Origin of the sequence: Pantoea eucrina, from assembly GCF_001691555.1 — a bacterium.
In the GTDB taxonomy this organism is placed as follows: Bacteria; Pseudomonadota; Gammaproteobacteria; order Enterobacterales; family Enterobacteriaceae; genus Pantoea; species Pantoea borealis.
Window position 1 is genome coordinate 2,272,109 of record NZ_MAYN01000008.1, and the last position, 57,671, is coordinate 2,329,779.

45 protein-coding genes and 1 riboswitch (2 of these 46 running past the window's edge) are annotated in these 57,671 nt (G+C 57.0%); of the genes, 20 read left to right on the forward strand and 25 right to left on the reverse strand.

From position 1 onward, the window contains the following. The 3 genes from cra to ilvI form a co-directional block, all read right to left on the reverse strand. Positions 1-524 carry the 5' portion of a catabolite repressor/activator gene (cra, locus tag BBA90_RS16860; RefSeq protein WP_065650144.1) on the reverse strand. The gene continues 487 nt to the left of window position 1, outside the view, so 524 of the gene's 1,011 nt are visible here — the first part of the coding sequence; its start codon is at positions 522-524; its stop codon lies beyond the left edge, outside the window. A gap of 197 nt (positions 525-721) precedes the next feature. Beyond that, complete coding sequence (gene ilvN / locus BBA90_RS16865) at positions 722-1,213, reverse strand: acetolactate synthase small subunit (protein ID WP_065650145.1); 492 nt, start codon at positions 1,211-1,213, stop codon at positions 722-724. 2 nt (positions 1,214-1,215) lie between these two features. Next, positions 1,216-2,940 carry an acetolactate synthase 3 large subunit gene (gene ilvI / locus BBA90_RS16870; RefSeq protein WP_065650146.1) on the reverse strand — a complete coding sequence of 575 codons (1,725 nt, stop codon included), beginning with the start codon at positions 2,938-2,940 and terminating at the stop codon, positions 1,216-1,218. Between the two features lie 732 nt (positions 2,941-3,672). Here ilvI and leuL point away from each other — a divergent pair. The 5 genes from leuL to leuD all read left to right on the forward strand — a co-directional run bounded on the left by leuL (position 3,673) and on the right by leuD (position 8,523). Next, positions 3,673-3,756, forward strand: coding sequence for a leu operon leader peptide (leuL, locus tag BBA90_RS19690; RefSeq protein WP_108569992.1), 84 nt, complete (start codon positions 3,673-3,675; stop codon positions 3,754-3,756). Between the two features lie 92 nt (positions 3,757-3,848). Further along, positions 3,849-5,411 (forward strand): 2-isopropylmalate synthase, encoded by a 1,563-nt coding sequence (gene leuA / locus BBA90_RS16875; RefSeq protein ID WP_065650147.1) that lies wholly within the window; start codon positions 3,849-3,851, stop codon positions 5,409-5,411. A 2-nt stretch (positions 5,412-5,413) separates the two neighbouring features. Beyond that, the gene (gene leuB / locus BBA90_RS16880; protein WP_065650148.1) at positions 5,414-6,505 is read left to right on the forward strand and encodes a 3-isopropylmalate dehydrogenase; all 1,092 of its coding nucleotides are present in this window, start codon (positions 5,414-5,416) and stop codon (positions 6,503-6,505) included. 2 nt (positions 6,506-6,507) lie between these two features. Next, positions 6,508-7,914 (forward strand): 3-isopropylmalate dehydratase large subunit, encoded by a 1,407-nt coding sequence (gene leuC, locus BBA90_RS16885; RefSeq protein WP_065650149.1) that lies wholly within the window; start codon positions 6,508-6,510, stop codon positions 7,912-7,914. 3 nt (positions 7,915-7,917) lie between these two features. Beyond that, positions 7,918-8,523 (forward strand): 3-isopropylmalate dehydratase small subunit, encoded by a 606-nt coding sequence (gene leuD, locus BBA90_RS16890; protein ID WP_065650150.1) that lies wholly within the window; start codon positions 7,918-7,920, stop codon positions 8,521-8,523. A 39-nt stretch (positions 8,524-8,562) separates the two neighbouring features. On the opposite strand, the gene BBA90_RS16895 is transcribed toward leuD, so the two are convergent. Continuing rightward, entirely contained in the window at positions 8,563-9,765 is a 1,203-nt protein-coding gene (locus BBA90_RS16895) for an MFS transporter (RefSeq protein WP_065650151.1), read from the reverse strand. Between the two features lie 254 nt (positions 9,766-10,019). Here BBA90_RS16895 and sgrR point away from each other — a divergent pair, with 254 nt between their 5' ends. The 4 genes from sgrR to thiQ all read left to right on the forward strand — a co-directional run bounded on the left by sgrR (position 10,020) and on the right by thiQ (position 15,116). Continuing rightward, positions 10,020-11,681, forward strand: coding sequence for an HTH-type transcriptional regulator SgrR (gene sgrR, locus BBA90_RS16900; RefSeq protein WP_065650152.1), 1,662 nt, complete (start codon positions 10,020-10,022; stop codon positions 11,679-11,681). A gap of 35 nt (positions 11,682-11,716) precedes the next feature. Continuing rightward, positions 11,717-11,812, forward strand: a riboswitch (TPP riboswitch). A gap of 46 nt (positions 11,813-11,858) precedes the next feature. Next, positions 11,859-12,845 carry a thiamine ABC transporter substrate binding subunit gene (thiB, locus tag BBA90_RS16905; protein ID WP_065650153.1) on the forward strand — a complete coding sequence of 329 codons (987 nt, stop codon included), beginning with the start codon at positions 11,859-11,861 and terminating at the stop codon, positions 12,843-12,845. Then, on the forward strand, positions 12,821-14,431 hold the full coding sequence (thiP, locus tag BBA90_RS16910) for a thiamine/thiamine pyrophosphate ABC transporter permease ThiP (protein ID WP_075050764.1): 1,611 nt from the start codon (positions 12,821-12,823) through the stop codon (positions 14,429-14,431). Before thiB ends, thiP begins: the two co-directional genes overlap by 25 nt. Next, positions 14,415-15,116: a thiamine ABC transporter ATP-binding protein ThiQ gene (gene thiQ / locus BBA90_RS16915; RefSeq protein WP_065650154.1), complete on the forward strand. Its 702-nt coding sequence runs from the start codon at positions 14,415-14,417 to the stop codon at positions 15,114-15,116. Before thiP ends, thiQ begins: the two co-directional genes overlap by 17 nt. Here thiQ and BBA90_RS16920 read toward each other — a convergent pair. After that, positions 15,113-15,874 carry a DedA family protein gene (locus BBA90_RS16920; RefSeq protein ID WP_065650155.1) on the reverse strand — a complete coding sequence of 254 codons (762 nt, stop codon included), beginning with the start codon at positions 15,872-15,874 and terminating at the stop codon, positions 15,113-15,115. The two genes, thiQ and BBA90_RS16920, sit on opposite strands and share 4 nt — an antisense overlap. 143 nt (positions 15,875-16,017) lie before the next feature. On the opposite strand from BBA90_RS16920, the gene polB reads away from it, so the two are divergent. The 3 genes from polB (at position 16,018) to rluA (ending at position 22,109) form a co-directional block, all read left to right on the forward strand. Continuing rightward, positions 16,018-18,378, forward strand: a complete 2,361-nt coding sequence (gene polB / locus BBA90_RS16925) for a DNA polymerase II (protein WP_065650156.1) — start codon at positions 16,018-16,020, stop codon at positions 18,376-18,378. Positions 18,379-18,527: 149 nt separating this feature from the next. After that, positions 18,528-21,434, forward strand: a complete 2,907-nt coding sequence (gene rapA / locus BBA90_RS16930; protein ID WP_065650157.1) for an RNA polymerase-associated protein RapA — start codon at positions 18,528-18,530, stop codon at positions 21,432-21,434. 15 nt (positions 21,435-21,449) lie between these two features. Then, on the forward strand, positions 21,450-22,109 hold the full coding sequence (gene rluA, locus BBA90_RS16935; RefSeq protein WP_065650158.1) for a bifunctional tRNA pseudouridine(32) synthase/23S rRNA pseudouridine(746) synthase RluA: 660 nt from the start codon (positions 21,450-21,452) through the stop codon (positions 22,107-22,109). 49 nt (positions 22,110-22,158) lie between these two features. Here rluA and djlA read toward each other — a convergent pair whose 3' ends face one another. Beyond that, positions 22,159-22,968: a co-chaperone DjlA gene (djlA, locus tag BBA90_RS16940; protein ID WP_065650159.1), complete on the reverse strand. Its 810-nt coding sequence runs from the start codon at positions 22,966-22,968 to the stop codon at positions 22,159-22,161. Between the two features lie 182 nt (positions 22,969-23,150). Between djlA and lptD the strand changes: the two genes are divergently transcribed. Genes lptD through apaH form a run of 6 tightly spaced genes read left to right on the forward strand, consistent with a single transcriptional unit; the run spans position 23,151 to position 29,981 of the window. Beyond that, positions 23,151-25,535 (forward strand): LPS assembly protein LptD, encoded by a 2,385-nt coding sequence (lptD, locus tag BBA90_RS16945; protein WP_065650511.1) that lies wholly within the window; start codon positions 23,151-23,153, stop codon positions 25,533-25,535. Positions 25,536-25,589: 54 nt separating this feature from the next. Next, positions 25,590-26,879, forward strand: a complete 1,290-nt coding sequence (surA, locus tag BBA90_RS16950) for a peptidylprolyl isomerase SurA (protein WP_065650160.1) — start codon at positions 25,590-25,592, stop codon at positions 26,877-26,879. Continuing rightward, the gene (gene pdxA, locus BBA90_RS16955) at positions 26,869-27,864 is read left to right on the forward strand and encodes a 4-hydroxythreonine-4-phosphate dehydrogenase PdxA (RefSeq protein WP_065650161.1); all 996 of its coding nucleotides are present in this window, start codon (positions 26,869-26,871) and stop codon (positions 27,862-27,864) included. Before surA ends, pdxA begins: the two co-directional genes overlap by 11 nt. Beyond that, a complete protein-coding gene (gene rsmA / locus BBA90_RS16960) occupies positions 27,857-28,681 on the forward strand; it encodes a 16S rRNA (adenine(1518)-N(6)/adenine(1519)-N(6))-dimethyltransferase RsmA (RefSeq protein ID WP_039382519.1) in 825 nt (274 codons plus the stop codon). The genes pdxA and rsmA overlap by 8 nt, the downstream gene beginning before the upstream one ends. A gap of 4 nt (positions 28,682-28,685) precedes the next feature. Next, on the forward strand, positions 28,686-29,063 hold the full coding sequence (apaG, locus tag BBA90_RS16965; protein WP_065650162.1) for a Co2+/Mg2+ efflux protein ApaG: 378 nt from the start codon (positions 28,686-28,688) through the stop codon (positions 29,061-29,063). Positions 29,064-29,111: 48 nt separating this feature from the next. After that, positions 29,112-29,981: a bis(5'-nucleosyl)-tetraphosphatase (symmetrical) ApaH gene (gene apaH / locus BBA90_RS16970; RefSeq protein WP_065650163.1), complete on the forward strand. Its 870-nt coding sequence runs from the start codon at positions 29,112-29,114 to the stop codon at positions 29,979-29,981. Between the two features lie 88 nt (positions 29,982-30,069). On the opposite strand, the gene folA is transcribed toward apaH, so the two are convergent. The 10 genes from folA to ribF form a co-directional block, all read right to left on the reverse strand. After that, positions 30,070-30,552: a type 3 dihydrofolate reductase gene (gene folA, locus BBA90_RS16975; protein WP_065650164.1), complete on the reverse strand. Its 483-nt coding sequence runs from the start codon at positions 30,550-30,552 to the stop codon at positions 30,070-30,072. 269 nt (positions 30,553-30,821) lie between these two features. After that, positions 30,822-31,964, reverse strand: a complete 1,143-nt coding sequence (locus BBA90_RS16980) for a porin (RefSeq protein ID WP_065650165.1) — start codon at positions 31,962-31,964, stop codon at positions 30,822-30,824. Between the two features lie 226 nt (positions 31,965-32,190). Then, the gene (gene carB, locus BBA90_RS16985) at positions 32,191-35,418 is read right to left on the reverse strand and encodes a carbamoyl-phosphate synthase large subunit (RefSeq protein ID WP_065650166.1); all 3,228 of its coding nucleotides are present in this window, start codon (positions 35,416-35,418) and stop codon (positions 32,191-32,193) included. A 13-nt stretch (positions 35,419-35,431) separates the two neighbouring features. Further along, entirely contained in the window at positions 35,432-36,580 is a 1,149-nt protein-coding gene (carA, locus tag BBA90_RS16990) for a glutamine-hydrolyzing carbamoyl-phosphate synthase small subunit (RefSeq protein WP_065650167.1), read from the reverse strand. Positions 36,581-37,054: 474 nt separating this feature from the next. Next, positions 37,055-37,864, reverse strand: a complete 810-nt coding sequence (dapB, locus tag BBA90_RS16995) for a 4-hydroxy-tetrahydrodipicolinate reductase (protein ID WP_065650168.1) — start codon at positions 37,862-37,864, stop codon at positions 37,055-37,057. A gap of 222 nt (positions 37,865-38,086) precedes the next feature. Further along, entirely contained in the window at positions 38,087-39,040 is a 954-nt protein-coding gene (ispH, locus tag BBA90_RS17000; RefSeq protein WP_065650169.1) for a 4-hydroxy-3-methylbut-2-enyl diphosphate reductase, read from the reverse strand. Continuing rightward, entirely contained in the window at positions 39,021-39,491 is a 471-nt protein-coding gene (gene fkpB / locus BBA90_RS17005) for an FKBP-type peptidyl-prolyl cis-trans isomerase (protein ID WP_065650170.1), read from the reverse strand. The genes ispH and fkpB overlap by 20 nt, the downstream gene beginning before the upstream one ends. A 69-nt stretch (positions 39,492-39,560) precedes the next feature. After that, positions 39,561-40,058 carry a signal peptidase II gene (lspA, locus tag BBA90_RS17010; RefSeq protein ID WP_065650171.1) on the reverse strand — a complete coding sequence of 166 codons (498 nt, stop codon included), beginning with the start codon at positions 40,056-40,058 and terminating at the stop codon, positions 39,561-39,563. Next, entirely contained in the window at positions 40,058-42,877 is a 2,820-nt protein-coding gene (ileS, locus tag BBA90_RS17015) for an isoleucine--tRNA ligase (protein WP_065650172.1), read from the reverse strand. The genes lspA and ileS overlap by 1 nt, the downstream gene beginning before the upstream one ends. A 27-nt stretch (positions 42,878-42,904) precedes the next feature. Next, positions 42,905-43,843 carry a bifunctional riboflavin kinase/FAD synthetase gene (ribF, locus tag BBA90_RS17020; protein ID WP_065650173.1) on the reverse strand — a complete coding sequence of 313 codons (939 nt, stop codon included), beginning with the start codon at positions 43,841-43,843 and terminating at the stop codon, positions 42,905-42,907. Positions 43,844-44,163: 320 nt separating this feature from the next. Here ribF and rpsT point away from each other — a divergent pair, with 320 nt between their 5' ends. Next, on the forward strand, positions 44,164-44,427 hold the full coding sequence (rpsT, locus tag BBA90_RS17025; protein ID WP_039382484.1) for a 30S ribosomal protein S20: 264 nt from the start codon (positions 44,164-44,166) through the stop codon (positions 44,425-44,427). A 106-nt stretch (positions 44,428-44,533) separates the two neighbouring features. On the opposite strand, the gene nhaA is transcribed toward rpsT, so the two are convergent. The 6 genes from nhaA to tal all read right to left on the reverse strand — a co-directional run bounded on the left by nhaA (position 44,534) and on the right by tal (position 52,342). Further along, a complete protein-coding gene (gene nhaA / locus BBA90_RS17030) occupies positions 44,534-45,712 on the reverse strand; it encodes a Na+/H+ antiporter NhaA (protein WP_065650174.1) in 1,179 nt (392 codons plus the stop codon). Between the two features lie 150 nt (positions 45,713-45,862). After that, on the reverse strand, positions 45,863-47,005 hold the full coding sequence (dnaJ, locus tag BBA90_RS17035; RefSeq protein ID WP_065650175.1) for a molecular chaperone DnaJ: 1,143 nt from the start codon (positions 47,003-47,005) through the stop codon (positions 45,863-45,865). A 102-nt stretch (positions 47,006-47,107) separates the two neighbouring features. Next, positions 47,108-49,018, reverse strand: coding sequence for a molecular chaperone DnaK (dnaK, locus tag BBA90_RS17040; protein ID WP_065650176.1), 1,911 nt, complete (start codon positions 49,016-49,018; stop codon positions 47,108-47,110). Positions 49,019-49,270: 252 nt separating this feature from the next. Further along, a complete protein-coding gene (locus tag BBA90_RS17045; RefSeq protein ID WP_065650177.1) occupies positions 49,271-50,572 on the reverse strand; it encodes an MFS transporter in 1,302 nt (433 codons plus the stop codon). A 105-nt stretch (positions 50,573-50,677) separates the two neighbouring features. Next, entirely contained in the window at positions 50,678-51,265 is a 588-nt protein-coding gene (mog, locus tag BBA90_RS17050; RefSeq protein ID WP_065650178.1) for a molybdopterin adenylyltransferase, read from the reverse strand. A gap of 123 nt (positions 51,266-51,388) precedes the next feature. After that, positions 51,389-52,342, reverse strand: a complete 954-nt coding sequence (tal, locus tag BBA90_RS17055) for a transaldolase (RefSeq protein ID WP_065650179.1) — start codon at positions 52,340-52,342, stop codon at positions 51,389-51,391. Between the two features lie 214 nt (positions 52,343-52,556). Here tal and yaaA point away from each other — a divergent pair, with 214 nt between their 5' ends. Beyond that, positions 52,557-53,333 carry a peroxide stress protein YaaA gene (gene yaaA / locus BBA90_RS17060; RefSeq protein ID WP_065650180.1) on the forward strand — a complete coding sequence of 259 codons (777 nt, stop codon included), beginning with the start codon at positions 52,557-52,559 and terminating at the stop codon, positions 53,331-53,333. Between the two features lie 338 nt (positions 53,334-53,671). Here the strand turns inward: yaaA and thrC are convergent, their stop codons facing one another. The 3 genes in view from thrC to thrA are tightly spaced (at most 3 nt apart) and all read right to left on the reverse strand, a layout consistent with a single transcriptional unit that may run on beyond the window. Then, positions 53,672-54,955, reverse strand: coding sequence for a threonine synthase (thrC, locus tag BBA90_RS17070; RefSeq protein ID WP_065650182.1), 1,284 nt, complete (start codon positions 54,953-54,955; stop codon positions 53,672-53,674). Between the two features lie 3 nt (positions 54,956-54,958). After that, a complete protein-coding gene (thrB, locus tag BBA90_RS17075) occupies positions 54,959-55,888 on the reverse strand; it encodes a homoserine kinase (RefSeq protein WP_065650183.1) in 930 nt (309 codons plus the stop codon). Positions 55,889-55,890: 2 nt separating this feature from the next. Further along, positions 55,891-57,671, reverse strand: partial view of a bifunctional aspartate kinase/homoserine dehydrogenase I gene (gene thrA / locus BBA90_RS17080; protein WP_065650184.1) — the 3' portion only. It continues 682 nt past the right edge of the window; the window shows 1,781 of its 2,463 coding nt (coding positions 683-2,463); its start codon lies beyond the right edge, outside the window; its stop codon occupies positions 55,891-55,893.

Sequence of the window (57,671 nt, forward strand, 5' to 3'; positions counted from 1 at the left end):
CGCAATTCAGCAGCCAGCGCACGTGCATCATCCTGATCGGCCCCCACAACGCTGGTAAAGTGTTCACGATCCAGCGCCCGGTCCAGCGCCACAATGGGCAGCGGGTCGTTTATCCAGCGCTGGTAAAACGGATGCTCCGGCGGCAGCGAGGTAGAAACGATGATTGCATCGACCTGACGCTGCAGCAGATGCTCGATACAGCGCATTTCGTTATCAGGCTGATCTTCTGAACAGGCGATAAGCAGCTGATAGCCGCGCTGGCGTGCCTGACGCTCCAGATAGTTGGCAATACGCGTGTAGCTGGTATTTTCGAGATCGGGGATCACCAGTCCGATAGAGCGCGTGCGCCCTGCGCGCAGGCCTGCGGCGACCGCATTGGGGTGATAGTTATACTCACGCACCACCGCCATTACTTTCTCAACCGTTTTGTCGCTGACACGATACTGCCGCGCTTTGCCATTGATCACATAGCTGGCAGTAGTACGCGAGACGCCGGCCAGACGCGCAATTTCATCCAGTTTCACGATAACACCTTCATGTCGATAAGCCAGAGCTGGCGGAGATATCCGCAACGTAGCTGTGGATAAAATCTTTGTTACATCTAACCGCAGAAAACCGGCCTGAGCAACCGCTTTTCATCAGCAAACGAAGCCGGCGCATAAAATAAAAAAACCCGGCATTACGCCGGGTTAGAGTAAACTACGGTGATAACGGAGCGGGATTAACGCATGATGCGCTCGCCGCGTGACACGCCAACGATCCCTGAACGCGCCACCTCAACAATCTCTGCCACTTCCCGCACGCTGCTGAGAAACGCATCGAGCTTATCGCTGGTGCCTGCCAGCTGAACCGTGTAAAGCGTTGGTGTGACATCAACAATTTGTCCGCGAAAAATCTCTGCGCTGCGCTTCACTTCTTCACGGCCATATCCGCTGGCCTGAATTTTTACCAGCATGATCTCACGCTCAACGTAAGCGCCCTGCCCCAGTTCAGTGACGCGCAGCACATCCACCAGCTTATGCAGCTGCTTCTCAATCTGCTCAATCACTTTTTCATCGCCTACGGTCTGAATAGTCATGCGCGACAGAGTCGGATCGTCGGTAGGCGCAACGGTCAGGCTCTCAATGTTATAACCGCGCTGGGAGAAGAGTCCGACCACGCGGGATAAGGCGCCCGATTCATTCTCCAGCAGCACCGATAGAATACGACGCATAATTAAGTCCTCTCCGTCTTGCTCAACCACATTTCATCCATTGAGCCGCCCCGAATCTGCATCGGATAGACATGCTCGCTGCCATCAACCGTGACATCCACAAATACCAGCCGCCCTTTTGCCAGCGTATCCAGCGCCAGCTGCAGCTTCTCTTCCAGCTCGGCAGGATGCTGAATGGCAATACCGACGTGACCATACGCCTCAGCCAGACGGACAAAATCAGGCAGCGACTCCATATAGGATTGAGAATGGCGGCCGGAATAGATCATATCCTGCCACTGTTTCACCATACCGAGGACACGGTTATTCAGGTTAAGTACCAGCACGGGCAGATCGTATTGCAGCGCGGTCGACAGCTCCTGGATGTTCATCTGAATACTGCCATCCCCGGTAACACAAATCACCGTCTCTTCCGGCAGTGCCATCTTCACGCCCAGCGCAGCCGGCAGTCCAAAGCCCATGGTGCCAAGGCCACCGGAGTTGATCCAGCGACGCGGTTTGTCAAACGGGTAATAGAGGGCAGCAAACATCTGATGCTGTCCGACATCAGAAGTCACATAAGCCTCGCCGCCTGTCAGGCGGGCAACCGTCTCTATTACCGCCTGCGGTTTGATCTTATCGCTGCTGCGATCGAATTCCAGACACTTGCGGCTGCGCCAGGTTTCAATGTTCTGCCACCAGTCGCGCAGACTGTCGTGCTGCTGCTGTGTTTCACTCTGCGCCAGCAGCTCCAGCATCTGTACCAGCGTCTGTTTCGCATCGCCAACGATCGGGATATCTGCGCTGACCGTTTTGGAGATCGACGTCGGATCCACATCAATGTGCATGATGGTCGCATTCGGGCAATATTTTGCCAGATTGTTGGTGGTGCGATCGTCAAAGCGGACGCCGATGCCAAAGATCAAATCGGCGTTGTGCATGGTCATGTTGGCTTCATACGTGCCGTGCATGCCAAGCATGCCGACACACTGACGGTGCGTGCCGGGAAACGCGCCCAGTCCCATCAGTGAAGTGGTTACCGGAATATTAAGCTGCTCAGCCAGCTGGCGCAGTTCCGCTTCGCATCCCGACGTAATAGCACCGCCGCCGGCATAAATGACCGGCTTATGCGCACCCAGCAGCGTCTGCAGTGCGCGCTTGATCTGACCTTTATGGCCCTGCAGCGTCGGATTATACGAGCGCATGCTGACGCTTTCCGGCCAGGCATACGGCAGTTTATTCGCCGGATTCAGGATATCTTTAGGCAGATCGATGACTACCGGGCCGGGACGCCCGCTGGCCGCCAGCCAGAAGGCCTTCTTAAGCACCGTAGGGATCTCTTCTGTGCTTTTTACCAGGAAGCTGTGTTTGACCACCGGCCGGGAGATACCGACCATATCGCACTCCTGAAACGCATCATAGCCAATCAGCGATGAGGGCACCTGACCTGACAGGATCACCAATGGAATCGAATCCATATAGGCGGTCGCGATACCGGTGATGGCGTTCGTCGCCCCCGGGCCAGACGTGACCAGCACGACGCCAACTTCGCCGGTTGCCCGTGCCAGACCATCTGCCATGTGCACTGCGCCCTGTTCGTGACGCACCAGTACATGGTCAATTCCACCGACCGTCTGCAGCGCATCATAGATATCAAGCACTGCTCCGCCCGGATAACCGAATACCTGCTTTACGCCCTGATCGATCAACGAACGGACGACCATTTCGGCTCCTGACAACATCTCCATTTTCTGCCTCCAGGCGTCAGAAACAGCCGCGACGGGCAGCGCTGTCCAGCGCACGGTGTCGCATCTGTTCCCTTATCGCCAATTAAGATCAAAATCTTATGTTTATGCTCAGAAGAAGGAATTCATTTCCGCCTTCCAGATATCGGGAATCTACCTGAATGAATTCTTTTAAGAGTAGGACGATTACCATAACCGCAGAGCCTGCGGGCTGCAAACCGCCAGGCCCTGCGACGCGCGTTCCCGGACAAGTAAGCCTCTGATGTGCCGGGTCAGGGTACGATGAATAAACTGATCGGCAGGCATAAATTCAGAGGAATATGCTGGTCTGAAGATTATTTTCAGCGAGTTGTAAGAAATATATTTTTGTTATCGTCCGCTGCGTCAGCCCACAATGTTTTTAACACGGATCTTTCCCGCGTGATTAACGTTAAAAATCACTGCCAGCATTATATTATTCTGCCTTGCAGGCTAAGGCTTATATTTTTAACTATAGATAAAATTAAAATAAAATATCAAAATCAGGTAGTTAATCGAGATAATCGCTTTATGATAGCGCGCATTATGTAGCGCTATAAGATGCAAGACGATATTTCTTCGCGATCCTCCATCCATGCCAATATTTACAGCAGATCGCGCTTTTAGCGTAAGTAAAATAGCCCCTGATGCAGGGTTGACATCACATCGCTAATCCAGTACCAATATGTACAGCACACATTTTATGGGGTCTGATTCATGTTTCGTTCTTTCCGCCTACTCGGTCTACTACTAAACGCATCCAGTTTGCGCGGTAGACTCGTGGGCGAAATCAACAACTGATTCCAACCCGCTGAAAGTTAAAAACCCGCGCCACTGCGCGGGTTTTTTTATGCTCGTTGCTCCGGCGAAGTTAATGCAAAAGGAAGATAACCATGAGCCAGCAAGTTATTATTTTCGATACCACTCTGCGCGACGGTGAGCAGGCATTACAGGCCAGCCTGAGTGTTAAAGAAAAATTGCAGATCGCCCTGGCGCTGGAAAGAATGGGCGTGGACGTAATGGAAGTGGGTTTCCCGGTCTCTTCTCCCGGTGATTTTGAATCGGTACAGACTATTGCGCGTACGATCAAAAACAGCCGCGTCTGCGGGCTGGCGCGCTGTGTCGAAAAAGATATCGATGCCGCTTACGAATCACTGCGCGTTGCCGACGCGTTCCGTATTCATACTTTTATTGCCACCTCACCGATGCATATCGCGACCAAGCTGCGCAGTACTCTGCCGGAAGTGATTGAGCGTGCGGTGCACATGGTAAAACGCGCACGCAATTATACCGATGACGTGGAGTTCTCCTGTGAAGATGGCGGGCGCACGCCGATTGACGATCTCTGCCGCATGGTTGAAGCCGCCATCAGCGCCGGTGCTACCACCATCAATATTCCCGATACCGTTGGCTATACCCTGCCCGGTGAGTACGCCAATATTATCGGACAGCTGGTTAACCGCGTGCCTAACATCGACAAAGCGATTCTGTCGGTGCACACCCATGATGATTTAGGCATGGCCACCGGCAACGCTATTGCTGCGGTACTGGCGGGCGCGCGTCAGGTTGAGGGTACGCTGAATGGTCTGGGCGAGCGCGCCGGTAACTGCGCGCTGGAAGAGGTGATCATGGCGATCAAAACCCGCCAGCAGATCATGAATGTTCACACCGCTATCAACCATCAGGAAATTTACCGCACCAGCCAGATTGTCAGCCAGATCTGCAACATGCCGATTCCGGCGAATAAAGCGGTGGTCGGCTCAAATGCGTTCGCGCACTCTTCCGGCATTCATCAGGATGGCGTGCTGAAAAACCGTGAAAACTACGAGATTCTGACGCCTGAATCGATCGGTCTGCACAAAATTCAGCTGAACCTTACCTCCCGTTCCGGACGCGCGGCGGTAAAACATCGTATGGAAGAGATGGGTTACAAAGAAGCGGACTACAACCTCGACGCGCTGTATGACGCATTCCTGAAGCTGGCCGACAAGAAAGGTCAGGTATTTGATTACGATCTGGAAGCGCTGGCCTTTATCAATAAACAGCATGAAGAACCGGAGTTTTTCCAGCTCAACGAATTCAACGTCCAGACCGGCTCCAGTGTCACGGCCACCGCTTCAGTCCAGCTCGGCTGCGGTGAGGAGACCAAAGCGGATGCGGCCACCGGTAACGGCCCGGTTGACGCAGTCTATCAGGCAATCAACCGCATTACCGGCTTTGACGCTGAGCTGGTCAACTACAAGCTGACGGCGAAAGGTCACGGTGAAAATGCCCTGGGCCAGGTGGATATCGTGGTGAATTACAACGGACGCAAGTTCCACGGCGTAGGCCTGGCAACCGATATTGTTGAATCCTCTGCCAAAGCGATGATTAACGCACTCAACAATATCTGGCGGGCAAAACAGGTCGAAAAAGAACTGCAGCGTAAATTTAAAGAACAGAAGGAAACGGTGTAACTATGACTCATTCATATCATATTGCGGTCATGCCAGGCGACGGAATCGGCCCGGAAGTGATGGCGCAGGCGATGAAAGTGCTCGACGCGGTGCGTACCCGCTTCGGCATGCGTATCACCACCAGCGAATATGATGTTGGCGGTATCGCCATCGATCGTCACGGTGAACCTCTGCCGCCCGCGACCGTAGCCGGAGCTGAGCAGGCAGACGCCATTCTGTTTGGCTCTGTTGGCGGCCCGAAGTGGGAGCATCTGCCGCCGGCTGGCCAGCCTGAACGTGGCGCGCTGTTGCCGCTGCGCAAGCATTTCAGACTGTTCAGCAACCTGCGCCCGGCCGCGCTCTACAAAGGTCTTGAAGCATTCTGCCCGCTGCGCAGTGATATCGCGGCGCGCGGGTTTGATATTCTCTGCGTACGTGAGCTCACCGGCGGCATCTATTTTGGCCAGCCAAAAGGACGCGAAGGCAGTGGCGCGCACGAGCGGGCGTTTGATACCGAGGTTTACCATCGCTTTGAGATTGAGCGCATTGCACGTAATGCGTTTGAAGCCGCGCGTAAGCGTCGTTGTCATGTCACCTCAATCGACAAAGCTAACGTGCTGCAAAGTTCAGTGATGTGGCGTGAGATCGTGAATGAAGTGGCAAAAGCGTACCCTGACGTACAGCTGGCGCATATGTATATCGATAACGCCACCATGCAGCTGATCAAAGATCCGTCGCAGTTTGATGTCCTGCTCTGCTCAAACCTGTTTGGCGACATTCTTTCTGATGAGTGCGCCATGATTACCGGATCAATGGGCATGCTGCCGTCAGCCAGCCTGAACGAAGAAGGTTTTGGTCTGTTTGAACCTGCTGGCGGCTCTGCGCCGGATATCGCCGGACAAAATATCGCTAACCCGATTGCCCAAATCCTGTCGCTGTCGATGCTGCTGCGCTTTAGCCTGAACGCCGCCGACGCCGCTGATGCTGTTGAACAGGCGGTAAGCCAGGCGCTGGAGGCGGGCCACCGCACCCGCGATCTGGCGGGCGACGGTCCTGCAGTCAGTACGGATGAAATGGGTAGCCTCATCGCGGGCTTTATTGCCGGAGAAAAATAAAAATGAAAAGCTTATACCAGAAGTTATTTGACGCACATGTCGTTCACGAAGCACCCGATGAAACGCCGCTGCTCTATATCGACCGTCACCTGATCCACGAAGTGACTTCACCGCAGGCGTTCGATGGCCTGCGCGCGCACGGACGTAAAGTGCGTCAGCCGGAAAAAACGTTTGCCACGATGGATCACAACGTTTCAACCCAGACCAAAGATATCAACGCATCGGGTGAAATGGCGCGTATTCAGATGCAGGAGCTGATGAAGAACTGCGACGAGTTCGGCATCCAGCTCTACGATCTGAACCATCCCTTCCAGGGCATTGTGCACGTCATCGGGCCGGAACAGGGCATGACCCTGCCGGGCATGACCATTGTCTGCGGTGATTCACATACTGCCACGCATGGCGCCTTTGGTTCACTGGCGTTTGGTATCGGCACCTCTGAAGTCGAGCATGTGTTTGCCACCCAGACGCTGAAGCAGGGTCGTGCCAAAACCATGAAAATCAATGTGTCGGGCGCCGCTGCGCCGGGCATTACCGCGAAAGATATCGTGCTGGCGATCATCGGTAAAACCGGCAGCGCCGGCGGCACCGGCTACGTGGTGGAGTTCTGCGGCCCGGCGATTGAAGCGCTGAGCATGGAAGGCCGCATGACACTGTGCAACATGGCGATTGAGATGGGCGCAAAAGCGGGTCTGGTGGCACCGGATGACACCACGTTTGCCTACCTGAAAGATAAGCAGTTTGCGCCAAAAGGCAACGACTGGGAGCAGGCGGTAGCCTACTGGCGCACGCTGAAGTCCGATCCGGACGCCGTATTCGACAGCGTGGTGACGCTGAACGCTGCCGACATTGCTCCGCAGGTGACCTGGGGCACCAACCCGGGTCAGGTGATGGCGGTGGATCAGGCGATACCCGATCCGGCCTCGTTTGCCGATCCGGTTGAGCGCGCCTCTGCTGAAAAAGCGCTGGCTTACATGAATCTGCAGCCGGGCGTGAAGCTGACCGATGTGGCTATCGATAAAGTCTTTATCGGCTCCTGCACTAACTCACGCATTGAAGATCTGCGCGCCGCCGCGGCGATTGCTAAAGGGCGCAAAGTGGCACCCGGCGTGGTCGCGATGGTGGTGCCAGGTTCCGGCCCGGTTAAAGCGCAGGCGGAAGCGGAAGGTCTGGATAAAATCTTTCTTGAGGCGGGTTTTGAGTGGCGTCTGCCGGGCTGCTCTATGTGTCTCGCCATGAACAACGATCGCCTGAATCCGGGTGAGCGTTGCGCCTCGACCAGCAACCGCAACTTTGAAGGGCGTCAGGGGCGCGGCGGTCGTACGCACCTGGTCAGCCCGGCGATGGCTGCCGCCGCGGCGGTCTCCGGCCGTTTTGCCGATATTCGTGAACTGACTCAGGGAGCTTAAGCGATGGCGACTAAATTTACGCAGCACACCGGTATTGTCGCACCACTGGATGCGGCCAACGTGGATACCGATGCCATTATCCCGAAGCAGTTTCTGCAGAAGGTCACCCGCACCGGTTTTGGTGCCCACCTGTTTCACGACTGGCGTTTTGACGATGACGCCGGCACGCAGCCTACCGCCAGCTTTGTGCTTAACAAGCCTGAGTTTGCCGGTGCCAGCATTCTGCTGGCGCGCGAGAACTTTGGCTGCGGCTCCTCCCGTGAGCACGCCCCCTGGGCGCTGACCGACTTCGGTTTCCATGTCGTGATTGCGCCGAGCTTTGCCGATATCTTTTATGGCAACAGCTTTAACAATCAGCTGCTGCCGGTACGGCTGAGCGAAGAGGAAGTGGAGGCGCTGTTCCAGCTGGTTAACGCCAGTCCGGGCATGCGCTTCACGGTGGATCTGGAAGCGCAGACGGTCACCGCGGGCGACAAAGTCTATACGTTTGAGATCGACAGCTTCCGCCGCCACTGCATGATTAACGGCCTGGACAGCATCGGCCTGACGCTGCAGCATGAAGAATCGATAGCGCGCTACGAGCAGCAGCAGCCCGCCTTCCTGCGCTAGTTATTCAACGCCGCAACCAACGTCAGGTTGCGGCACGCTTTACGCGCCGGCCTCCGTCGCCGGCTTCACATCGCGCACCCGCGCAACCAGCAGCAGCGCCAGCACGGACATACCCAGCGCCACCTGATAAACCGATTCATGCCCGAAACGCTCGCTCAGGATCCCCTGCAGCAGCCCGGCCACGATCAGTCCGGTGGAGATGGAGGTGGTGAACAGCGTCGTTGCCGCGCCCGCCCGCCCGGGCATCAGATCCTGAAACCAGAGCATGCCAATGCCGGCGATAATACCGATAAACGCGGCATTGAAGAGCTGCAGCAGCATCAGCGCGGCTTTTGACGTAAACAGCACCAGCCCAAGATAAAAGAGAACCGCTGCCACACCCGCCAGCAGCATCAGCGCGCGCTTGCCGACGCGCTTCGCGTAAAAGCCTGCCAGCAGCATAATCGGGATCTCCAGCCCGGCGGCCGTTCCCATCAGCAGGCCCGCCAGCTTTTCCGGCAGCCCCAGCGTGTTGCTCATATAGAGCGGCATATCAATAAAGTACATGGTGTTGCACGCCCACATGATTACTGAGGCGATAAACAGCAGCATCACCTGCGTATCTTTCCACGGGCTGACCTGCAGCAGCAGCTGCTCCGGCGTCGCCACCACGCGCGGCACCGACGGCAGGCCGCGCCAGATCAGCAGCATACTCAATAAAAACATCCCTGCCACCACGGCGAACAGCGTCACAAAGCCGAAATTAAGCGCCAGCGCAAAAGAGAGCGGCGGACCAATGACCCACGCCAGCGACAGCTGTGCCCGCATCACCGAACTGAACATCACCACTTCGCGCGCGGATGCGTCCGCGTACTCCCGCGCCAGTGCAAATATCTGCGGCATCGCGACGCTGGCCAGCGCAGAGAGCAGCACGCCAAGGCTTATCAGCGTGGCGTAGTGGCGGTTAAACGCAAACAGCAGCGCGTTCAGAATGGCCATCAGGCAGCAAAAGAGGATCAGATGCCGCCGGTCGCCGCGCGTGTCAGAGCGCTTTGCTACCAGCATACTGATCACAATGCCGCCCAGGGCATTGATGGTGAAAAAGAGCCCGACCCAGAAGGGCCGCACCTGCACCTCGCGGGTCAGAAACAGGCTGAGGGTTGGTGCCTGCAGCGCACCCGCTACGCCTGCCATAAAGGTGACAGCCATAAAAGCGAGATAGACCGGATCGGGGCGGCGCTGCCGCGTTAACAGCGACTTCATGCAGTAATCCCTTTGAAAAAACAGAAAAGAGTAGCGAAAGAGCGTAGACGATTTCACACCGCCATGAAAAAAGCCAGCAGAGAAAATCTGCTGGCGGTGTAATTGCACCCTACTCAGAAAAATGTGCCGCACAGGCGACACCGCTGGTTGAGCGCCACCCGGACCGGGCGCCTCCCGCTCTTCCATTGGCTGTCAGTATGCCCCTATTATAGAGAAACAAACACTGAGCGAAATCGCCATGGAGTTCCCCTTTTATGTCCTCAGCTCGTCTGCAGCAGCACTTTATTCGGCTCTGGCAGCAGTGTGAAGGTCAGGATCAGGCGACGACGCTTGACGCCCTGGCCAGCAGCCTGCACTGCTCACGGCGCCATATGCGCAATTTGCTTCAGGCGATGCAGCATGAGGGCTGGCTGACCTGGCAGGCTGAGGCGGGACGCGGAAAGCGCTCGCAGCTGCGCTTCTGCTGTACCGGGCTGGCGCTGCAGCAGCAGCGGGCTGAGGCGCTGCTGGATCAGGACAGTATTGACCAGCTGGTTCAGCTGGTGGGTGACAAAGCGCAGGTGCGGCAGATGATTGCTGCCCACCTTGGGCGCAGCGTGCGTCAGGGCAAACATATCCTGCGCGTGCTCTACTACCGTCCGCTGCAAAACCTGCTGCCCGCCTCACCGCTGCGCCGCTCGGAAACGCACCTGGCCCGGCAGATCTTCAGCGGCCTGACGCGCATAAATGAGGAAAACGGGGAAATTGAACCGGATATTGCTCACCACTGGCAGCAGCTTTCCGCACGGCAGTGGCGCTTTTATCTGCGCCCGGCCATCCGCTTTCATCACGGGCGCGAGCTGGAGATGGCGGATATCCTTGATTCGCTGCAGCGCAGCGCTGCCCTGCCGCTGTTTGCACATATTGCGCAGCTGCACTCCCCGGCACCCTGGACGCTGGATATCTCTCTGACCCAGCCTGACAGCTGGCTGCCATGGCTGCTGGGCAGCGTCAGCGCCATGATCCTGCCGCGCGAATGGCCGGCAATGCCCGACTTTGCCCGTCAGCCTGCCGGCTGCGGCCCTTACAGCGTGCTGCGCAATCAGCAGACGCAGCTAAAAATTGCCGCATTTGATGACTACTTTGGTTACCGGGCGCTGATTGATGAGGTCTCAATCTGGGTACTGCCGGAAGTCAGTGACGAGCTGGTCTACGCTGGCGTAAAGCTGCAGGGCAGCGAGGCGGATGAGATCGCGGAAGAGAGCCGTCTGGAGGAAGGCTGTTACTTTCTGCTGTTTGACCAGCGATCCGCCTGGGGACGCCATGCGCCGTTCCGCCGCTGGGTCAGCGATCTGCTTAATCCCGTTACCCTGCTGCATCATGCCGATCCCGGCTATCAGCGCTACTGGTTTCCCGCCTGGGGTCTGCTGCCGCGCTGGCACCATCGCCGCGATCGGCGGGCAGCGGATAAACCGGACGGTCTGACCCGGCTGACGTTAAGCTGGTACAGCGACCACGTTGAGCATGAAGGCATCGCCAGCGCGTTGCGTCCTCTGCTCGCGCAGCAGGGGGTGGAGCTGGTCACCCGGGTGGTGAGCTATGAAGCGTGGTTTGCCGGCGCCGGTGAAAGCGATATCTGGCTCGGCAGCGTTAACTTTACTCTGCCGCTGGAGTATGCGCTGTTTGCGCAGCTCTATGAGCTGCCGCTGATGCAGCACTGTATTCCGCTGGCGTGGCATGAGGATGCAGCGCGCTGGCGTGAGAAACGTCTGCCGCTGGCTGAATGGGCGCGCCAGCTGGTGGATCAGGACTGGCTGCATCCGCTGTTTCACCACTGGCTGCTGCTGGAAGGTCAGCGCAGCATGCGCGGCGTACGGCTGAACACGCTGGGCTGGTTCGATTTCAAATCTGCCTGGTTTGCGCCGCCGGCATTATGACGCTTTCACGCCGCCGCGGAAATGTCTACACTAAGCCGTTCTCAACGGGGTGCCTGCGTCGTCAGGCTGAGAGAAACCCGTCGAACCTGATCCGGTTAATACCGGCGTAGGGATTTGAGATGTGCCAGCCTCAGATCCTTTGCGACTCACCCCTATCCTCTCCTCAAGGAGCGCAAAGTGTTAAAGAACGTTCTGCCTGTCCTGCTACTGCTGTCTGCGCCGGTATTTGCTGCCAGACCCCTGCTCACTGTCTATACCTATGATTCATTCGCTGCTGAATGGGGGCCAGGCCCGGCGGTAAAGAAAGCGTTTGAAGCGGAGTGCGGCTGCGAGCTGCGCTACGTGGCGCTGGAGGATGGCGTCTCGCTGCTCAACCGTCTGCGCATGGAAGGAAAAAACAGCAAAGCCGACGTTGTGCTGGGACTCGATAACAATCTGCTGCAGGCGGCGGAAAAAACCGGCCTGTTTGCCAAAAGCCAGGTCGATACCGCGGCGCTGCAGCTGCCTGAGCGCTGGCAGAACGACACCTTTATCCCCTTCGATTACGGCTACTTCGCCTTCGTGTATGACAAAAACCGCCTGAAGAATCCGCCCGCGAGTCTGCAGGAGCTGGTTGAAAGCCCGCAGAAGTGGCGGGTTATTTATGAGGATCCCCGCACCAGCACGCCGGGCCTGGGCCTGCTGCTCTGGATGCAAAAAGTGTTTGGCGATCGCAGCGACGCGGCGTGGCAGAAACTGGCGGCCAAAACCGTTACCGTCACCAAAGGATGGAGCGAAGCGTACGGCCTGTTTCTCAAGGGCGAAGGCGATCTGGTACTGAGCTATACCACTTCACCCGCCTACCACATTATTGAAGAGAAGAAAGAGAATTACGCCGCTGCCACCTTCAGCGAGGGGCATTATCTGCAGGTGGAAGTCGCTGCGCAGCTGGCGGGCAGCAAACAGCCGGCGCTGGCGCAGCGTTTTATGCAGTTTATCGTCAGCCCCGCGTTCCAGCAGACGATCCCCACCGGCAACTGGATGTACCCGGTGATCAAAAGTGATTTACCGGCGGGCTATCAGGCGCTGAAGGTGCCACAAAAAGCGCTGCAGTTTTCACCGGCAGAAGTGGCTGACCAGCGCGCCGCGTGGATCAGCGCCTGGCAGCGGGCTGTCAGCCGCTAATGCCAGGCTGGCTGATCCCCGGCGCGCTGAGCGCGCTGCTGCTGTGTGCCGTGGCGCTGCTTGCCCTGGGGGCGCTGCTGACGGCGGCCCCGCTGCCGGACATGCGCGCCCTGCTCAGCGACAGCTATCTGCACCACGTGCTGGCGTTCTCTTTTGAGCAGGCGCTGCTCTCGGCACTCTGCTCGGTGCTGCCGGCTGTGCTGCTGGCGCGCGCGCTCTATCGCCGCCGCTTCCCGGGTCGTACGCTGCTGCTGCGGTTATGCGCGATGACGCTGGTGCTGCCGGTGCTGGTGGCGGTATTTGGCCTGCTGAGCGTCTACGGCCGTACCGGCTGGCTGGCGCAGCTCTGCATGCTGCTGGGCGTACCCTATCACTTCTCTCCCTATGGCCTGCAGGGCATCCTGCTGGCGCACGTCTTTTTTAACCTGCCGCTGGCGACGCGCATGCTGCTGCAGGCGCTGGAGAGCATTCCGGCGGAACAGCGTCAGCTGGCGGCGCAGCTTGGGCTGCGCGGCTGGAACCTGTTCCGGCTGCTGGAGTGGCCCTGGCTGCGCCGGCAGATCCTGCCGACGGCGGCGCTGATCTTTATGCTCTGCTTTGCCAGCTTCGCCACGGTGCTGGCGCTGGGTGGCGGGCCGCAGGCGACCACGCTGGAGCTGGCGATCTACCAGGCGCTGAGTTTTGATTACGATCCCGGCCGTGCCGCGCTGCTGGCGCTGCTGCAGCTTAACTGCTGTCTGCTGCTGGTGCTGCTCAGTCAGCGCTTCAGTAAAGCGATCCCGGCCGGCAGCCAGAAGCTGCAGGGCTGGCGCGATCCGCAGGATAGCTGGCGCGCGCGTATCAGCGACACGCTGCTGATTACGCTTGCGCTGCTGCTGCTGCTGCCCCCGCTGGCGGCGGTGGTCGCTGATGGCGTGCGCGGCGGTGTAGCCGGTGCGCTGCAGCAGCCGGCGCTCTGGCAGGCCACCCTGACCTCGCTGCGTATCGCGCTGGGCGCGGGCGCACTCTGTGTGATCATGACGATGATGCTGCTGTGGAGCAGCCGCGAGCTGCGCCAGCGCCAGCATCGGGTGAGCGCACAGGCGCTGGAGCTGAGCGGCATGCTGATCCTGGCGATGCCGGGCATCGTGCTGGCCAGCGGCTTCTTCCTGCTGTTTACCGCCACCTCCGGGCTGCCGGCGCGGGCCGACGGGCTGGTGATCTTTACCAATGCGCTGATCGCCATTCCCTACGCCATGAAAGTGCTGGAAAACCCGATGCGCGATATCGCCGCACGCTACGCGCCGCTCTGCGCCTCGCTCGGTCTCTCCGGCCTCAATCGCCTGAAGCTGATTGAGCTGCGGCTGCTGAAGCGCCCGCTGGCGCAGGCGCTCGCCTTTGCCTGCGTGCTCTCGATTGGCGACTTTGGCGTAGTGGCGCTGTTTGGCAACGCCGATTTCCGCACCCTGCCCTGGTATCTTTATCAGCAGATCGGCGCCTATCGCGGTGCCGACGGTGCAACGACCGCCCTGCTGCTGCTGCTGCTCTGCCTGTTACTTTTTACTCTGATGGAAAAACTGCCGGGACGCCATGCTGACACTCACTGATCTTACTTACCTTTATCAGCATCTGCCGATGCGTTTCAGCTTCAGCGCCCGGGCGGGTGAACGGCTGGCGATACTTGGCCCGAGCGGCGCCGGTAAAAGCACGCTGCTGAGCCTGATCGGCGGCTTTCTGCCGGTCAGCCACGGCACGCTGCTGATCAACGGCTGCGATCACACCCGCAGCGTACCGGCGTCGCGTCCGGTATCGATGCTGTTTCAGGAGAACAACCTGTTTCCGCACCTGTCGGTGCAGCAGAATATGGCCCTGGGGCTGCATCCGGGCCTGAAGCTGACGCGTGACCAGCAGCAGCAGTTACAGGAGATTGCCCATCAGACCGGACTGCACGATTTGCTGTCGCGTCTGCCGGGCGAGCTTTCCGGCGGCCAGCGGCAGCGGGTAGCGCTGGCTCGCTGCCTGCTGCGCAACCAGCCGGTACTGCTGCTGGATGAGCCTTTTTCCGCGCTCGACCCGGCGCTGCGCCGCGAAATGCTGCAGCTGGTGCGCACGGTGTGTGACGCACGCAATATCACGCTGCTGATGGTGTCGCACAGTCTGGAGGATGCGCAGCAGATTGCCGCACGCAGTCTGGTGATTGTGGATGGCCGGATCGAGTGGGATGGTGAGACGGCAGCGCTGCTTCGGGGTGAGAGCAGCGCCGCCGCGCGCCTGGGCATTACGCCAGCTTAAGCGAAGAAGACTTTCCAGAGCAGCTGCAGGAAAACAGGCATCATGGGATGAAACAGCAGCGCGATAAACGCGGCGCTGCCCGCTACGGCCATCAGCGGCGCCAGCCAGCGCAGGCGCGCTTTCGGCAGGTAACGTGTGGCCCAGTCGCGCGTTTTATCGCTGCGCCACCAGCGCCAGAGCAGCCAGCCGCCCAGCCAGAGCAGAATGGTGACCAGCAGCAGCAGCCATTTAAAGCTGTCACCCTGCGCCTGCGGCACATCAATCGCCACACCGGCCAGGATCCCCGGCAGCAGATAGGCGGGCGGCCATAAAATACAGCCAATGATATTGGGCGGCAGAAACTTCCGCACCGGCAGCTCAAGCATCCCTGCCGCCAGCGGGATCAGCGGGCGTGTCGGACCGACAAAACGGCCCACCAGCACGGTAAACATGCTGTGCTGATGCAGCGCATGCTCGGTCTTATCCAGCAGGTTTTGATACTTTTTCAGATACTTCCAGCGGTGCAGCGGCCCCTGAAACTTCCAGCCAATGCCGTAGGAGATCCAGTCGCCCAGCAGGCAGCCAACCAGCCCCGCTGCCCACGCCGGATAGAGGCCAATCTGACCGCTGCCCACCAGCGCCCCCAGGCTGGCCATCAGCACTGTACCTGGCAGCAGCAGACCTACAAACGCCAGTGATTCAAGGAAGGTCACCAGAGCGACGGCGAACAGCGCGTACTCCAGCGATTGCGTAAACAGATGTTGAATCCAGGCTTCCATAGCTATCCTCTGCGGAATATGAAGGCTGGATTGTCCTGAGCCCGGGTCAGGGCGTCAAGCTTTTCCCGCTGCGCTGCAGAGAGTTGCCGACACTGTATAAACATCCATGATATACTGCACATAATTTCTTCTCCGGAGTCACCGTGACAGAACCGCGCGCAGGCTATCTGCTGACCCGCCACTGGCGGGATACCCCTTCAGGCAGCGAGATCACGCTGTGGCTGGCAACCGATGCCGGGCCGCAGCGGCTGGTGCTGCCCGCGCAGGAGTCAGTGGCGTTTATTCCCGAAGCGTTTCGTCGTCAGACCGAAGCGCTGATCCGCGATGAAACTCATGCCCGTCTGCAGTCGCTGACGCTGAAAGATTTTCAGCGCCGTCCGGTGTTTGGCCTCTATTGCCGCAGCCATCGTCAGCTGCAGCAGCTGGAGAAACGCCTGCGGGAAAACGGCATCAGCGTTTATGAAGCCGATATCCGGCCGCCCGAGCGCTATCTGATGGAGCGCTTTATTACCGCTCCGGTCTGGTTCAGCGGCGAGCCGCGCGGTGATACCCTGATCAACGCCCGCCTGAAGCCGCATCCTGACTACCGTCCGCCCCTTCGCTGGGTGTCGCTGGATATTGAAACCACCGAACGTGGCGAGCTTTACTGTATCGGGCTGGAGGGATGCGGTCAGCGTCAGGTGTATATGCTGGGTCCGCCCAACGGCGACGCCAGCGCGCTCAGCTTTGAACTGATCTACGTTGAGAGCCGCCAGCAGCTGCTGGAGCAGCTTAACGCCTGGTTCGTGCGGCACGACCCCGATGTGGTTATTGGCTGGAACGTGGTGCAGTTCGACCTGCGCGTACTGCAAAAGCATGCCGATCGCTACGGCATTCCGCTGCGTCTCGGCCGTCAGCAGCAGCCGCTGGAGTGGCGTGAGCACGGCTTTAAACCTGGCATATTTACCGCCCAGCTCGCCGGTCGCGTCGTGATCGACGGCATTGAAGCGCTGAAATCTGCCTACTGGGATTTTCCCTCTTTCAGCCTGGAATCTGTTGCGCGTGAACTGCTGGGGGAAGGTAAAGCGATCAATAATCCCTGGCAGCGCATGGAGGAGATCAACTGGCGCTTTGCTCATGATAAACCCGCGCTCGCCACCTATAACCTGAAAGATTGCGAGCTGGTTACGCGTATTTTTCACCATACCGCCATCATGCCCTTTTTACTGGAGCGTGCCAGCGTTAACGGTCTGGCACTGGATCGCCACGGCGGTTCGGTTGCGGCGTTCAGTCATCTCTATATTCCGCGCATGCATCGCGCGGGATACGTGGCGCCCAACCAGGGCGATGTAGCACCAGAAGCGAGTCCGGGCGGCTACGTAATGGACTCCCGCCCCGGCCTCTACGACTCGGTGCTGGTACTGGATTACAAGAGTCTCTATCCGTCGATCATCCGGACTTTCCTGATCGACCCCGTCGGGCTGGTTGAGGGCCTGGCGCACCCGTCTGACGCTGATTCTGTTCCCGGCTTTCGCGAAGCACGTTTCTCGCGTCATATTCACTGTCTGCCTGAGATTGTGGCGCAGATCTGGCAGGGGCGTGAAGCTGCAAAGCGAGACGGCAATGCGCCGCTCTCACAGGCGCTGAAAATCATCATGAACGCCTTTTATGGCGTACTGGGCACCAGCGCCTGTCGCTTTTTTGATTCACGCCTCGCCTCCTCAATCACGCTGCGCGGTCACGCCATCATGCAGCAGACGCGGGCGCTGATTGAGGCCGAAGGGTTTACGGTGATCTACGGTGACACCGACTCCACGTTTGTCTGGCTGCAGGGCAAATATAGCGAGGAGCAGGCGGCGGCCACCGGCGAGCGGCTGGTCACGCTGATCAACCGCTGGTGGCAGCAGCATCTGCAGCAGACGCTCGGCCTGAAGAGCGCGCTGGAACTGGAGTATGAGACGCACTTCAGCCGTTTTCTGATGCCCACCATTCGCAACGCCGAACAGGGCAGCAAAAAGCGCTATGCCGGGCTGACCGGCAGCGGCGCGCAGCAGCGTCTGGTGTTTAAAGGGCTGGAGTCCGTGCGTACTGACTGGACGCCGCTGGCGCAGCAGTTTCAGCAGCAGCTCTATGGCCGCATTTTTCGCGGAGAGCCCTGGCAGGCCTATATCCGTGAAACGGTCGCGCAGCTGATGGCCGGCCAGCTTGACGATCAGCTGGTGTATAAAAAACGCCTGCGGCGGCCGCTGCATGAGTATGAGCGCAATGTGCCGCCGCACGTGCGCGCGGCGCGTCTCGCAGATGAATATAACCGCAGGCTGCAGCGTCCGCTGCAGTACCAGAAAGGCGGTTCCATTCGCTATGTGATGGCGACCGCCGGGCCGGAGCCGCTGGAGGTGCGTACCACGCCACTCGACTACGATCACTACGTCAGCAAACAGCTGCAGCCGATAGCGGATGGCATTCTGCCCTTCGTCGGCGACGACTTTGCTACACTGATCACCGGGCAGCTGGGGCTTTTTTGACAGGTGACGAATGCCCTGCCATCCAGTACCATAGCGCCCTTCCTGTATTTCAGTATGAACAATCTGACCAGACATCTGTCTGGCGCTTTGTTATTGCCTGAGAGCGGGCGAACGTCTTCAAGTCATTCAGAGAATCGAGCAAAAAATATATGGTATTTACACTGGGTCAACGCTGGATAAGTGATACGGAAAGTGAACTGGGACTGGGCACGGTCGTGGCGCTGGATACGCGCATGGTCACGCTGATGTTTCCCGCAACCGGCGAAAACCGCCTCTATGCCCGTCATGATTCTCCGGTCACCCGCGTGATTTTCAATCCGGGTGATACCGTCACCAGCCATGAAGGCTGGCAGATGCTGGTTGATGAAGTGCGGCACGAAAATGAGCTGGTGACGTATATCGGTACGCGCTCTGACACCGAAGAGAGCAATGTGGTGCTGCGTGAAGTGATGCTGGACAGCAAGCTGGTCTTCAGCAAGCCGCAGGATCGCCTGTTTGCCGGTCAGCTCGATCGCATGGATCGCTTTGCCCTGCGCTTCCGCGCGCGCAAATATCAGAGCGAGCAGTATCGTCTTGCCGTCAGTGGCCTGCGCGGCATGCGCACCAACCTTATTCCGCACCAGCTGCATATCGCGCACGACGTGGGTCGCCGTCACGCGCCGCGCGTGCTGCTGGCAGACGAAGTCGGCCTGGGTAAAACCATTGAAGCGGGCATGATCATCCAGCAGCAGCTGCTGGCAGGGCGCGCCGATCGCGTGCTGATCGTGGTGCCGGAAACGCTGCAGCATCAGTGGCTGGTGGAGATGCTGCGTCGCTTTAACCTGCGCTTTGCGCTGTTTGATGACGATCGTTATACCGAAGCGCAGCACGACAGCGACAATCCGTTTGAAACGGAACAGCTGATTATCTGCTCGCTCGACTTTGTGCGCCGCAATAAACAGCGTCTGGAACTGCTGGCAGAGGCGGAGTGGGATCTGCTGGTCGTGGATGAAGCGCACCACCTGGCGTGGAGTGAAGCGGCCCCGAGCCGCGAGTATCAGGTGATTGAACAGCTGGCGGAAAACACGCCGGGCGTACTGCTGCTTACCGCCACGCCGGAACAGCTGGGGCTGGAGAGTCACTTTGCCCGTCTGCGCCTGCTCGATCCTGACCGCTTTCATGATTTCAGCCAGTTTGTCGCCGAGCAGCAGCACTATCGCCCGGTGGCCGACGCCGTCAGCTCCCTGCTGGCCGATCAGCCGATCAGCAAAGAAGAGATGAACCTGATCAATGAGCTGATTGGCGAACAGGATATTGAACCGCTGCTGCAGGTTGCTAACAGCGATCGCGATGGCAAAGAGGATGCGCGTAAAGAGCTGGTGTCGATGCTGATGGATCGCCACGGTACCAGCCGCGTCCTGTTCCGTAACACCCGTAACGGCGTGAAGGGCTTTCCCAAGCGCGAGCTGCAGCAGATCCGGCTGCCGCTGCCGGCACAGTATCAGACAGCAATCAAAGTCTCCGGCATTATGGCGGCCCGCAAGTCGCCGGAAGAGCGCGCCCGGGACATGCTGTACCCGGAGCAGATCTATCAGGAATTTGAAGGCGACAGCGGCACGTGGTGGAACTTTGATCCACGCGTTGAGTGGCTGATGGGCTATCTCACCAGCAACCGCAAAGAGAAAGTGCTGGTGATTTGTGCCAAAGCGGCCACTGCGCTGCAGCTGGAACAGGTGCTGCGCGAGCGTGAAGGTATTCGCGCGGCGGTATTCCATGAAGGGCTCTCGATTATCGAACGCGATCGCGCGGCCGCGTTCTTCGCCTCACAGGAAGAGGGAGCGCAGGTCCTGATCTGTTCGGAAATCGGCTCTGAAGGCCGTAACTTCCAGTTTGCCAGCCGGCTGGTGATGTTCGATCTGCCGTTTAACCCCGATCTGCTGGAGCAGCGTATCGGGCGTCTCGATCGAATTGGTCAGCTGCACGATATCCAGATCATGGTGCCGTGGCTGGAGAAAACTGCACAGGCGGTCCTGCTGCGCTGGTATCACGAAGGACTGGATGCCTTTGAGCACACCTGCCCTACCGGACGCGCTATTTATGACGCTGAATATAACCCGCTGATTGAGTTTCTGGCGGCACCGGAAAACCCGCAGGGTCTGGATGAGTTCATCCTGAAAAGCCGTAAGCAGCACGACACCCTGAAAGCGCAGCTGGAGCAGGGCCGCGACCGTCTGCTGGAGCTGAACTCCAACGGCGGCGAAGCGGCGCTGGCGCTGGCGGATACCATTGCCGCTCAGGATAATGATACTGAGCTGGTAAACTTTGCGCTCAACCTGTTTGATATCGTCGGTATCAACCAGGAAGATCGCAGCGACAACCTGATCGTTCTGACCCCTTCCGATCACATGCTGGTACCTGATTTTCCTGGCCTGCCGGAAGATGGCTGTACGATTACGTTTAACCGTAATCAGGCCCTGTCACGCGAAGATACGCAGTTCATTACCTGGGAACATCCGCTGATCCGCAACGGACTGGATCTGATCCTCTTCGGCGATACCGGCAGCTGCGCCCTGTCGCTGCTGAAAAACAAGGCGCTTCCGGTCGGAACGCTGCTGGTTGAGATGATCTATGTGGTCGAGGCGCAGGCACCAAAACAGCTGCAGCTTACCCGCTTCCTGCCGCCGACGCCGGTGCGCATGCTGATGGACCGCGCGGGTAATAATCTGGCAGGTAAAGTGGAGTTTGAAAGCTTCAACCGCCAGCTTAACGCCGTTAATCGCCACACCGGCAGTAAACTGGTCAACGCCGTCCAGCAGGATGTGCACGCCATTCTGACGCAGGCGGAGCAGGCTGTGGTGCCGGAAGCGCAGGCGCTGATTGCCGCGGCGAAAGCGGAAGCGGATGAAAAGCTGAGCGCTGAGCTGTCGCGTCTTGAAGCACTGCGCGCCGTCAATCCTAACATCCGTGACGATGAGGTTGAGGCGCTGGAGAACAATCGTGCGCAGGTGCTGGCAAGCCTGAGCGATGCGGGCTGGCGACTGGATGCGCTGCGTCTGATCGTCGTAACGCACCAGTAAGCGGGCGAGGCTGACATGCTGATGGAACCCTACAATCCGCCGCTCGAACCCTGGCTGCATATTCTGTATCAGGACGCGCACATTATGGTGGTCAACAAACCGAGCGGATTGCTGTCGGTGCCGGGCCGGCTGGAGGAGCACAAGGATAGCGTGATGACGCGCATCCAGCGTGATTATCCTGCCGCGGAGTCAGTCCATCGTCTTGATATGGCGACCAGCGGCGTGATTGTGGTGGCGCTGAACAAGGCGGCTGAGCGCGAGCTGAAACGCCAGTTTCGCGAGCGCGAGCCGTCAAAGCACTATGTGGCACGCGTCTGGGGACATCCGGCAGCGGAAAAGGGCCTGATCGATCTGCCGCTGATTTGCGACTGGCCCAACCGGCCAAAGCAGATGGTGAGTCATGAGCTGGGGAAACCAGCCCAGACGGAGTATGAGGTGCTGGAATATGCAGCCGATAACAGTGCTCGCGTGCTGCTGAGGCCCATTACCGGACGCTCACACCAGCTGCGCGTGCATCTGCTGGCACTGGGACATCCAATTCTTGGCGATCGTTTCTATGCGCATGAAGCGGCGCTGGCGATGGCTGCCCGTCTGCAGCTGCATGCGGAGTCGCTGACCATTACCCATCCGGCATTTGGCAACAGCATGACATTTCGTCAGCCAGCGGAGTTCTGACTCGCGTCACCCCCGCCCTCTTTCAGGTAAAAAGGGCGGGATGGCCGGGCTATTTAAATCCTTTCTCTTTGCGGATCAGGTCATATGCGGCCTGAATCTCCTGCGCTTTCTGTTTCGCCATCTCCATCATTTCCGGCGGCAGGCCTTTTGCCACCAGCTTATCGGGATGATGTTCACTCATCAGCTTGCGATAGGCGCGTTTAATCGTGGCGTTATCATCACTGCTTTTCACGCCCAGTACGCTGCAGGCGTCTTCCAGCGTGGGTCCCCGCTGCGCCTGCTGCCAGCCGCCGCCTGAGGTGCCCGCGCCGCCAAACTGCTGCCCGCCTTCCATCATGCGCAGGAACTGATCGAACTGCTGGCGTGAGATCCCCAGCTCTTCGGCGATCACATACAGAACCTGCCGCTCGTTCGGGTGCAGCGAACCATCCGCAAACGCCGCCTGAATCTGAATTTCCAGAAACATCCGAATCAGATCAAAGCGGCCAAAACAGGCGCTGCGCAGTTCACGCAGCTTGTTGCGCAGCGGATAGTCGCTCTGCTTGCCTTCGCGAAACGCGCGCTGAGCGGCGGTGCGGGCATCTCCGTGCAGCTGCATGCGATCCATAAACAGTGACGCAATCTGAATATCCGCTTCTGTGACGCGCCCTTTTGATTTGGTCAGATGACCCATGACCTGAAACGTCGTGCTGAAAAACAGCGTCTGCCGCGACTGATTATTGGCAAAGTATCCCTGCCCTCTTACGCTGCGCACTTTATCAATCAGATGACCAATGATCAGACCCAGGACAATGCCCCAGAACCCCGCGCCCGACATCACGCCAAGCGCAAGACCAATAACTTTTCCCCAGTAGCGCATAAACTCCTCAATTCGCCATGCTTGCGGCTGAAAATTGCATTATCATACCTGTCATTTATCTCCGCGCCTAACGGCAACGCAGACAGAAAAGGATTAACGCTGGCACTACGCCGGGCGGTAAGTTAGTCTCTGTCCGGATTGTCGGCATGATGCCAGTGTCCATGGAATTATCGAAACCGCGTATGAAAAAACGTATACCTACCCTGCTGGCGACCATGATTGGTGCCGCACTTTATAGTCAGCACGCGCTGGCCGACGATTTGATGTCGCAGTGTATGCTGGGCGTGCCAAGCTACAACCGCCCGGTTATCAATGGTGACGCTAACTCCCTGCCGGTAACCATTAATTCCGACTCGGCAAAAGGCAATTATCCGGACGATGCGGTGTTTACCGGCAATGTCGATGTGCAGCAGGGTAACAGCCGTCTGCGCGCTGACGAAATGCAGCTGCATCAGCGTCAGCAGGAAGGCCAGACCGCGCCGGTACGTACCGTGGATGCGCTGGGTAATGTGCACTATGACGATAACCAGGTCATCCTGAAAGGTCCGAAAGCCTGGTCCAATCTGAATACCAAAGACACCAATGTCTGGAACGGTAACTATCAGATGGTGGGTCGCCAGGGACGCGGCGATGCCGATCAGATGAAGCTGCGTGGCAATAACCGGTATACCATTCTCGAAAATGGCACCTTCACTTCCTGTCTGCCAGGCTCTAACAGCTGGAGCGTGGCGGGTTCAGAAGTGATTCAGGATCGTCAGGAAGAAGTGGCAGAGATCTGGAATGCGCGCTTTAAACTCGGCAATGTGCCGGTGTTTTACAGCCCTTATCTGCAGCTGCCGATTGGCGATCGTCGTCGCTCCGGTTTCCTGATCCCCAATGCGAAATATGGCAGTAATAACGGCTTCGAGTTTATGCTGCCGTACTACTGGAATATTGCACCGCAGGCGGATGCCACACTGACGCCGCACTATATGAGCAAGCGCGGTACGCAGCTGCAAACGGAATTCCGCTACCTCACGGTGTTCGGTGCCGGTCTGATGGAGCTGGATTACCTGCCGTCCGATAAGCAGTATGAGAAAGATCGCGCGGCGCGCTCTTCTATTGAAGACGATCAGGACTCTAAGCGCTGGCTCTTCTTCTGGCGCCACTCAGGCGTTTACGATCAGCACTGGCGCTTTGCGGCGGACTATACCAAGGTCAGCGATCCCTACTATTTCAACGATATCGACTCGAAATATTACAGCTCGACCAATAACTATGCGACGCAGAAATTCAGCATCGGCTACGCGGATACCAACTGGGATGCGACGCTGTCGACCAAAGATTTCCAGGTGTTCGGCAACACCAGTTCTGCCAACGTCTACCGGGCGGCACCGCAGCTTGACGTTAACGCTTACCAGAATGATATCGGTCCATTCGATGGCCGCGTCTATGCACAGGCGGTGAAGTTCACCAACGTCAGCAACCGGATGCCGGAAGCGACGCGTCTGCATATTGAGCCTACGCTGAATCTGCCGCTTTCCAACGGCTGGGCCAGCCTTGATACCGAAACAAAACTGCTGGCAACGCACTATCAGCAGGACAATATCGAAAGCTATAACACGCGCTTCAATCCCGATGCCACCAACAATAACAGTGGCCGGCTGAAAGATTCCGTTAACCGCACGCTGCCGCAGTTTAAAGTGGATGGCCGTCTGGTATTTGACCGGGATATGGACTGGTCGCAGGGCTATACCCAGACGCTGGAGCCGCGCGTTCAATATCTCTATATTCCGTATCGCGATCAGAGCAACATTTATCCTTACGACTCTACGCTGCTGCAGACCGACTATACCGGCCTGTTCCGCGATCGCACCTATAGCGGTCTCGATCGCATCGCCTCCTCGAATGAAGTGGCAAGCGGCGTAACAACACGCATTTATGACAACGATCTGGTTGAACGTTTTAACGTTTCTGTAGGTCAAATCTACTCGTTTACTCCGTCGCGTACCGGCGTAAACCAGACGAGTAAAGAAGATGATACCGGCAGCCTGGTATGGGCTGGCGACACATACTGGAAAATCAGCGATCGCTGGAACGTGCGTGGCGGACTGCAGTATGACACCCGTCTCGATAACGTTTCGCAGGGTAACACGGTACTGGAGTATCGCCGTGACGCCGACCGCATGCTGCAGCTGAGCTACCGTTACAGCAGCCCGGAATATGTCGCGCAGGCGCGTAACAACGCCAGCCTGATTAACAATCCGATTTATAAAAATGGCATTTCGCAGGTCGGTGCAACCGGCAGCGTACCGATTGCCGATGCCTGGTCGCTGGTAGGGGGATACTACTATGATACCCGCAACAGTCGTCCGGCAGAGCAGCTGGTAGGCGTGCAGTACAGCTCCTGCTGCTACGCTATTCGTCTGGGTTACGAGCGCAAGATTAACGGCTGGGAAAACAACGACAGTAAATATGACAACCAAATCTCATTCAACATTGAGCTGCGTGGCCTGAGTTCCAACTACGGCTTAGGCACTAATGAAATGCTGCGTCAGGGTATTATTCCCTATCAGCGCGCATTCTGATGTTGTGATGTTTGACAGGCGATCCCGCAGTGCGGAAACAATAATGGATAAAGTATGAAGAACTGGAGAATGCTGATTCTGGGTGCGGCGATGTCGGCCGGCACCGCTTTCGCAGCCCCACAGGTAGTCGATAAAGTCGCCGCCGTCGTGAACAACGGCGTGGTGCTGGAAAGTGACGTCGATAATATGATGCGCACGGTAAAATCCCAGGCGCAGCAGGCGGGTCAGCAGTTGCCTGAGGACCGTACGTTGCGTCATCAGATCCTTGAGCGTCAGGTCATGGATAACATTATCCTGCAGATGGGTGAAAAAGCGGGCCTGCAGATCAGCGATCAGCAGCTGGATCAGGCGATCCAGAACATCGCTGCGCAGAACCGTATGAGCGTTGATCAGCTGCGCAGTCGCCTCGCCTACGATGGCATGAACTACAGCGACTACCGTGCGCAGATCCGTAAAGAGATGCTGATCTCTGAAGTGCGCAACAATGAAGTGCGCCGTCGCGTCACCATTCTGCCGCAGGAAGTCGATACGCTGGCAACGCAGATGGGTTCACAGAACTCACAGGGCACCGAGCTGAACATCAGTCAGATCCTGCTGCCGCTGCCGGAAAACCCTACGCAGCAGCAGGTTGACGATCAGGAAGCGCTGGCACGCCAGCTGGTGGGAGAAATCAAAGGCGGTACCGATTTCGGTAAGCTGGCGGTGACCTACTCAGCCGATCCGCAGGCGCTGAAAGGCGGCAACATGGGCTGGGGCAAAATCGAAGAGCTGCCTACGCTGTTCTCGCAGGCGCTGAGCAGCGCGAAAAAAGGCGATGTGGTCGGTCCGATTCGTTCAGGTGTGGGTTTCCATATCCTTAAAGTTAACGATCTGCGCGGCGAGAGCAAGAATATCTCGGTCACTGAGGTACATGCCCGTCATATTCTGCTGAAGCCTTCGCCCATCCTGAGCGACGATCAGGCGCGTGAAAAAATTATGCAGCTTGCCGCTGACATTAAAAGCGGAAAAACCACCTTTGCCGCTGCCGCTAAACAGTTCTCTGACGATCCGGGCTCGGCTAACCAGGGCGGCGATCTTGGCTGGGCTTCCCCCGACATTTACGATCCCGCTTTCCGCGACGCACTGCTGAAGCTGCAGAAAGGTCAGGTCAGCGCGCCGGTTCACTCTTCATTCGGCTGGCATCTGATCCAGCTGCTGGATACACGCCAGGTGGATAAAACCGATGCGGCGCAGAAAGAGCGCGCCTATCGTCTGCTGTTCAACCGCAAATTTGCGGAAGAAGCGCAGACCTGGATGCAGGAGCAGCGCGCCAGCGCCTACGTGAAGATCCTTGATGGCAACTGATAGCTATCGCGTTGCGATCACGCCCGGCGAACCCGCCGGGATTGGTCCCGATCTCACGGTGCTGCTGGCGCAGCGTAACTGGCCGGTCGAACTGGTCGTCTGTGCTGACGGCGAGGTGCTGCGGCAGCGCGCTGCGCAGCTCGGTCTGCCGCTTACCCTGCTGCCGTGGCACCCTGACCGCGCACCGCAGCCGCAGCAGGCAGGAACCCTGACGCTGCTGCAGATCGACACCGCACAGCCTGTGGTGCCGGGCCAGCTCTGCGTGGCTAATGGTGCCTACGTCCTTGAGACGCTGGCACGCGCCTGTGACGGTGCGCTGCAGGGCGAGTTTGCAGCGCTGATCACCGGCCCCGTACATAAGGGCGTGATCAACGATGCCGGCATTCCGTTTACCGGCCATACCGAATTTTTTGCCGATCGTGCCGGTGGCGACCGCGTGGTTATGATGCTGGCAACCGAGTCGCTGCGGGTGGCGCTGGCAACCACCCACCTGCCGCTGAAAGATGTCTCTGCCGCCATCACGCGTGAGAGCCTGCATGAAGTCATCACCATTCTGCATCAGGATTTACAGCAGAAATTTGGCCTGCAGCAGCCTCATATATTTGTCTGCGGACTCAATCCGCACGCTGGCGAAAGCGGACATATGGGGCGTGAAGAGATTGATACTATTACGCCAGCGCTGGACTCGCTGCGCCAGCAGGGCATCCGTCTGACGGGGCCCCTGCCGGCCGATACGCTGTTTCAGCCTAAATATCTGCAACATGCCGATGCGGTACTGGCGATGTATCATGACCAGGGACTGCCGGTCCTCAAATATCAGGGCTTTGGCCGCGCGGTGAATATCACCCTGGGCCTGCCTTTTATCCGAACCTCTGTCGATCACGGCACCGCGCTGGAACTGGCCGGGCTTGGGCAGGCAGAGCCGGGCAGCTTTATCACGGCGCTTAATCTCGCCATCACTATGATCAAGAGCAGTAATGAATAATCGCGTCCATCAGGGGCATTACGCCCGTAAACGTTTCGGGCAGAACTTCCTGAACGATCAGTACATTATCGATAGCATCGTCTCTGCTATTCATCCGCAAAAGCAGGAGGCGCTGGTCGAGATCGGTCCCGGTCTCGGTGCCCTGACCGAGCCGGTAGGCGAACGCCTGGACGCGCTGACCGTGGTTGAGCTGGATCGCGATCTGGCGGCACGGCTGCAGACCCATCCGTTCCTCGGTCCCAAGCTGACCATTTATCAGCAGGATGCGATGACCTTTGATTTTGCTGCGCTGGCGCAGGAAAAGGGGCAGCCGCTGCGCGTGTTTGGCAACCTGCCCTACAACATCTCCACGCCGCTGATGTTTCATCTTTTCAGCTATACTGGTTCGATCAAAGATATGCACTTCATGCTGCAGAAAGAGGTGGTTAACCGTCTGGTTGCCGGCCCGGGCAGTAAAGCATATGGTCGTCTCAGCGTGATGGCGCAGTACTACTGTCAGGTGATCCCGGTTCTTGAAGTGCCGCCGCAGTCGTTTACGCCGCCACCTAAAGTAGACTCTGCCGTGGTACGGCTGGTGCCTTATGCACAGCCGCCTTACCCGGTCAGCGATGTAAAGATCCTGAGCCGCATTACCACTGAGGCTTTTGGTCAGCGTCGCAAAACGTTGCGTAACAGTCTGGGTCATCTGGTTGCTGCAGGTGCGCTGGAAGAGTTAAATATTGATACCTCGCTGCGTGCAGAAAACGTCAGCGTTGCGCAGTATTGTCAGCTGGCAAACTGGCTGGGCAACCATCAGGCAAAAACAGCGGAGAACTAAGTGCATGAGTGATATGGCGCGCGTCTGTGTTCAGGTACTGAGTCAGTATGTGGAATCGCAATCCTCACCGGAAGAGGATCGCTACGTGTTTGCCTATACCATCACTATTCGCAATCCCGGGCGCACGCGCGTTCAGCTGCGCAGCCGCTACTGGCTGATCACCAACGGCAACGGCCGTGAAACGGAAGTTCAGGGCGACGGTGTGGTAGGTGAGCAGCCTTTTATCGAGCCGGGTGGCGAATACCAGTATACCAGCGGCGCGATTCTGGAAACGCCGATGGGCACCATGCAGGGTCACTATGTCATGATCGATGAAGAGGGCACCGCCTTTAATGTCGATATTCCGGTGTTTCGCCTCGCCGTACAAACCCACATTCACTGATCCCCCCGCCCGGCTCGTCCGGGCGGCGTGTTTTACCGGACTGATATCATGAGTACATATCTGATTGGCGATATCCACGGCTGTTATGATGAGCTGCGCGCGCTGCTGACGCAGGTAAACTTTGATCCACAGCAGGATGAACTCTGGCTGACCGGCGATCTCGTGGCGCGCGGCCCCGGTTCACTGGAGGTGCTGCGCTACGTAAAATCACTGGGTGACAGCGTACGCATAGTGCTGGGCAATCATGACCTGCACCTGCTGGCGGTTTTTGCCGGCATCAGCCGTAATAAACCGAAAGACCGCCTGACGCCGCTGCTGGAGGCGGACGATGCTGATGCGCTGATCAACTGGCTGCGGCGCCAGCCGCTGCTCCAGGTTGATGAAGAGAAAAAGCTCGTCATGGCGCATGCCGGCATCACCCCGCAGTGGGATCTTGAGACGGCAAAAGCGTGTGCGCGCGAAGTAGAAGCGGTGCTCTCCAGCGACAGCTATCCGCTGTTTCTGGATGCGATGTATGGCGATATGCCCAACAACTGGACACCGGAACTGAGCGGCCTGGCGCGTCTGCGATTCAGTACGAATGCACTGACGCGCATGCGTTTCTGCTTTCCTAATGGCCAGCTGGATATGATCTGCAAAGAGGCCCCCGACTCTGCTCCACCGCCGCTGCGGCCCTGGTTCAACGTGGCGGGTAAAATGGGCAGCGACTACACGCAGATTTTCGGCCACTGGGCCTCGCTTGAGGGCAAAGGCACACCTGAACACGTTATTGGGCTGGATACCGGCTGCTGCTGGGGAGGCACGCTGACGCTGCTGCACTGGGAAACACAGCAATACTATGTGCAGCGCTCCCGGCGTGAAGCCGCACTGGCCGCTGAAGGCGCCGCCGCGACTCCTCCGCTGAGCAACACGCCATAAAAAAGCCCCGCGATGTCAGCGGGGCTTTTTCTGATCTTCATAAAGGATAAATCAGGGCGGGTGCACATTGATGCGCACCTGGCAACGATCAGCGGCGGCGGTCCAGAATCTCAAAGCAGTAACTGTGCGAATTCTGCGCATCTGCATCATGAAACTCGCTGAAAGCCGACTGCCACTCATCCGGCTCATAATCAGGGAACTGTGTATCCCCTTCCACTTCGGCATCAATATGCGTCAGATAAAGACGATCGGCGCGGGGCAGCATCTGCTCATAAATACGGCCGCCGCCAATTACCATGATCTCTTCTGCGTCACCGGCTGCCTGAATCGCCGCTTCCGGTGAAGTCACCCAGGTCACGCCTTCGTGGGTACCGGGCTTGCTGCTGACCACAATATTGAGCCGGCCCGGCAGCGGACGGCCAATCGACTCAAAGGTCAGACGTCCCATAATCACGGGTTTGTTCAGCGTGTTGCGTTTGAACCAGGCGAGATCGGCGGGTAAATGCCACGGCATGGCGTTTTCCATACCAATAATGCGATCCGCAGCCAGTGCTGCGATCAGACTAATCATGATTAAAAACCTGCTGGAAAAAATTGGCGCAATGATACGTAAAGGCGAAAGTTTCGTCGATAGGCCAGCCGTGCTATTTGCGTAAAGCTCTTTTGCCGCCAGATTCAGGCTGTCAGGCAGAGCTTTACACCGACTTTACTGCGATTAACGGAGAGAGCCGCCACGATCGCCTGCGCCACTGGCACAACTCAGGGGTGTTACCGGCAGGTTTTCAGAGAGAGTGTAAAGAAAAAAGCACTGAGCGGCTCCGCAGGGAGCCGCTGCAGTCATCAGAAGTCGTAACGCAGACGTACCAGGTTCACATTGCCCAGCGACTTGCTGGTATCGGAGGTAATGACATACTCATAGTCAACGCGGAAGCCGTAGTCGAGCTGCGCACTGACGCCCACGCCATTATCGATACGCTTATAGTGGCGTCCGTTGACGAACTCCAGACGATCGCCCATCACATAAGGCTGAAGGGTTTTCACCGCATACTCGCCTACAGCAAATTTATAACCGGCAAAATACTCGATGCCCCAGGCGTCATCCGCAAAGTAGCGTGTTGCGCTTTTCAGGCGGGTTGGTGCAAAGTTCTGATACCAGCCGGCGCCTGCCGCCAGCGTCCAGCTGTCTGGCGTCCAGCTGACCGAGGTGCCCCAGATATGCTGATCGTAGCGCTCGCTGTCGCCGGTGCCCGGATTACGCACGGTGGCACGGGTATAATTCCACGCGGTGCCCCACGCCAGCTCATCGCTGATGTGATAGTTCACGCCCAGCGACCCACCGCCGTTGCGCTTGTAGCGCAGGCCGTTGCCCGGCAGATATTCGGTATCCTCAAACAGATAAGAGGCGTACAGATCGGCGGCGCCGGCACGGGTTTTGTACTTCAGCATTTTGCGTGAGCGATAGCTGCCGTCGTAATCGCCGTTGATACCGACGCCGGAGCCCTGGGCCAGCATATCGTAATCCCAGATATCGGTTTTTGCGCCAACCACATCGTAATAGACGCTGTTCTGCTGACCAAAATAGAGTTCGCCGAGGCTGGCACTTTTAAAACCGGTATAGAGCTGACGGCGTGAGGTATCTCGTGCGCCGCTGGCATAGTGGTGATCCCAGCCCCACCAGGCCGGGAAATTAACGCCCAGCTCATAGTAGCCTACCCAGCTCAGATCCTCTGCGATCGCGTAGTCTGCGCCAAAGCGGAAACGCGAGCCGCCGTCGTAACCGTTACGCTTGTAGGATGTGTCATTTACGCCATTCTGATGCATAAACTGCGGGCGAATGCTGCCGCCCACTTTAAAGCCAAGGCGTCCGAGTGCGCTGTCTGCCTGAGGATCCTGCTTCAGCAGAGTAATTTCTGCCTGGCTGGCGAGAGGCGCAGCCATCAGCAACGCAGCCACTGCGCTAAGAGTTAAAGCACGCATGTTCATTTTATATTTTCCGGTGAAGGTAAAGGCTCTATGGTTGAGCGCGCCAGATAGTACGGTGCCCTTACCGGATGGCGGGTTATAAATTTGTGCGAAAAATCTTAAAAAGGCAGTCAGCAGCACCAATAGCTAAAAGTTAAGCCAAATCAGCAGGTTTGCTACGACCGCTCTGTTTCAGGCAAAAAAAAACGGCCCCGTCCGGGGCCGCTGTTTCTTACGGATGCTGCGCTTATTTGCCCTTCAGTTGCGCATGCATCTCCTGCACTGAAATGACTTTCTCTGTGGGATCGGCATTCAGAGCCATCGCGGTCGCAAAGCCACCGTTCAGCGTGGTGTCATAGTGCACTTTATACTGCAGCGCGCTGCGGCGAATCAGCTTGGAGTCCTCAATCGCCTGACGTCCCGCCGTGGTGTTAACAATGTAGGTGTATTCGCCGTTCTTCAGGCGATCCTGAATGTGCGGGCGTCCCTCATGCACTTTGTTGACCAGGCGCGGATTAATACCCGCCTCGCCCAGCACCACTGCCGTACCGTGGGTTGCGTCCAGCTCAAAGCCAAACTTCTGCAGCTTAGCCGCCAGATCGACGATGCGCTTTTTATCACCTTCACGTACCGAGAGCAGCGCGCGGCCGCTTTTCTTCATGTTGCTCTGCGCGCCCAGCATCGCTTTACCGAAGGCCTCAGCAAAGGTGCGGCCGACGCCCATCACCTCACCGGTAGAGCGCATTTCCGGCCCCAGAATCGGATCGACGCCCGGAAACTTGTTGAACGGCAGCACCACTTCTTTCACCGAGTAGTAAGGCGGAATGACCTCTTCCGTCACGCCCTGCTCCAGCAGCGTTTTGCCCGCCATGACGCGTGCAGCCACTTTGGCCAGCGGTACGCCGGTAGCCTTGGAGACAAAAGGAACGGTACGTGCCGCGCGCGGGTTAACCTCAATCAGGTAAACCTCATTATCTTTGACCGCAAACTGCACGTTCATCAGGCCGCGTACGTTGAGCTCAAACGCCAGCTTCTCAACCTGCTGACGCATCACGTTCTGGATTTCACTGCTCAGCGTATAGGCGGGCAGAGAACAGGCAGAGTCACCGGAGTGCACGCCCGCCTGCTCAATATGTTCCATGATGCCGCCAATCAGCACCCGCTCGCCGTCGCAGATAGCATCCACATCCACTTCCACCGCATCATCCAGGAAGCGATCCAGCAGCACCGGCGCATCGTTAGAGACGGAGACTGCAGTCTGGAAATAGCGCTTAAGATCCACTTCGTCATAGACAATTTCCATTGCGCGGCCGCCCAGTACATAGGAAGGACGCACCACCAGCGGATAACCGATACCGGCGGCTTTCTCTACCGCCTGCTCCAGCGTGGCAACCGTGGCGTTAGCCGGCTGTTTCAGTTTCAGACGATCGACCGCCTGCTGGAAACGTTCACGGTCTTCAGCACGGTCAATAGCGTCCGGGCTGGTACCAATAACCGGTACTCCCGCCGCTTCCAGCGCACGAGCCAGTTTCAGTGGCGTCTGGCCACCGTACTGCACGATAACGCCTTTTGGCTGCTCGATACGTACAATTTCCAGCACATCTTCCAGCGTGACCGGCTCAAAGTAGAGTCGGTCGGAAGTGTCATAATCGGTTGAGACCGTTTCCGGGTTGCAGTTAACCATGATGGTTTCATAACCATCTTCACGCAGCGCCAGCGACGCATGGACGCAGCAGTAGTCAAACTCAATACCCTGACCAATACGGTTTGGCCCGCCGCCCAGCACCATGATTTTGTCACGATCCTGATTCGGGTTCGCTTCACACTCCTCCTCATAGGTGGAGTACATGTAGGCGGTATCGGTCGAGAACTCAGCGGCACAGGTATCTACGCGCTTATAAACCGGGTGCAGATTGTACTGCTGACGCAGCTTGCGGATTTCGCTTTCCGCCACGCCTGCCAGCGCTGCCAGGCGCGCATCGGCAAAGCCTTTACGCTTCAGAGCACGCAGGAAACCGGCATCGAGTGCGTTAACCCCTTCACGTGCAACCTGCTCTTCCAGCCGCACCAGCTCTTCAATCTGCACCAGGAACCAGCGATCGATATTGGTAAGATTAAAGACGCCATCCACCGACATACCGGCACGAAACGCGTCAGCGACATACCAGATGCGATCTGAGCCGGCATCTTTCAGCTCGCGGCGGATCCGGGTCAGCGCGTCGGCGTCATCCAGATCCACTTTCGGATCGAAGCCGTTAGCGCCAACTTCAAGGCCGCGCAGCGCTTTCTGCATCGACTCCTGGAAAGTGCGGCCAATCGCCATCACTTCACCCACTGATTTCATCTGCGTGGTAAGGCGATCGTTAGCGCCGGCAAACTTCTCAAAGTTAAAGCGCGGGATCTTGGTCACGACATAGTCGATAGAGGGTTCAAACGACGCCGGCGTGCGACCGCCGGTGATGTCGTTCATCAGCTCATCAAGCGTAAAGCCAACCGCCAGCTTAGCCGCGACTTTAGCAATCGGGAAGCCGGTGGCTTTGGAGGCCAGCGCGGAGGAGCGCGATACGCGCGGGTTCATTTCGATAACGATCAGGCGGCCATCTTTCGGGTTCACCGAGAACTGTACGTTAGACCCCCCGGTTTCAACGCCAATCTCACGCAGTACCGCCAGCGAGGCGTTACGCATGATTTGATACTCTTTGTCCGTCAGCGTCTGCGCCGGCGCCACGGTGATAGAGTCGCCGGTGTGAATGCCCATGGCATCGAAGTTTTCAATTGAGCAGACGATGATGCAGTTATCGTTTTTATCGCGCACCACCTCCATTTCATACTCTTTCCAGCCAATCAGCGATTCATCAATCAGCAGCTCGTTGGTCGGAGAGAGGTCGAGGCCGCGCTCACAGATCTCTTCAAACTCTTCGCGATTGTAAGCAATACCGCCGCCGGTGCCGCCCATGGTAAAGGAGGGACGAATAATGCACGGAAAGCCAACCTCTTCCGCAACCTTCAGCGCCTCTTCCATGGTGTGAGCAATACCCGAACGGGCGGTATCAAGACCGATGCTTTTCATTGCCACATCAAAGCGACGGCGATCTTCTGCTTTATCGATAGCGTCAGCCGTGGCACCGATCATGGTCACGCCAAACTCTTCCAGCACGCCCTGGCGCTCCAGCTCCAGCGCACAGTTCAGTGCGGTCTGCCCGCCCATGGTTGGCAGTACTGCATCCGGACGCTCTTTTTCAATGATTTTGCGCACCACTTCCCAGTGGATTGGCTCAATATAGGTCGCGTCGGCCATTTCCGGATCGGTCATGATGGTCGCCGGATTGGAGTTAACCAGAATGACGCGATAACCCTCTTCACGCAGTGCTTTACACGCCTGCGCGCCCGAGTAGTCAAATTCACACGCCTGACCGATAACGATCGGGCCAGCGCCAAGGATCAGGATAGATTTTATGTCAGTACGTTTTGGCATCGGAGGCTCCTGATTACTTCGCGTTTGAACGGTAGGCTTCAATCAGTTCGATAAAGTGATCGAACAGCGGCGCCGCATCGTGCGGGCCAGGACTCGCTTCCGGATGTCCCTGGAAGCTGAAAGCGGGTTTATCGGTACGATGGATCCCCTGCACGGTCCGGTCAAACAGCGACACATGCGTCACGCGCAGATTCGCCGGTATCTGGCTCTCATCGACGGCAAAGCCGTGGTTCTGCGCGGTAATCATCACGGTATTGTTATCGAGATCTTTCACCGGATGGTTGCCGCCGTGATGGCCCAGCTTCATTTTGACGGTTTTTGCGCCGCTGGCCAGCGCCAGCAGCTGGTGACCCAGGCAGATACCAAATACCGGGATCTCTGTCTCCAGAAATGCCTGAATCGCGCGGATAGCGTAGTCACACGGCTCCGGATCGCCCGGGCCATTGGAGAGGAAGATGCCGTCCGGATTGAGTGCCAGCACCTCTTCTGCTGGCGTCTGCGCCGGTACCACCGTCAGGCGGCAGCCGCGATCTACCAGCATGCGCAGGATATTGCGCTTGGCGCCGTAGTCATAGGCGACCACGTGATATGGCAGTGCGTCAGCGGACTGCTGCTCAGGCAGGCCGTCCTTCAGCGTCCAGCTCCCCTGCTGCCAGGTGTATGTTTCAGTGGTGGCCACTTCTTTCGCCAGATCCATGCCCTTCAGCCCCGGGAACGCCTGCGCTTTTTGCAGCGCCAGCGCTGCATCCGGCGCGTCACCCGCAATGATGCAGCCGTTCAGCGCACCTTTTTCACGCAGCAGACGCGTCAGCTTGCGCGTATCGATATCGGCAATGCCGACAATGTTATTGCGCTGCAGCCAGGCAGAGAGGCTCTCTTCACTGCGGAAGTTGCTGGTAATCAGTGGCAGGTCGCGAATGACCAGGCCCTGAGCATGGATCTGATTCGATTCATCATCTGCGATATTGACGCCAACGTTGCCGATATGGGGATAAGTAAGAGTAACAATCTGGCGGGAATAGGAGGGATCAGTAAGGATTTCTTGATAACCGGTCATTGACGTGTTGAAAACGACCTCACCCACTGCCGAACCCGTAGCCCCGATGGCCCGACCGTGGAATTGGGTTCCGTCTTCCAGAACCAAGAGCGCTGACTTAATCAAAACATCCTCCAGGGAATAAACAGTCACAATATATGCATATTAATTCATAATACTGGCCTGAATCAATGTAAAAACCGCCTGACTGCTCGATTTTTGGCAAATTGCGCGCATTCTAATGATCCCCCCTGCTGATGTCTAGCCGGAAAGGCGGTTTTTTTATGTTTTTCGGAGGCTATAACAGAAACAAAGCGTAAAGATGGTAAAAACAGCACCTTAACAGGCTGATTAATCGGTTGCCTGACATAAATAAAAGCCAACCGGCCTGATGCACATAATATTTTTGACCAAATGGTCAAATTTAACTTTAGCAGCGCAGAAAAACCCCGGATAACATCTAAAAAAATAAGCATTGCACAAAAAAACCAATGAAGACCTGTTTTTTTTACATAAAATAAAGGGCAATAATTATATTGCCCTGTCAATCAATGCACTAGCGACTGAAAAACCACATCACGATGGCTCACAACACTTAATTCACACTAAATTCAGCACATCACGCATGTCATAAAGCCCATTTTTACCGCTTCTGACCCATAAAGCAGCTTTTATCGCGCCTTTTGCAAAGGTCATCCGGCTGGATGCTTTATGGCTAATCTCTATGCGTTCGCCAGCATCAGCAAACAGAGCAGTATGCTCACCTATGATGTCGCCGGCGCGCACCGTGGCAAAGCCAATAGTCTGCGCTTTACGTTCGCCGGTGTGACCCTCACGCGCGTAGACCGCATGCTCCGCCAGCGTCCAGTCCATCGCGTCCGCAATGGCTTCTCCCATTGCCAGTGCCGTTCCTGAAGGCGCATCAACCTTGTGGCGGTGATGGGCTTCAACAATTTCAATATCCGCATATTCCCCCATCACTCTGGCCGCCTGCTGCAGCAGATTGAGCATCAGGTTGACGCCAACGCTGAAGTTTGCAGCGAACACAATACCGATCTCCTCTGCCGCTGCACGGATTGCGGCTTTTCCGGCATCGTCGAAACCGGTTGTGCCAATCACCATCGCTTTATGATGCTCGCGGCAAAAGGCCAGATACTCCAGCGTGCCTTCCGGACGGGTAAAGTCGATCAGCACATCGAACTCGTTTACCACGCTCAGTAAATCATCGGTAATGATGACGCCGGTTTTACCTATGCCCGCCAGTTCACCCGCATCTGTCCCCAGTAGTGAAGAGCCGCTACGCGCCAGCGCGGCCCCCACTGCCACACCCTCCGCCTGGTGTGCAGCCTGAATCAGATTACGTCCCATGCGGCCCGGCGCACCAACAATAGCTAAGCGGATATCACTCATATTTATTCATTCCTGATACAAAACTATGCATGCAAAGCGTAAACAGGTTAACCATCAGCTAACCGTCACGCCACAATAAAAAAGGGATATAAGAATTTCAGGACAGCGATAAAACATTATCAGTAAAAGCAATCCTGGCGGCTGGTTGTGGCGAGGCACGCAGCCGTACATAAAGAAAAGGCCGAACAATGTCGGCCTGATACGGTATAAAATGCGAAGCGCTTACGGTACGTTGCGCACGTCAACGCGCAGCTCTTTCGGCACTTCGAATACGATATTTTCTTCGCGGCCGATCAGCTCAATGGCTGCTTCACCACCGAGTTCGCGCAGGCGCTGGATCACCTGCTGTACCAGAATATCGGGCGCAGAAGCACCTGCCGTGACGCCAATACACTCTACGCCGGTTACCCACTCCTCCTGAATATCGTCCGCTGAGTCGATAAGCTTTGCCAGCTTACCCGCACGCTGTGCCAGTTCAGCCAGCCGGTTAGAGTTAGAGGAGTTTTTTGAACCGACCACCAGCACCACTTCAGCGTCCTGTGCCAGCACGCGTACCGCTTCCTGCCGGTTGGTGGTGGCATAGCAGATGTCATCTTTACGCGGTCCGATAATGGCCGGGAAGCGCTGACGTAAGGCGTCAATGACATCTGACGTGTCATCAACTGACAGCGTCGTCTGCGTCATGAAGCAGAGGTTGCTCTCATCTTTGACGGTCAGCTTAAACACATCTTCCGGAGACTCCACCAGATACATGCCGCCATTGGGATTGCTGTATTGCCCCATGGTGCCTTCGACTTCCGGATGACCGGCGTGACCGATCAGGATCGCTTCAACCCCTTTGCGGCTGGCACGCGCCACTTCCATATGGACTTTCGTCACCAGCGGACAGGTGGCATCAAACAGCATCGTCAGATCGCGCGCTTTTGCTTCGGCGCGCACCGCCTGCGAAACCCCGTGTGCTGAGAAGATCAGAATGGCACCATCCGGCACTTCACCAATCTCTTCGATAAAGATCGCGCCACGCTCGCGCAGGCTGCTCACCACATACCGGTTATGCACAACTTCATGACGCACATAGATTGGCGCGCCATACATCTCCAGCGCCCGCTCAACGATGCTGATAGCGCGATCCACACCGGCGCAGAAGCCGCGCGGGTTAGCTAACAGGATTTGCATTGTTATCCTCCAGCGCCGGGTCGATCTCAAGGACTTCAATATCAAACCGGACAGGCTGCCCCGCCAGCGGATGATTGAAATCTACGGTAATTGAGTCACCGGAAATTTCGCGGATCACGCCAGGCATCTCGCTGCCGCCCATGCCGCTGAACAGCATGATTGCGCCGATTTCCGGCTCGCCCGCGTCGATAAAATCGCGGCGCGAAAAATACTGGATCAGATCCGGGCTGCTGGCGCCAAACGCATCTTCCGGTGCCAGCGTGAAGGCGAGCTGATCGCCCGCTTTGCACCCCAGCAGCTCGCGCTCCAGCGCCGCCGACAGGCTGCCGTCACCCAGACGGAACAGCGCAGGCTTGCCGTTAGCACGGGTGGATTCGGCGGTGGAGCCATCCTCCAGCTTTAGCGTGAAATGCACCAGCAGCGCGCTATCGGGCTGAACTGTCTCTGTCATCGGTTACCCTTACTCTCTCTTTCATCATGCCCGCGCCTGCACCCGTTACCGGCGTGCAGGCAGCAGACGTCAGGATGTTGCTTTTTTGCCATTGGGGCTGAAAAACCCTTCCAGCACGACCAGCGCCGCGCCGATGCAGATGCCGCAGTCAGCGATATTGAAGGTGGCGAAGTGCCAGTTACCGACATAAAAGTCGATAAAGTCGACGACAAAACCGTGCCAGGCGCGATCGAACAGATTACCGAGCGCACCGCCAACAATCAGCGCATACGCGATATTGCTGAGCCTGTTGCTGGCGCGGTTGCGGTACATCATCACCAGCAGCGCCACAACAATCGCCACGGCAATGCCGGCAAAGAACCAGCGCTGCCAGCCACCTTTATCCGCCAGGAAGCTGAACGCGGCGCCATAGTTATGCGCGTAGAACAGATTCAGAAACGGCATCAGCGGCTGCGTTTCATGCAGCATCATGTTGTTCATGACCCACAGCTTGCTGGCCATATCGATGCCGATCACCACCAGCACCAGCCAGATCCAGCGCAGTCCGGTTGAACTGAGTTTAGTCATCAGGCAAATTTCCGTACTTCACCGTCGCCGGCTACGTTGGAATAACAGCGGCCGCACACGTCGGCGTGCTCCGGATTCTGGCCTATGTCGGTAGTATAGTGCCAGCAGCGCGGGCACTTCTCGCCTGCTGCTTTATGCAGGGCAATTTTCAGCCCTTTCAGCAGATCGCTCTGCTGCGCGTCGTCACTCGCCGCTGCATAGCCAGCTACCGTGGCACCCGACGTCAGCAGCACAAAACGCAGCTCGTCGCCCAGAGCCTGCAGCTTCGCACCCAGCTCAGGTTCCGCATAGAGCGTGACCGTCGCCTCCAGCGCACCACCGATGCGCTTGTCGCTGCGCGCCTGCTCAATCGCTTTATTGACTTCACCACGTACTTTCAGCAGATCGGCCCAGAATGCATCGTTCATCGGCTCATCTGCCGCAAGGCCGAACAGATTGTCATACCACTCTTCGGTGAAGACATACTGCGCGCGTTCGCCCGGCAGGTGACCCCAGATCTCATCGGCGGTGAAGGACATGACAGGCGCCATCCAGCGCACCAGCGCTTCCACGATGTGCCACAGCGCGGTCTGACAGCTGCGACGCGCCAGACTGTCGCCTTTCGCCGTATACTGACGATCTTTAATCACATCAAGATAGAACGAGCCCATCTCAATAGAGCAGAAGTGCATCAGGCGCTGCACCACTTCATGAAAATCGTAGTTCTCATAGGAAGCAACGATATCCTGCTGCGCCGCCAGCGCGCGTCCTACCGCCCAGCGATCGACCACGACCATCTCTTCCGGCGTGACGCAATCAGTGGCCGGATTGAAGCCTGCCAGATTGGCCAGCAGGAAGCGTGCGGTGTTGCGGATACGGCGATAGCTGTCGGCCGCACGTTTCAGAATCTCATCCGATACCGCCATTTCGCCGGAGTAGTCGGTAGAGGCGACCCACAGACGCAGAATGTCTGCGCCGAGCTTATCCATTACGTCCTGCGGCGCCACGGTGTTGCCGATCGATTTTGACATCTTGCGGCCCTGACCATCCACGGTAAACCCGTGAGTCAGCACCTGGCGATAAGGCGCTTTGCCTTTCATCGCTGTGGAGATCATCAGGGAGGACATAAACCAGCCGCGATGCTGATCGGAGCCTTCCAGATACATATCCGGCGCGTGTCCCTCAAACTCCGGGCGTGCATCGACCACCGAGAAGCTGGTTGATCCGGAGTCAAACCACACATCCAGCGTATCCGGCACTTTCACGTAAAGATCGGCATCATCGCCCATCAGCTCGCGCGGATCGAGATCCCACCACGCCTGAATGCCATCCTGCTCCACGCGCTGTGCCACTTTTTCCATCAGCTCCAGCGTGTCCGGGTGCAGCTGCTCGCTCTCTTTGTGCACGAACAGCGCCATAGGAACGCCCCAGGTGCGCTGGCGCGAGATGCACCAGTCAGGACGGTTAGCGACCATGGCTTCGATACGCGCCTGGCCCCAGTCCGGGATCCACTGCACGCCTTTGATCTCTTTCAGCGACTGCGCGCGCAGCCCCTGCTGATCCATGCTGATAAACCACTGCGGTGTTGCCCGGAAGATAATCGGCGTTTTGTGGCGCCAGCAGTGCGGATAGCTGTGCAGCAGTTTCTCCACGTGCAGCAGCGCACCCTTCTCTTTCAGCAGTTCAACGATCATGTCGTTAGCTTTAAAGACATTGACGCCATCCAGCGACGGGTATGTGCCCGGCAGATAGGTGCCATCGGGTGCTACCGGGTTAGCGGTCTCAATACCATATTTCTGACCAATGACGTAGTCGTCCGGACCGTGCCCTGGCGCGGTATGCACCGCACCGGTACCCGCTTCCAGCGTAACGTGCTCGCCCAGCACCACTTTTGACTGAACCTGGGTCAGGAACGGATGCTGAAACAGCTGCAGCTCCAGCGCTGCGCCCTGGCATTCGCCCAGCACCTGCCACTCGCTGATGCCGGCGCGCTTCATCACGCTCTCCACCAGGTCTTTAGCGAGGATCAGGCTGCGACCGTCAATCTGCACCAGCTGGTATTCAAATTCCGGGTGCAGTGAAATTGCGCGGTTAGCAGGCATGGTCCACGGCGTGGTGGTCCAGATCACCAGTGAAACTGGCCCCTCAGAGGTGCTGACGCCAAAGGCGGATCGTACCGCATCGGCATCCAGCGCGTTAAACATCACGTCGATAGAGGGAGAGGTTTTGTCGTAATACTCAACTTCCGCCTCCGCCAGCGCTGAACGGCAATCCATGCACCAGTGCACCGGCTTCGCGCCTTTATGCAGATGGCCGTTACCGATGATTTTACCCAGCGCACGGATGATATTGGCTTCGGTCTGGAAGTTCATGGTCAGATAGGGACGATCCCAGTCACCCAGCACGCCAAGGCGAATAAAATCTTTTTTCTGCCCTTCTACCTGCTCGGCAGCATAGCTGCGGCAGGCGGCCCGAAACTCTGCCGCGCTGACTTTCTCGCCCGGCTTGCCAATCATCTGCTCAACTTTATGCTCAATGGGTAAGCCGTGGCAGTCCCAGCCCGGGACATAGGGCGAATCGTATCCCGCCATGCCTTTCGACTTAACAATAATGTCTTTCAGAATCTTGTTAACAGAGTGACCAATATGAATATTGCCGTTTGCATACGGAGGGCCATCATGCAGGATAAAGGTTTTTTTCCCTTTTTTGGCGGCGCGGATGATGCCGTAGAGATTGTCATCATACCAGCGCTGCAGCATGCCCGGTTCGCGTTTGGCCAGATCGCCACGCATCGGGAACCCCGTTTCCGGCAAATTCAGGGTAGATTTATAGTCACTCATCAGATTCTCGATTCCGTCTGTCGGTCATTAAACCGGTGTTTGTAGCCCAAAGAATTGGCGGGCTGTCACCACATCTTTTGCAATTTGTTCTTTCAGCGCATCCAGCGAGGCAAAGCGCTGTTCGTCGCGGATCTTCTGTTTCAGCACCACCTCAATATGGCGGCCATAGAGATCCATATGTGTGTCAAGCAGATGAACTTCAAGCTGCTGACGTAAACCTTTTACCGTCGGGCGGGTACCGATGTTGGCGACGCCCGGCACCGGCTGTGCGCCCAGCCCCAGCACTTCCACGGCAAACACGCCTTTAACCGGCGTCACCGCGCGGCGCAACGGCAAATTAGCGGTCGGGAAACCTATGGTACGGCCCAGTGCATCACCGTGCACCACGCGACCAGAAATGCTGAAGGGATGGCCAAGCAGCTGCTTCGCCTGCGCAAAGTCATCCTGCGCCAGCGCCTGACGGACAGCGGTACTGCTGATGCGCTTGCCGCTGTCGCAGAAGGTCTGAGTGCTGATGACCTCAAAGCCATACTCCGCACCCGCTTTCTGTAATAACAGGAAATCCCCTTCGCGACCAGCGCCGAAGCGGAAATCATCGCCCACCGCCAGAAAACGCACGTCGAGTTTTTCCACCAGCAGCTCGCTGATAAAGCGCTGGGCCGGATAGGCTGCAAACTGACGATCAAACCGGATACAGAGCACGGCATCAACGCCGGCCTGCTGCAGCCAGCTCAGTTTTTCACGCAGCCGCGTCAGACGAGCAGGGGCTTTTTTGCCGGCAAACAGCTCCAGCGGCTGCGGTTCAAACAGCATCACCACCACCGGCAGATTGCGCTTACGTCCTTCGGCAATCAGCTGCGCCATCAGTGCCTGATGACCGCGATGCACGCCATCGAAATTACCAATGGTCAGAACGCAGCCGCGATGCTGCTGTTTCAGATTATAAATACCGCGGATTAACTTCATGGCTGACTCAAACCGGTGGAAATCGGCGGATTATACCCTTGAATAGCGCTAAGGTTAACCCGTATACACGCCTTTCCTGCGCTGAAGCGCCCTCTGGCCCGCTGTTTAGCGACAAATCACCGCACGTACTGAAGAAATTTGTTGCGAAATACTGTATTCAGCGCGGGGTTGCTGGTAGAATCTTGCGCCATCAATTACGTAAGCGGGTGTCGTGGTTAAAACGACGCTTATTTGCACAAATCCATTGACAAAAGAAGGCGCAAAAGGCATAGTCCTCGGCCTTTGATTTGTCCATATAGAACACATTTGGGAGTTGGACCTTGGCTAATATCAAATCAGCTAAGAAACGCGCCGTAACATCTGAGAAACGTCGCAAGCATAACGCGAGCAACCGTTCTATGATGCGTACTTTCATCAAGAAAGTATACGCGGCTATCGCAACCGGCGACAAAGCTGCTGCGCAGAACGCATTCAACGAAATGCAACCAATCGTGGACCGTCAGGCTGCTAAAGGTCTGATCCACAAAAACAAAGCTGCACGCCATAAAGCAAACCTGGTGGCTCAGATCAACAAACTGGCTTAATCGCCTGTCTGTTTATCGCTTTGTAGAAAGAACCGGCTTATAGCCGGTTTTTTTATGCCTGTCGTTTGCCGGCAGCGTAAAAAGGAGGCTGACGCCTCCTCTCCGGTTAACGCAGCTTAACGCGCAATAGCGTATAGCCAATCACCGCTGACAGCAGCGAGCCGCTAAGAATACCCAGTTTCGAGAAGGTCACCAGCTCTTCATGCGCGGCGTCAAAGGCCAGCGAACTGATAAAGATAGACATGGTAAAGCCGATACCGCACAGCACGCCTATGGCCATGATATCGCGTATCGTTGTCCCGCCCGGCAGCGCCGCCAGACGCAGTTTTACGGCCAGCCAGCAGAACAGCGTAATACCCAGCGGTTTACCAATCAGTAACCCGAGGATAATCCCCAGCGGCTCTGGTGAGAACACATCACCAAAGGTGATACCACTCAGTGAAATCCCGGCGTTAGCAAACGCGAACAGCGGCAGAATCAGCCAGTTCACCCACGGCATCAGACCGTGCGCCAGATGCTCTGCCGGTGAATGCCCCTCTTTCTCTTCCAGCGGTACAAAGAAGCCGACTACCACGCCTGCCAGCGTGGCGTGCACGCCTGATTTCAGTACAGCCGTCCACAGCACCATCCCGACCAGCATATAGACGGCGATATTCCGCACGCCACAGCGGTTAAGTATGGCCAGCACCACAATCGCCGCTGCCGCCACGCTCAGTGACAGCACAGAGAGATCGCTGGTGTAGAAGAGTGCGATAATCACAATCGCGCCGAGATCGTCGATAATGGCCAGCGCCATCAGGAACACCTTCAGCGCCAGAGGAACACGACTGCCAAGCAGTGCCAGCACGCCCAGAGCAAATGCGATATCGGTCGCGGTAGGAATCGCCCAGCCGTTGCGCGCAATCTCATTGTCATGATTGAAAAACAGGAAAATCAGCGCCGGCGCAACCATACCGCCGAGGGCAGCAATGACCGGAAAAATCGCGCGATCGCGACTGGCCAGCTCGCCGCTGATTAATTCGCGTTTCACTTCCAGACCGATCAGCAGAAAGAACAGCGCCATCAGCGCATCGTTGATCCACAGCAGCAGGTTCTTGCTGATATCGAGTGCGCCAAAGCGGATCTGCACCGGCTCAGCGAGAAAGCTCTGATAGCCAGCGGCTGTCTCTGCACTGTTTGCCAGAATCATAGCCGCGACCGCAGCGAGAATTAATACCATGCCGTTGCTGGCATCACTTTCTATAAAGCTTTTCAGCAACGTTTTAATCGAACGGGGCTTATTCACAACTCCTCCTGAGCAAAAACAATTTGTTAAGGAGTGTAACCGCGTTAACCCTGTGATAAAAGCCGCTTGCCGCGTCTTTACGCCAGTTTAAAATTAATAAAAAAGCGGAGAGTCACCTCTCCGCTTTTCGTGTGTTGCCCTGACGCTGAATCAGCGCGTCAGGTCATCAAAGAACTTCTTCACGCCGTCAAAGAAGCTTTTTGAACGCGGGCTGTTCTTTTCACCGCTCGGGCCACCAAAGCTCTCTTCCAGCTCGCGCAGCAGCGCTTTCTGTTTATCATTCAGGCTGACCGGCGTTTCCACCACCACCCGGCACAGCAGGTCACCAACGGCGCCGCCGCGCACTGATTTTACGCCTTTGCCGCGCATGCGGAACAGCTTGCCGGTCTGGGTCTCAGCAGGCACCTTCAGCTTCACACGGCCATCCAGCGTGGGCACTTCAATCTCCCCGCCCAGTGCCGCCATCGCAAAGTTGATCGGCACTTCGCAATAAAGGTTATTCTCTTCACGCTCAAAGATTGGGTGCTTCTTCACCGAGACCTGAACGTAGAGATCGCCCGCTGGTGCGCCATGCTCGCCCGCTTCCCCTTCGCCACTCAGACGAATGCGGTCGCCGGTGTCCACGCCCGCCGGGATTTTCACCGACAGCGTTTTCTGACGCTCAACGCGTCCGTGACCATGACAGGCGTTGCACGGATCTTTGATGACCGAGCCGCGGCCGTGACAGGTCGGACACGCCTGCTGCACAGTAAAGAAGCCCTGACGCATCTGCACCTGACCCGCGCCGTGGCAGGTCGGACAGGTTTGCGGCTGCGTGCCTGCTTTGGCACCGCTGCCATGACAGACATCGCACTCTTCCAGTACCGGGATGCGGATCTCTTTGGTCACGCCGCGTACCGCTTCTTCCAGCGTCAGCTCCATGTTGTAGCGTAAATCGGCACCGCGTGATGCACGCTGACGGCGACCGCCGCCAAAGATATCGCCAAATACGTCGCCAAAGATATCGCTGAAGTCTGCGCCACCGCCGCCGAAGCCGCCACCACCAAAGCCGCCGCCACCGCCGCCCTGTTCAAAGGCTGCGTGACCATACTGGTCATAGGCCGCACGCTTCTGTGCATCCGTCAGAATTTCGTACGCTTCCTTCACTTCTTTAAATTTTGCTTCGGCTTCTTTGTCGCCCGGATTGCGGTCCGGGTGATATTTCATCGCCAGGCGCTTATAAGCCTTTTTGATTTCACGCTCATCAGCCGATTTTGAGACGCCTAAGATCTCGTAAAAATCACTCTTAGCCATTTTGTTCTGCCCTTAACATAGTTGCACGGGCGTGGAGAAACTCCTACGCCCGTGCTGGTTTCAACGGCTGTCAGGCCAGCCGTCGCGCCCGGTCAGGGGCAATTATTTTTTATCTTTAACTTCTTCGAACTCAGCATCGACCACGTCATCTTGTTTCTGTGCTGACGCGTCACCAGCGTCCGCTGCGTCTGCCTGGCCCTGCTGCTGTGCCATCTCCATCAGCTTGCCGGAGACTTCCATCAGCGCCTGCATTTTCGCTTCAATAGCCGCTTTGTCTTCGCCTTTCAGCGCGGTATTCAGCTCAGTCAGTGCAGCTTCAATAGGTGCTTTGTCTTCTGCAGAGAGTTTGTCGCCTGCTTCATCCAGCTGCTTACGGGTGCTGTGCGCAATCTGGTCGCCCTGGTTGCGCGTCTGTACCAGCTCTTCAAACTTGCGGTCAGATTCAGCGTTCGCTTCCGCGTCACGCACCATTTTTTCGATTTCGTCTTCGTTCAGACCAGAAGAGGCTTTAATGGTGATCTTCTGCTCTTTACCGCTGTTTTTATCTTTCGCTGACACATGCAGAATACCGTCGGCATCGATGTCAAAGGTAACTTCGATCTGCGGCATACCGCGTGGCGCAGGCTGGATCCCGTCGAGATTAAACTGACCCAGCGATTTGTTATCACCGGAACGTTTACGCTCACCCTGCAGCACGTGAATGGTCACGGCAGACTGGTTGTCTTCAGCAGTAGAGAACACCTGGCTGTGCTTGGTCGGAATAGTGGTGTTCTTGCTGATCAGCGCGGTCATGACGCCGCCCATGGTTTCAATACCCAGCGACAGCGGCGTTACGTCCAGCAGCAGAACGTCTTTTACATCACCTGCCAGTACGCCACCCTGCACGGCAGCACCGACCGCTACGGCTTCATCCGGGTTCACGTCTTTACGTGGCTCTTTGCCGAAGAACTCGGTTACTTTCGCCTGCACCATTGGCATACGCGTCTGACCACCCACCAGGATGACATCGTTGATGTCAGAAACTGACAGGCCAGCATCCTGCAGTGCCACTTTCAGCGGCTCAATGGAGCGGGTGACCAGGTCTTCTACCAGAGATTCCAGTTTCGCACGCGTCACTTTGATGTTCAGGTGCTTAGGACCGGTTGCATCTGCCGTGATGTATGGCAGGTTAACATCGGTCTGCTGCGCAGAAGAGAGCTCGATTTTTGCTTTCTCAGCCGCTTCTTTCAGACGCTGCATAGCCAGCGGATCGTTGTGCAGATCGATACCCTGGTCTTTTTTGAATTCGGCTACCAGATAGTTAATCAGGCGGCTGTCAAAGTCTTCACCACCTAGGTGGGTATCACCGTTGGTTGCCAGAACTTCAAAGGTTTTTTCGCCATCAACGTCGTCGATCTCGATGATAGAGATATCGAAGGTACCGCCGCCCAGGTCATAAACCGCGATAGTGCGGTTGCCCTGGCCTTTGTCCAGACCGTACGCCAGCGCTGCTGCGGTTGGTTCGTTGATGATGCGCTTAACATCCAGACCTGCAATACGGCCTGCATCTTTGGTCGCCTGACGCTGTGCATCGTTGAAGTAAGCCGGTACGGTAATGACCGCTTCAGTCACCGCTTCACCGAGGAAATCTTCCGCGGTTTTCTTCATTTTTTTCAGCACTTCAGCAGAGATCTGTGGCGGTGCCATTTTCTGGCCTTTCACGTCCAGCCAGGCATCACCGTTGTCAGAACCTGTGATCTTGTACGGCATGATTTTGATATCACGCTGTACTTCTTCGTCCTGGAAGCGGCGGCCAATTAAGCGCTTAATAGCAAACAGGGTATTCTGCGGGTTGGTCACTGCCTGACGTTTAGCCGGCTGACCTACCAGCGTTTCGCCATCTGCGGTATACGCAATAATTGACGGCGTGGTGCGATCGCCTTCAGCGTTTTCCAGGACGCGTGCTTTGCCGCCGTCCATGATCGCCACACAAGAGTTGGTTGTACCCAGGTCAATACCAATAATCTTACCCATCTAAACGTCTCCCACGTAAATTCTTTGTCAAATTGGGTTGTGATGCAGAGATGTGGTCGTTACCGCCACTTTCAACTGCGTCTGCAGGCTTTTTGCTGCTTCACAACGCCCGATGACAAGTAAATGGGGCCGCTTCGATGCGCATCAAGGGTTAAAAGCAAAAAATATTTCGATTCTTTTACCCCAGCGGGGCAAATGGCGGGAAAATGTACAACACCAGCGGCGGAGCAGCGCTGCCCCGCCGTGGCACGATCAGGATAATGAGCGGGAGGAGTGCACCGTGGTCTGACGCGTATCACGCCAGAGCCAGCAGCCAACGCCTGTACCGATAGCGGCCAGCGCCAGCACGTACCAGGCCGGTGCCATGGGGGTCAGCTGCATCATCAGCGTCACGCTGATGGGCGTCAGGCCGCCAAAAATCGCGTAAGCAACGTTGTATGAGAACGAGATCCCGGTAAAACGCACCGCTGCCGGGAAAGCCCGCACCATCACAAACGGCACCACGCCTACTACGCCGACGCTCAGCCCCGCTACGCCATACCAGAAGAACAGCATCTGCGGCGCGCTGCCGGTGTTTTGGAAAAAGTGCCAGCTGCAGAAAGCCAGCAGCAGCGATCCCGCTATCAGCGTACGCGCCGCACCCGTGCGATCCACAATCCAGCCTGCCAGCACGCACCCGATCAGCAGCATCACCGTAGCGAGGCTGTTAGCCTGCAGGCTCAGCGCAGCCGGTACGCCCTGCTTCTGCATCAGTGCAGGCGCCATTAAAATCACCACAACAATGCAGGCGGAGAGCAGCCAGGTCAGCAGCATTGAGATCGCGATACTGCGCTTGTGGTGCAGCAAAATAGCCTGCAGCGGCAGCCGTTCAGACAAGGTTTTACGCTGCTGCATCTGCTGAAACACCGGCGTTTCATGCAGCCAGCGACGCAGGTACATCGCCAGCAGGCCAAACATACCGCCGAGAAAGAACGGCAGTCGCCAGCCATAATCACGCATTTCCGCCGGAGAAAAGGCCGTGTTAAGCAGCGTTGCCACCAGCGAACCCAGCAGAATACCGGCGGTGAGCCCTGCGGTCAGCGTGCCGCAGGCAAAGCCGGTACGCTTTTCCGGCACGTGCTCGGCAACAAATACCCAGGCGCCCGGGACTTCACCGCCGATAGCCGCGCCCTGCAGCATCCGCAATAGCAGCATCAGCAGCGGCGCAGCAATACCGATGCTCGCATAGGTGGGCAGTGCGCCCATCGCCAGCGTCGGCAGCGCCATCAGCAGAATGCTCAGGCTGAACATCTTTTTCCGGCCAACTTTGTCACCAAAGTGCGCCATGACAATACCGCCCAAAGGGCGCGCCAGATAGCCGGCAGCAAAAATGCCGAACGTCTGCACCTGACGCAGCCAGTCAGGCATATCCGGCGGAAAAAAGAGTTCGCCAATAACGGCAGCAAAGAAGATAAAAATAATGAAGTCGTAGAATTCCAGCGCCCCGCCAAGGGCAGCCAGCGACAGGGTTTTATAATCCTGCCGGTTAAGTCGATGCGAGGTGAGCGAGTCCATAACGGTGCGGTATCCAGAGCCGGAAAAGGTAGGGCAGACGTTACTATACTGGCAAACCCGCACCACGCCAGCAAGGCTGAATTTTATGCCTGAAAAGCCTTATTTTCAGAGGTTTGTCTCACGCCGTGCGCTTTTCGGGCGAAATGCTGCTACCACTGCCGCATGCGTCTCGATATACGGTCCTTCCAGCAGCTGTAAGCAGTAAGGCACCGCAGCAAAAATTCCGGGCACCCTGACGCTGCCATCCTCCGCTTTTACGCCTTCCAGCGTCTCTTTGATCGATTTCGGCTGACCGGGCAGATTCAGGATCAGCGACTGTTTGCGGATCACTCCCACCTGCCGTGACAAAATGGCAGTGGGAACAAACTGCAGGCTGATTTGACGCATCTGCTCACCAAAGCCAGGCATTTCGCGATCCGCTACCGCCAGCGTCGCATCCGGCGTTACGTCACGTCGTGCCGGCCCGGTACCGCCGGTGGTCAGCACCAGATGGCAGAAGCGTTCATCCACCAGCTCGCAGATCGCCTGTTCAATCATCGGTTGTTCATCCGGTACCAGACGTGTCTCCAGCTCGAAGGGCGTTGCCAGTGCACCGCTGAGCCAGCTCTCCAGGGCCGGAATGCCCTGATCCTGATAAATGCCGTTTGCTGCGCGATCGGAAACGGAAATTAATCCAATGCGTAAAGTGTCCATAAGAGTATCGCTGTGGTTAGCCGCGTGGCGGCAAAAAAAGAGAGATGCAGAAAGGATAATACAAAGCGCAGAGCAGAGAAATGCGTAATGCCGTGGCGGCAAGGTACCGCCACGGCGTCAGGCTTACAGCAGTTCAGTAAGCATCTTTTCAAGTTTGCCCTGATCAACGGCAAAGTTGCGGATACCTTCCGCCAGCTTAGTGACCGCCATAGGATCCTGATTATGCTGCCACAGGAACTCCGCTTCGGTCATTTTCGCCGGACGTTCGCTGATCTCACCGCTGTAGCTCAGCTTGCGCTCAACGCTGCCTTCGCTCTCAGCCAGCTCTTTCAGCAGGCCCGGAGAGATAGTCAGACGGTCGCAGCCCGCCAGTTCGATGATTTCGCCCACGTTACGGAAGCTGGCTCCCATCACCACGGTTTCATAGCCATGCTGTTTGTAATAGCTGTAGATTTCAGACACGGAGACCACGCCTGGATCTTCATGCGGCGCATACTCTTTTTTATCGGTGTTCTGCTTGTACCAGTCGAGAATACGGCCCACGAAAGGAGAGATCAGGAAGACGCCTGCTTCCGCACAGGCGCGTGCCTGCGCGAAGGAGAACAGCAGCGTAAGGTTACAGTTGATCCCTTCTTTTTCCAGCTGCTCCGCCGCGCGGATGCCCTGCCAGGTTGAAGCGAGCTTGATCAGAATGCGATCGTTGCTGATGCCCGCGTCGTTGTAGAGTTTAATCAGGCTGCGCGCCTTCGCGATGCTCGCTTCTGTATCGTAGGAGAGACGTGCATCCACTTCTGTTGAAATACGGCCCGGGATCAGTTTGAGGATCTCCAGCCCGATATTGACAGCCAGTTTGTCAGAGACCAGCGCCAGCTGCTCTTCCTTGTTGCTGCTCTGCTCACGCGCCCAGCCGATCGCTTCATCAATCAGCTTGCGGTATTCAGGGATCTGGGCAGCGTTGAGGATCAGGGAAGGGTTCGTGGTGGCATCCTGCGGCTGATAGAGCTTCATCGCTGCAATATCACCGGTGTCGGCGACCACGGTAGTCAGCTGACGCAGGGAAGTAAGTTTATCCGTCATGGTTCTCTTTTCTCTTTAGTTGACTGTCAGGGTATAAAAGGCTGAATCGATAATATCACGCGCAATCAGCGGCGCAACATCGTGGCGTGCCCTTTACGATAGCGCTAACAAATAGGAGCGATTTGCCGATTGATGCCGCTTTTTTGATACACTCCGCGCAATAAATTTTCCGTTAATGTCCTGATATTTAAGCAGGCGCACAAGGAGACCCGGTATGCTGATGGTGATTTCGCCCGCGAAAACGCTGGATTATGAGAGCCCGCTTGCCACCCCCCGCTTTACCCGGCCTGAGCTGCTGGAAAAATCGCAGCAGCTGATTGACGTTGCGCGCGCCCTCTCTCCGGCTGATATCGCTTCGCTGATGCGTATCAGCGACAAGCTGGCGCACCTGAACGCCGAGCGCTTTAACCAGTGGCAGCCGCACTTTACGCCGGAAAATGCGCGTCCGGCTATTCTGGCATTTAAAGGTGATGTGTACACCGGCCTGCAGGCGGAACGTTTTAGTGAAGCGGATTTTGATTTTGCCCAGCAGCATCTGCGTATGCTCTCCGGCCTGTATGGCCTGCTGCGGCCGCTGGATCTGATGCAACCCTACCGGCTGGAGATGGGTACCCGCCTGGCCAATCCGGCTGGCCGCGATCTCTACAGCTTCTGGGGCGATACGCTTACGGAAACGCTGAACCGTGCGCTACAGGCGCAGGGCGATCGGGTGTTGATCAATCTTGCTTCAGACGAATATTTCCGGGCAGTAAAGCCGGCGAAACTTGATGCCGATGTGGTGAAGCCGGTGTTTCTGGATGAAAAAGATGGCCACTATAAAGTCATCAGTTTTTACGCCAAAAAAGCGCGCGGGCTGATGAGCCGTTTTGTGATTGAGCATCGTCTGACAGAGGCAGAACAGCTGAAGCAGTTTGACGTGGAGGGATACCGTTTTGATGCGGCAGCCAGCCAGGGGAATGAGCTGGTGTTTAAGCGCCAGCAGCAGGCATAAATCGTTTTATGCCGGGACGTCATCACGTTTCGTGTGCACATCAGTTCGGGCGTCATGAATGGCGTCATCACGTTTCGTACGCGCATCAATCCGGGCGCCATTAATGACGTCATCACGTTTCGTACGCGCATCAATCCGGGCGTCATTAATGACGTCATCACGTTTCGCACGCGCATCAACCCGGGCGTCATGAATGGCGTCATCACGTTTTATACGCGTATCAACCCGGGCGCCATGAATGGCGCCCCTACAGGGGGATGGGATATCCGTAGGGGGCGCATTTATGCGCCCCTGGCGTGTTTATGCGCCCCTGGCTGCCATGAATACGCTCCGATCTGTTACCGCAGCAGGAATTTGCGCAGTGCGGCAAACTCTGCCGGCATCTGGTGAGACAGCAGCGGCAAATCGGCACGATCGGCCAGCGCCTGCGGCAGCGTAAGCGTCTGCCCCAGAATCTCCTCTACGCTCTCGCGGAATTTCGCCGGATGCGCCGTGCCGAGGAACAATCCATACTCACCTTCCTGCAGCTGATCGCGCAGCAGACGATAAGCGATGGCCGCGTGCGGTTCGGAGAGATAACCCAGATCGGCCAGCTCGCGCATCGTGGCCTGCGTCGTCTCATCAGAAACCGCACCGTAAGCGAGATCGGTCAGACGCCAGGTTTTACGGCGGAACAGCTCTTCCACGCGCGGCCAGTTATTGGGCTGGCTGACATCCATGGCGTTTGACAGGGTAGCCACGGTGGCATTCGGCTGCCAGGCCCCGTTGCCAAGAAAGCGCGGTACGGTGTCATTGGCGTTGGTTGCGGCGATAAACCGTTTGATTGGCAGACCGAGCGATTTTGCCAGCAGGCCGGCGGTAAGATCGCCAAAGTTACCGCTGGGTACCGAGACCACCAGCTGATTGCGCTGCTCCTGCGGCAGCTGTGCGACCGCCTCAAAGTAGTAGCAGATCTGCGCCAGCAGACGACTGATGTTGATGGAGTTAGCGGAGTTAAGGCCAATCGCTTTTTTCAGCTCTTCGTCATCAAACGCCTGCTTAACCAGTGACTGACAGGTATCGAAATCGCCATCAATCGCGATAGTTTCAATATTGCCACCCAGCGTGCAGAACAGTTTTTCCTGCAGGGCGCTGATTTTGCCCTGCGGATAGAGGATCACCACGCGCACGTTTTCCATACCGTAAAAGGCGTGTGCCACGGCGGCCCCGGTATCACCCGAGGTGGCGGTCAGGATAGTGATCTGCTCATCTGCGCCAGAAACATAGGAGAGCATCTGCGCCATAAAGCGGCCGCCGAAATCTTTAAACGCCAGCGTCGGGCCGTGGAACAGCTCCAGACAGGCGATATCTTCGCTGACCTTCGCCACCGGAGCCGGAAACGTAAAGGCCGTTTTGACCCGCTCAGCCAGCTGATGCGGGGTGACTTCATCTCCGATATAAGCAGACAGGATTTTGCTGCTGCGGCTGACAAAGTCCATCTCCAGCATCGCATCGATGTCAGTCAGTTCAAATTCCGGCAGCTCCAGTGGAAAGAACAGCCCCTGCTGCGAGCCCAGCCCCTGTTTCACTGCCTGTGAGAAGCTGACCTGCTCGTTGTGATCCTTAAGATTATAGAGTTTCATACGTTATCCCAGTTTACGTGCGCCAGCCGTATCAAGACGGCAGATATGGACGAAGCCTTCTTCATTCTGCAGATAGTGCTGGCTCAGCCAGTCTGCCATCCGCTGCGCCGTTGCCCTCTCATTGCAAACAGCGAAAAGCGTCGGGCCGGAGCCCGAGATACCGCAGGCCAGCGCGCCGATGTCGGCTGCCGCCTGCCGTGCTGCGGCGAAGCCTGGCAGCAGTTTAGTGCGGTACGGTTCAGCCACCACATCCTGCATCAGCTTAGCCGCCAGCTGCGGCTGCCGGGTATGACAGGCATGGATAAAGCCCGCCAGCAGGCGGCCATGCTTAATCACATCCTGCTTACGATATTGCGCCGGCAGAATCGCCCGCGCTTCCGCGGTCGAAACCTTGATGCCGGGATACGCCATAACCCACAGCCACTCATCAAAACAGGGCACCTGCTGGCTGATAATCCCCTGCTCTTCAATCATCAATTGTACGCCGCCCAGGAAGCAGGGAGCCACATTGTCATAGTGAACGCTGCCGGAAATACGCCCTTCCAGCTCGCCCATCAGCGCCAGCAGCGCGGTATCGCTGAGCGGCTTGCCGCAGAATTCGTTCATCGCCATCAAGCCCGCTACCACCGAGCAGGCGCTGGAGCCGAGACCGGAGCCGATCGGCATATTTTTTTCCAGCGTCATCGCCACCGGCACTTCTTTGCCAATTGCCTGACAGAAACGCTCCCAGCACTGATAAACAATATTTTCTTTAGGATCGTCAGGCAGTTTGCTGACAAAACGACCACGATTCACAAGGCTGAAACGATCGGCCGCTTCGACGGCCACACAGTCGCCCAGCAGCGATCCATCCACCGGCGACACCGCAGCCCCCAGCACGTCAAAGCCAACGCTGACGTTGCCAATGGAGGCCGGTGCATAAATTTTTACCATTATTAAACTCCTAACTTCCACGACAGCGTACGCAGCAGATCGGCAAATACGCCCGCTGCGGTAACATCATTCCCTGCACCATACCCGCGCAGCACCAGCGGAATTGGCTGATAGTAGCGGCTATAGAACGCCAGCGCATTTTCACCGTTTTTCACTTTGCACAGCGGATCGTTACCGTCTACCGCCTCAATCTTAACGCTGCAGCGTCCATCTTCTGCAATCGCTCCGACAAAACGCAGCACTTTGCCTTCGTCGCGCGCCTGAGCGACGCGTGCTGCAAAGGCGTTATCCAGCTCCGGCAGACGCGCTATAAACTGATCCGCATCTGCCAGTTCAGTCAGGCTCGCAGGCAGAAGCGGTTCGATATTGATATCGCTCAGCTCCAGCTGATGGCCCGCCTCACGCGCCAGGATCAGCAGTTTGCGCGCCACATCCATTCCCGACAGATCGTCACGCGGATCGGGTTCGGTAAAGCCCATCTCGCGCGCCAGCGTAGTCGCCTGCGACAGCGACATTCCCTCATCCAGCTTGCCGAAGATAAAAGAGAGCGAGCCGGAGAGAATGCCGGAAAATTTAATCAGCTCATCACCCGCGTTCAGCAGGTTCTGCAGGTTTTCAATCACCGGCAGACCGGCGCCGACGTTAGTGTCATAAAGAAACTTGCGGCGCGATTTGGCGGCGGCAGCCCGCATCTGCTGGTAGTAATTCCACGAGGAGGTGTTCGCCTTTTTGTTAGGCGTCACCACATGGAAACCTTCTGCAAGGAAGTCTGCATACTGGTCGGCCACCGCCTGGCTGGAGGTACAGTCGACGATCACCGGATTGAGCAGGTGATACTCTTTTACCAGCCGGATCAGACGTCCGAGGTTAAACGGCTCACGCGCTTCACTCAGCGCGCCTTTCCAGTCACTCAGATCGATACCGTGGACATTGGTCAGCAGCGCGCGTGAATTCGCGATCCCGCAGACACGCAGATCGATATGTTTGCCTTTCAGCCACGCCTGCTGGCGATGCAGCTGATCGAGCAGCGCACCGCCCACGCCGCCCACGCCGACTACAAACACTTCAATCACCTGATCGGTGGCAAACAGCATCTGATGCACAACGCGTACGCCGGTAGTCACATCGTCATTGCTTACCACAACGGAAATTGAGCGTTCGGAAGAGCCCTGGGCGATCGCCACGATATTAATATTGGCGCGCGCCAGCGCTGAAAAGAATTTGGCGGAAATGCCGCGCAGCGTACGCATGCCGTCGCCTACTACTGAAATCACCGCCAGCTGCTCCAGCACATCCAGCGGATCGAGCAGGCCCTCTTTCAGCTCAAGATGGAATTCTTCTTCCAGTACGCGGCGTGCGCGCGCCTGTTCACTCTGCGGCACGCAGAAGCTGATGCTGTATTCAGAGGAGGATTGTGTGATCAGCACCACGGAGATGCCGGTACGTGACATCGCGGCAAATACGCGCGCGGCCATGCCCACCATGCCTTTCATTCCGGGACCGGAGACGTTAAACATCGCCATATTGTTAAGATGAGTAATGCCTTTAACCGGATTTTCATCATCACCGCCCTCGCCGCCAATCAGCGTGCCGGGCGCCTGCGGATTGGCGGTATTTTTAATTAAGCAGGGGATCTGAAACTGTGCGATCGGTGCAATGGTGCGCGGATGCAGTACTTTGGCACCAAAGTAGGAGAGCTCCATCGCTTCCTGATAAGACATCGACTTCAGCAGGCGCGCATCGGGTACCTGGCGCGGATCGCAGGTGTAGACCCCGTCAACAT

Excerpts from the sequence above, each read along its gene's own strand:
- leuA (WP_065650147.1), top strand. The coding sequence starts at position 3,849 with ATGAGCCAGCAAGTTATTATTTTCGATACCACTCTGCGCGACGGTGAG.
- pdxA (WP_065650161.1), top strand. The coding sequence starts at position 26,869 with ATGGCAACTGATAGCTATCGCGTTGCGATCACGCCCGGCGAACCCGCC.
- carB (WP_065650166.1), bottom strand. The coding sequence starts at position 35,418 with ATGCCAAAACGTACTGACATAAAATCTATCCTGATCCTTGGCGCTGGC.
- lspA (WP_065650171.1), bottom strand. The coding sequence starts at position 40,058 with ATGACTAAACTCAGTTCAACCGGACTGCGCTGGATCTGGCTGGTGCTG.
- ileS (WP_065650172.1), bottom strand. The coding sequence starts at position 42,877 with ATGAGTGACTATAAATCTACCCTGAATTTGCCGGAAACGGGGTTCCCG.
- yaaA (WP_065650180.1), top strand. The coding sequence starts at position 52,557 with ATGCTGATGGTGATTTCGCCCGCGAAAACGCTGGATTATGAGAGCCCG.
- sgrR (WP_065650152.1), top strand. The coding sequence starts at position 10,020 with ATGTCCTCAGCTCGTCTGCAGCAGCACTTTATTCGGCTCTGGCAGCAG.
- surA (WP_065650160.1), top strand. The coding sequence starts at position 25,590 with ATGAAGAACTGGAGAATGCTGATTCTGGGTGCGGCGATGTCGGCCGGC.
- BBA90_RS17045 (WP_065650177.1), bottom strand. The coding sequence starts at position 50,572 with ATGGACTCGCTCACCTCGCATCGACTTAACCGGCAGGATTATAAAACC.
- rluA (WP_065650158.1), top strand. The coding sequence starts at position 21,450 with ATGCTGATGGAACCCTACAATCCGCCGCTCGAACCCTGGCTGCATATT.
- dapB (WP_065650168.1), bottom strand. The coding sequence starts at position 37,864 with ATGAGTGATATCCGCTTAGCTATTGTTGGTGCGCCGGGCCGCATGGGA.
- thrC (WP_065650182.1), bottom strand. The coding sequence starts at position 54,955 with ATGAAACTCTATAATCTTAAGGATCACAACGAGCAGGTCAGCTTCTCA.
- leuL (WP_108569992.1), top strand. The coding sequence starts at position 3,673 with ATGTTTCGTTCTTTCCGCCTACTCGGTCTACTACTAAACGCATCCAGT.
- thiQ (WP_065650154.1), top strand. The coding sequence starts at position 14,415 with ATGCTGACACTCACTGATCTTACTTACCTTTATCAGCATCTGCCGATG.
- ilvN (WP_065650145.1), bottom strand. The coding sequence starts at position 1,213 with ATGCGTCGTATTCTATCGGTGCTGCTGGAGAATGAATCGGGCGCCTTA.
- BBA90_RS16895 (WP_065650151.1), bottom strand. The coding sequence starts at position 9,765 with ATGAAGTCGCTGTTAACGCGGCAGCGCCGCCCCGATCCGGTCTATCTC.
- djlA (WP_065650159.1), bottom strand. The coding sequence starts at position 22,968 with ATGCGCTACTGGGGAAAAGTTATTGGTCTTGCGCTTGGCGTGATGTCG.
- leuC (WP_065650149.1), top strand. The coding sequence starts at position 6,508 with ATGAAAAGCTTATACCAGAAGTTATTTGACGCACATGTCGTTCACGAA.
- BBA90_RS16980 (WP_065650165.1), bottom strand. The coding sequence starts at position 31,964 with ATGAACATGCGTGCTTTAACTCTTAGCGCAGTGGCTGCGTTGCTGATG.
- dnaK (WP_065650176.1), bottom strand. The coding sequence starts at position 49,018 with ATGGGTAAGATTATTGGTATTGACCTGGGTACAACCAACTCTTGTGTG.
- BBA90_RS16920 (WP_065650155.1), bottom strand. The coding sequence starts at position 15,874 with ATGGAAGCCTGGATTCAACATCTGTTTACGCAATCGCTGGAGTACGCG.
- lptD (WP_065650511.1), top strand. The coding sequence starts at position 23,151 with ATGAAAAAACGTATACCTACCCTGCTGGCGACCATGATTGGTGCCGCA.
- fkpB (WP_065650170.1), bottom strand. The coding sequence starts at position 39,491 with ATGACAGAGACAGTTCAGCCCGATAGCGCGCTGCTGGTGCATTTCACG.
- apaG (WP_065650162.1), top strand. The coding sequence starts at position 28,686 with ATGAGTGATATGGCGCGCGTCTGTGTTCAGGTACTGAGTCAGTATGTG.
- thrB (WP_065650183.1), bottom strand. The coding sequence starts at position 55,888 with ATGGTAAAAATTTATGCACCGGCCTCCATTGGCAACGTCAGCGTTGGC.
- dnaJ (WP_065650175.1), bottom strand. The coding sequence starts at position 47,005 with ATGGCTAAGAGTGATTTTTACGAGATCTTAGGCGTCTCAAAATCGGCT.
- leuD (WP_065650150.1), top strand. The coding sequence starts at position 7,918 with ATGGCGACTAAATTTACGCAGCACACCGGTATTGTCGCACCACTGGAT.
- leuB (WP_065650148.1), top strand. The coding sequence starts at position 5,414 with ATGACTCATTCATATCATATTGCGGTCATGCCAGGCGACGGAATCGGC.
- ilvI (WP_065650146.1), bottom strand. The coding sequence starts at position 2,940 with ATGGAGATGTTGTCAGGAGCCGAAATGGTCGTCCGTTCGTTGATCGAT.
- ribF (WP_065650173.1), bottom strand. The coding sequence starts at position 43,843 with ATGAAGTTAATCCGCGGTATTTATAATCTGAAACAGCAGCATCGCGGC.
- folA (WP_065650164.1), bottom strand. The coding sequence starts at position 30,552 with ATGATTAGTCTGATCGCAGCACTGGCTGCGGATCGCATTATTGGTATG.
- rapA (WP_065650157.1), top strand. The coding sequence starts at position 18,528 with ATGGTATTTACACTGGGTCAACGCTGGATAAGTGATACGGAAAGTGAA.
- tal (WP_065650179.1), bottom strand. The coding sequence starts at position 52,342 with ATGACGGATAAACTTACTTCCCTGCGTCAGCTGACTACCGTGGTCGCC.
- ispH (WP_065650169.1), bottom strand. The coding sequence starts at position 39,040 with ATGCAAATCCTGTTAGCTAACCCGCGCGGCTTCTGCGCCGGTGTGGAT.
- rsmA (WP_039382519.1), top strand. The coding sequence starts at position 27,857 with ATGAATAATCGCGTCCATCAGGGGCATTACGCCCGTAAACGTTTCGGG.
- apaH (WP_065650163.1), top strand. The coding sequence starts at position 29,112 with ATGAGTACATATCTGATTGGCGATATCCACGGCTGTTATGATGAGCTG.
- mog (WP_065650178.1), bottom strand. The coding sequence starts at position 51,265 with ATGGACACTTTACGCATTGGATTAATTTCCGTTTCCGATCGCGCAGCA.